Here is a 57,671-nt window from a genome sequence, read left to right on the forward strand (position 1 = left end):
TTTTTTATTTCCTTATCCCCCGGTTCCCGGGATACATCTCTCACTAATTAGCAAAGTAACTTCAGAAGGGCGCGGGAAAATCAGCTTTTAGAGCTGCATCTTTTTCTGTTTTTTTATGCTGAATTAGCAATGAAAATATCTCTTTATGATATCTATTTATCGAAAGTGTAACATTTCCACTCTTTTAGGCTCTTTTGAATACATCAATCATCAAAATGTTTTTCAAAATGAGACTTATTTTATTTTTTCCATTCTTTATCCTATTCCTGAATACCGGTGCCTTTGCAGCCGAGGACCTGAAACCTTATGATGTCGAAGTGAACGGCGTCAACTATACAATAGATCCCAGGATCGAACTGTTCAATATCATTGCCATGCAGTTCGGACATTCCGGAATGACTTTGTCAAACATACCCTACAAAAAAGACATTTTAGACAGGTTTTCTCCATGGAAGGATCATGCGGCGCCGACTGTGCTTCGGGAAACCTGGCAAAAAGGCTGGGGTGTAGATGATCCCATGTTCTTTTTACTACACCTGGATGAGGATCTCAGGATCAAAGAGAACATGCCCGCCGCAATAATCGAAAGGGGAGGAGGTATGGAACAGCTGGAGAAGCTGGCTTCCGCTTTTCAAGATTATGCTGAGGTATCCGGTTTCCGGCAATTCTTTTATAAAGAGCAGAAAGATTTTTACCAGCAGGTGCTTTCCCAGACCAGATATACCTTTAGAGATTTTGAAGCTGTGGATCTTCTCGAGGATTTCTTCGGAAAAGAAGGAGATAAATATACTGTGATCCTGAACCTGATTAGTAACTACGGGAATTTCGGGAAGATCATTGAAAGTACTGGTAGATCTGAATTTTATGCAATAGTCGAGACCAACAAAAAATCAGGAGGAATTCCGGTTTTTGAACCTACTCTGTCTCTACAGGAGCTCATTCTTCACGAATTTTCACATGGTTTTGTCAATCCTGAAATGGATGAGCATTCCGAAGCATTAAAGGGGTATGAGCCGCTATACTCTCACGTTGAAAATGCCATGAAACAGCAGGGTTATCACAACTGGATGCCTGTTGTTAATGAACATGTGGTAAGAGCTGCTGTTCTTGAAATGATGGCTCAGCACCTTGAACCTCAACTGGTGGAACAGACCATCTACAAAAAGGAAATGGGCAGGCAATTTCTATACCTTGACAAGTTGCGGGAAAAGCTCAGGATCTACCAACAGAACCGCACAGAATTTCCCACCTTTAAAACCTATGTTCCTGAATTGATCACCGCCTTTTCAGAAATTACACCGGATTACCTGTCTCAAAAAACGGAAAATCTGAAGAGATTTTTGCAGCCGGAGATACAAAAAATTCCGAAGCCATACGAGTTTGCGAGAGACAGTACTACCTTATTTGTTGTTGGTACTCATGAAACTGACAAGGCTGCGCAAAAGAAGATGCATGCTTTTGCAGAGGAATACAAGAACATGTTCAGTGAAAAAATTCAGTTGGTGACAGACGAGCAGGCTTTTTTGATGGACCTTGAAAATTATGATCTGGTCCTTTTTGGGACAGTAGAGGGCAATTTGCTGCTAAAAGATAACTTCCATGAATTGCCGATCAGCATAAGCGAGAAAGGAATCTATACTAACAAGTTCATAGAAGGGGAGAATCTTCAGCTGGTCAGTTCGTGGGTCAGCCCGTACAATGCAGATCGGGTATTTGTAGTGTACACTGCACAGAATGCTGCAGATATTAACAACTTTTACCGCTCGATGCATAAGGACCAGTTCCACTACTGGGTTGCGCAGGATCTAATCACGCTTGAAAAAGGTGATTACAAAAAGTACTGGAACGTATGGATACCGGATATCTTAAAATATTAAATCTTTTCAACTAAATTATTAGGTGAAACTAAGTATTTAGTTATATTTGAAAAAAATTTATTTATGAGGTTTTTATTTTTCATTTCGTTCACGCTTATCCAATCCGCTCTATTTGCTCAAAGTTCATCAGGAATTCAGGATGACTATGACGAGATTTTCCATATCAAAAAAGAAAATTATGAGGGTAGAGAATATTTAAGAAGTTGGGTAAAAGAACTCGATAGGGAACATCCGCTTTCCGGACTTGTTAATAACAACAAAGTCTTCCTGGAATATTGGCTTACCAATTTTACAGATCGTGAAGCCTACCAACAGTTGATGGAAATCGAAAAAGAGGAGGAGCTTCAGGAGGAGTTTACCGGATTTTTAAAAAGGGATCCCCAATTTGATCATTTAATGACTGCACTTTCAAAAAAGGTAGAAAACAGGTCGGTTGTTGCAGATACCGTTTCAGTGGACCAGCTGCTTAACGTTGCTGTCAAATATTTCAATATTCTTGGAATAACTGCAGAAGGCTCCTATAAAGGGAAAGTCTGTGCAGGTTTGAATGGCATCACCGAAACTCTTTCAGAAAGAAAGCCTGAACTGGAAGCTTTTTGTTTTTCAGCTATTCTTAAGAATCTTCAGGGAGAAGAGTTCAACATGTACAATGAATTTGTAGCAGCAATTAAAGAACTGTACAAGCAGGAGCTTGGAGTCGACAGAGAAGCAAGACTACTTAGGGCGCAGGGAGCCATGTTCTCTCTTATGAGAAATAATGAGCAGCTTAGGGAAATGCTAATTTCTGAATATGAAAAAAGAAAGCATTATCTACCTTTTGTTTTAGATCACTCCGCCCAACCTAAAAAAATCTGATTTTTCTCCGGAATAAAAGATATATATCTAAAGTCTGAACATCCCGAATGCCAGGAAGTTCTAAATGGAATTCAGGGGTCAGATTTTTTGAAATACTCAAAATCCAAAGCTTTTCTTCTCCCGAAGGAAGGCTTTTTCTTTTTTATAGTCTCTCCAAAAGTGTCACATTATTCAGAAATCTTCCGGCAGTCGCTTATAGCAGCGGTCAAAAATGCAAAAAGATATATTGTATTTTAATTACCCCATAAATTTAGGGGGTACTTTTTATAAAAACACAAATATGTACTTTTTACCCCTATTTTTAATAGGGGTTAAATTGTTTTTACATACTTTTATCTCATATAATTCTTCAAAAATGAAAAAAATCGAAGCTATCATTCGTAGTGAAAAGTTCCAGGAAGTAAAACAGGCGCTTCAGGAGATTGGGGTAGTGTTCTTTACTTATTGGGATGCTACCGGAGTTGGAAATGAAACCCATGGTCACGTCTATCGTGGGGTGGCCTATAGTACATCAGATATTCCCAGGAGAATGTTGTCAATAGTAGTATCTCCTGAAAAAGCTGACGAAACAGTACAGGTTCTCCTAAAGACCGCACACACAGGAAAAGAGGGAGATGGCAAAATTTTCGTCTCCAATATTGAAGAAGCCTATAGAATAAGAACGCAAGAATCCGGAACTAAATCTCTCAGTTAATTATGGAAAATGTAAACTTCGCAGTCAACAACGTATGGATGATGCTATGTATAGCACTGGTCTTTATTATGCATCTGGGATTTTCTCTGCTGGAAATTGGCCTTACCCGTGCAAAGAACACCATCAACATTCTATTTAAAAATGTCATGGTCATTATCATTGGTCTCCTTACCTATACCCTGGTCGGTTTTAGTCTTATGTATCCGGGAGAGATCTTTGCGGGTGGATTTCTGGGTTTTGCCGGATTTGGAATACCACTTCCGGAGAATGGTCTATCTGCAGAATACGTAGGTGGCAATTATACTTTCTATACCGATTTCCTTTTTCAGGCCATGTTTGCAGCTACAGCCGCAACTATAGTTTCAGGCGCTGTAGCCGAAAGGATCAAGCTTAGCGGCTTCATTTCATTTGCCATTATTTACGTGGGCCTGGTCTACCCAATCATCGGAATGTGGAAATGGGGTGGCGGATTTTTAGATGAGCTTGGATTCTATGACTTTGCCGGTTCCAGCCTTGTTCATTCTGTGGGAGGTTGGGCTGCCCTTGTCGGGATCTATCATCTGGGGCCGCGAATAGGAAAATTTTCTGAAGGGGAGATCAAAGTTATCCCCGGCCATAGTATTCCGCTTTCAACAGTGGGAGCATTTTTGTTGTGGTTTGGCTGGTTTGGCTTCAATGGAGGTTCGGTACTATCTGCCGATCCGGGGAAGACTTCCCTGGTGCTTGTTACCACCTGTATTGCGGCTTCGGCAGGAGGGCTTAGTACTTTCCTCTTTACAAGGCTTCGATACAAGGCCAACGATCTGTCGATGGTACTTAACGGAATTCTGGGAGGACTTGTAGGGATCACTGCTTCGGCAGATGTTATGGGAATCTTTGATGCATTTATCATTGGAGCAGTTTCGGGCATACTTATAGTTCTTTCCGTTTCGTTTCTGGAGAAAAGAAAGCTGGACGATCCAGTGGGTGCGGTTTCGGTGCATCTTACCTGCGGAGTATGGGGCACTCTGGCAGTTGGGATCTTCGGAAGCATGGCCGGCCTGGGACAGCTGTTTTCCCAGATCGTAGGAATTACTGCAATAGCAGCCTTTGCAGCGCTTTCTTCCTATGTCATTTTCTTAATCCTGAAACATACAAACGAGTTGCGGGTGAGTGAGCAGGAAGAGATAGAAGGGCTTGATGCACATGAGCATGGAACTGCTGCTTATGCAGAACTAAAGTATGAATAGACGTTTTGGACCTGAAGAAATGTTAAAGAGGATCCAAAAATGACATTTTAGAGAGGTAATAATTTGCCTGTGGAAGCTTAAATTTTAGCAGTTTGAAAATTTCACGCTGCTGAAAAAATGAAAATGATTTTTCACTCCTATATTTTTTTCAATTACATTATTTATTGACTTTTAACTATTTAAGTGTTTTATTCTGATGTTAATCAACTGATTTGGTGGTTTCAGTAAATAATAAGGATTGAAAAGTAAAATTAATTATTAAATCTAGAAAAATTAGTTATGGCAGTTTTTGTTACCCGCAGTGAAATGAAATCTCTCTGGAAGCCTTCTCTTGGAAGTATGATCAGGGAGTGTAAAAGGAATCGGAAAGCTCCTCATGGACTGGTTGAACTAATCAGGCACAATCTGTACGCCGAGTACGTTAGCTATGATGCGGGTACAGAAGTGTATGAGATTGGTGTGAATGAGTCCATAAACAGGGCTAAGACTTATCCTACGATTAAGGTTTACACGTTTTCCCTACACGAACTGGAACAGAAGCTCAAGACTTCATATAAGTCTACAAGGTATGATCTGGAGTTCTATGCCAAAATATTAACAGGTAAGGATCTAAGCGACCAGGTTCTGGTACTCTAAACTTTAATTATTAAAGTTCCAAGTCCTGTCATATTTTTTAATCATTAGAAAAATCAGCTATGAAAAAAGGATTTTTAATAGATATGGATGAAGCATCGTCGTAGACTCAGTCATGGATATCGATCTTGAAGAAGTATTTGACTGGCACAATAAGGCTTTTGCTTAAAAATCAATAGATCACTTCGGAAGCAGTGCTATGATTCTTAAAGGTCCGCCGCTTCCGCCTTTGATCTTCATGGGTAATGCGATAACATCAAAATCTTTGGCAGGTAATTTCTCCAGGGCGGTGAGGTTTTCAAAAACAGGAATGTTTTCTGAAAGCAGCACCACGTGACTTTCGAACAACTCCGACTGTCCGTAGTCAATACTTGGAGTGTCAATGCCAATAGATTTAATCTTCCGGTTGTTTACCAGCCACTTTGCAGCGCCCGGGGAGAGACCGGGGAAATGGAGTAACTTCACAGCTTCTTCCCCGCGTTCCCTGGTGCCGAGGTATTTTTCCTTATCGGGATAGAATTGGGAGTAGCCGGTTTGCAGCAGTACAATACTGCCATCGGGAATCTTCCCATGCTGTTTTTCCCAGGCCACGAGATCATTAACAGAGACCTGGTAATCCTTATCCTTTAATGCTTTTTCGGAAACATCGATCTTTATGGCCGAACCAAGTAGATTCTCCAGCGGGATTTGTTCCACAGAATGCATGCCTTTGGCAAAATGAATAGGAGCATCAAGATGAGTTCCCCCATGCTCGGCTGTAGCAAAATCATATGCCGAATAATAATACCCTTTTTCAGTATCTCCCATAAAAACCGTATCCAGGTCGAATTCTTTCGCCGTGACCCAGTAAATAGTCTCTTCTGAAAATTCATGAGAAAGATCTACGATCTCATAATTGGAAAGCTGAGCAAACCCTGATGTTCCCGTCAGGGTACAGAGCAGAAAACCAAAGCCAATAAATTTGAACACACTTTTCATATTGATCTTCTTGTAAAAACTGTTAAGTAGCGGGGGAGTGACTTAAATGAGCAGTATTTAAATTTAGAAAAAAAATACAAGTCAGGGAAGTAAACCTGATAATTGTCATTTTTCAGGTCCGGGTAATTTCAGAATTTTGTTGGTCCCTTGGGCCTGTACCTATTTTTTTATGGAATACAAGATCTACATAGCAGGTGGGATTTTGACCATCGCGATCGTCGCTTTATACCTGATCATCCTAAACAGGAAAAGTAAGTGATGCTGCTTTTAAAAAATGTCTTGCTGAAGTAACTTCTTTACCAGGATCCTTTTCTTCGCGCTTATTTATTTCGGGACTATAGTACCCAGACCTCATCCCCTTTTTAAGAGTGTTCTTTAATTGGAGTTTTTGTATTTTGAGACCTTATTTATTAACAGATAAGAATCTGCTTTATGAAAAAACTGCTACTCCTGCTCCTGTTCGTTGCTTCAGGAAACCTTGTTTGGGCTCAGAAAACTCCTATCGAACTAACCGATTTTTTTGACCTGGAATATGTTTCCGACCCACAGATCTCTCCTGATGGAGACAAGATTATCTACGTGAGGAACTTCAAAGACATCATGACCGACGGAAATTATTCAAATCTCTGGATAGTCAATTCCGATGGAACTCAGAATCGGCCGCTCACCTCGGGCAATCAAAGGGATCTTTCCCCGCGCTGGTCGCCAGACGGGAAAAAGATCGTTTTCCTTTCTGACAGGCAGGATGAAAAAATGAAGCTCTTTCTCATGTGGATGGATACCAGGGAAAGCTTCGCTCTCACCAATAGCGCCCAATCCCCGGGAAATGTCGCGTGGAATCATGCGGGAGATCAACTTGCATTTACCATGTTTGTTCCTGAAAAAGGCCAATCTCTCATTCAGCTTCCTGCCAAACCCGAAGGAGCAAAATGGAATGAACCACCAGTTTATATTGATGAGCTTAATTATCGCGGCGACGGCCAGGGCTACTTAAAATCCGGGAATGACCAGATCTTCGTGCTCTCTACAGACGGAGGCACTCCCAGACAGCTGACCTTTGAAGATGAAGATCTGGGAGCACCAGCCTGGTCTGCCGATGATAAGAAGCTGTATTTTTCAGCGAATCTGCATGAAGGGGCAGACCTGGAACCCAATAATTCAGAGATCTATGAACTGCAAATAGCTTCAGGAGAAATTAAGGCGATTACAGATAGACTTGGCCCCGACAGCGGTCCTGCAGTTTCGCCCAAAGGAGATCTTTTAGCTTTTACAGGCTATGATGACCAATACCTGGGTTACCAGATCAATGAGTTATACGTGATGAAACCTGATGGCACCAACGTCAGGGAACTTTCCGGAGAATTTGACAGGGATATTGAGAATATTAAGTGGGATGGAAAAGGAAAAGGACTTTACTTTAATTTCAACGACCACGGAAAGACAAAGATAGGCTACATAGATCTACAAGGAAACACAAAGGTTGTCGCCGATGACCTTGGCGGACTTTCCCTGGGGAGGCCGTATAATGCAGCTGCTTTTTCAGTTTCAAATTCCGGGAAGCTGGCCTACACCCTTGGAACGCCCCTTCATCCGGCCGATCTTGCCGTAAAAGATGGAAAGCATGTGAAACGGCTTACAAGTCTGAACGAAGATCTCTTTTCCTATCGCGAATTGGGAAATGTTGAAGAGATTACCTGGAAATCTTCTTATGATGGCAGGGAAATTCAGGGGTGGATGGTAATCCCGCCTAATTTTGATCCAAATAAAAAATATCCTTTTATTCTCGAAATTCACGGCGGGCCCTTTGCTAGTTATGGATCGGTTTTTTCAGCAGAGATCCAGGCTTTTGCGGCTGCGGGTTACGTTGTTCTTTACTCCAATCCGCGGGGGAGCAGTGGCTATGGAGCAGAATTTGGAAATCTTATTCACCATGACTATCCAAACCACGATTACGAAGACTTAATGAGTGGAGTAGATGCCGTGATTGAAAAAGGCTTTATTGATGAGAAAAATCTGTTTGTTACCGGTGGCAGTGGCGGCGGAGTTCTTACCGCATGGATCATTGGAAAGAACAACAGGTTCAGTGCTGCCGTAGTGGCCAAACCGGTGATCAACTGGTATAGTTTTGTACTTTATGCAGATAATCCTGCTTTCTTCAGCAAATACTGGTTCCCAAATAAACCCTGGGAAGACCCTTCTACCTATATCGAGCGTTCGCCAATTACTTATGTTGGCAATGTGACCACTCCAACCATGCTTTTGACCGGAGAGGAAGATTACCGAACTCCCATAGCCGAATCTGAACAATTCTATACTGCACTAAAACTCGAGGGAGTGGATGCAGCAATGGTTCGAATTCCCGGAGCTTCTCACGGAATAGCAAACCGGCCGAGTAACTTAATAGCCAAGGTTGCAGCTATCCTCGCGTGGTTTGAAAAATACAGGGAATAAATGGTATTTTGGAGAGGTAAGAAAATGTTGCCTTCGGAATAAATATAAAGATCCCGCTCAAGGCGGGATCTTTTATTAACCAGCTGCAACTTCATCCTAACGGCGGCTAATTCAAATAAATATCTCCTGTTACTGAATTTAGCGTAAGCTGACTTTGTGAATTATGCAACTCTTTGAAGACTTCCTGGCCTACAAAGCCTTTCTCCTTTGTGGCACCGGAGTCGTTGTTATAAATATTTCCCATCACGGTCTTGACCTTATAGGAGCTGTTCTTTACAGGAAGAGAGATCTTTCCGGTGACCGAGTTAAGTTCGAGGTTCCCTTTAAATCTTTCGATTTGTACGTTTCCAATTACCAGGTCCAGCTTAAAATCGCCCTGCAAAAATTCAGAAGTCATACTACCCGTAACACTGGATAATTCGAGCTTTACACCTTTGGGGACATAAAGCGTATAATAGATCTCTTGCTTTAGTTCGTTTCTCTCACCAAATTCAACATGGTAGCCTTCTAGAAGATCCTTCATGTTTGAACTGATCTCGATCTTTGAGTCGCTGCTGTTCACTTGCAGCTCATATTGTTCGGTGTATTTTTTGTCTTCGGTATCTACCAAAGCTTCGATCTTTATAGAAGATCTGTTCCAGGTCTTCATTTCAATATCTGAAGCAAAAGCAAATTCCACAGTTACGGGCTGCCCTTGATAAGCAACTTCTTTTTCTACATTTCTTTGTGCCTGTGCGTTAAGTGTGATCAATACGATTAAGGTTAGTGCAAGTTTTTTCATTGTTCAGTTTTTTGATTGATTGATGATTTCTTTCTTTAAAGACGAGAGGAAATTACCGGTGTTACAAAATTTCTTTTTTAGGGATGGTGGTTTGGTTTCAGATCATTATCAATAATCGGAAAACATTATTCTCGCCTTCTAACCTCGTCCTTTTAAATACGTCCTTCCAAAGCCGTACTTTTGCACGGCTATGAAAAGATCCCTTAGTTACCTTTGGCCCCTGACCAAAAACTACGAATCCCACTTTAGTGGAATGCTGGAAGTGACCTGGATCAATGGCCGAAAGGTGCTGGATAGCGCAAATGCCAATTACTCCTATGGCGCACTACAAGAGGTAATGGACCGCGGACTCGCACAAACCAGTGCAGATCGTGCTGCTCCGGTGTTAGTTCTGGGTCTTGGCGGCGGAAGCGTAATTCCTCTGCTGCGGAAGAAATACAACTATTACGGAAAGATCACTGCGGTAGAAATAGATCCTGCGATTATAGAAATTGCGATCAATGAATTTGGGATCGAGGCGCATCAGCCCCTTGAATTGATTTGCGCCGATGCTGAAATATATGTTTCTTCCACACCTGAGAAATTCGGATTAATTATAATCGACCTCTTTCTTGACCTGGAGGTGCCGGATCAGTTCTTTTCTGAAAATTTCTGGAAAGATCTTGCGGGTTTACTGCAACCTTCCGGAAAGATACTTTTTAACGCCGGAGTAAATTCTGCTCATGAAGTACAGATCTCGAACCTGCTCAAAAATGACAAATTAAAAATAGATTTCCGGAAGAAGGAAGAGGTGTATGGAAGTAATACGCTGCTGTTGGGAACAAAGCTTTAACGGGAAATTCAGTTGTCGTTGGAAACAGTCCTATTTCTTTTTCTCAATTGTCCCCAAAGACTACCTATTCCTACACCTACATAGGTCCTGTCTTTATTGATTTGCAGCATAGGAGAAAGATATAAGCCAAAAAGGCGGGTTAGCGGGAATTCCAATCTTGGACTAAGAATTAGGCTTACGGTGTTATACTTTTTATAGTTCCAGGTATAGTTTTCCACCAGGAATGAATTCTCAATTCTTTGCCAGTTCCCCGGTTCTCTAATGGTGGTGTAGCCCAGGCCAAATGAAAGATTCATCCGGATGGTTCCTTTTTGGTTCAGTTTGTAAATTTTACCTGCCGTGATCATAAAATTTTCCATCTGGTCGTCGGGTTGACCCAAACCGAACAGCATGGAGTTTACTAGTCCGGCAGAGTAGTCATAGGGTAAGGAGGTTGCTTTGCGTACATGTCCGCTATATCCCACTCTCAAAGAATATTTTTCGGAATAGATATAATTTACGTCCAGGTCAAGACCAACATAATTCCCCAGGCTCACATCACTTCCCAAATAATAGGCATGTCTTAATTCGGTTTGTGCATGTAGTGAATTAATAATTACAAGAAAAAGCAAAAGGCTTAAGATCCGACTCATAGATTGGTCCTATATGGTGAATATACGGGAGAATGGAAGGTAACAGGCATGAACAGGGCTTTTATTTTATTCAATTTCATCATCTATGAGGACCAATATGGTGTTCAGGTTTTTCAACAGGGGTTTATAATGGGCCTCTTCGGTGGCATGAGAAGAAAGAATGAACATTAGTACATTATTCTCAAATGCGGTGGAGTTCAGCAATTCCAGATTGCTTTTAGTACTTGCGGCCTGCGGAAGGTCAAGTTCACGGCTCACCCCGGTATCTTCAAGGATTGCTCTCAAGCTGTAATCATTCCTTCTAAGAAAATCGAGAACAAGTTCCCGCTGCAGACCCAGGTCGTTTTCCTGTTTTGAAATATCTTCTATGGTTGAGATCCAGTTAGTGAGTCTTGCTCTTAAGGTTGTATTGGAAATATCCTTTAAACTTCCGGAATTGATCATTTCGATCAAAAGAGAATTATTGGGATTAAAAGAAATATCTGAGGAAAAAGTATGGTACAGCAATTCAGACAACTCTTTTTCCGAAGGCCTGGTGTCGGTACTAATGTAACTCACTACCTGTTTTGCACCTATGAAATTGCGGCGGTTTACTTCCATTAGCTCCTCAAGTTTTCTTTTACTGGTCTGGAACTCCTCTTTTAACCCCATGAGGTAGACTTGCTCCTTTTCCCTGATGATACGATTTTGATTCCTGTTGTTGATCGCCAGAGCGATTAGGATCCCTATGACCACCAGCACGATCTCCCCAACTGCGTACAGGAAGTATTTGCTGAATTTATTTTCGGTCAGTAGATTTTGCCTGATCCTCCTAAAGAACTTGATCATGATCTTATGTGTTGGTAACCCGGAACAACTTTAGAATTGAGATGGAACAGATTTACACCGTGTGATTTACGCGCTCATCCTCCCGGGCATAGGTAAATTTATGGAATTCCTACAAGAACATACTCTTCCAAGTAAAACGATAGCCGGAAGAGACTCTAAAAATGTCATTTTTGAGAGGTATAGTCATTTTGATTTCAACGTTTGGCTGTAACTCTAACATGACAAAATTCAGGCTGTACAGCTGATGTCTTACAAGAAAGTCTGAGCTTAAGATTCTACAGCTTTTAAGTTTCTTCTTCAGGTTAAATACAGGTTTAGGATTGACTTTCCGGATGTAGGGAACCCGGAAAGAGAGAAAATGTTAACTAATTCTGCTAAATATAGGAAAAAAGCCGGTAAGCTGCTGCCCAATCTATTTTTTGGAAGGAAATTACAAGCTCATCTCTTTACCGCTTCGGCTTTGGAACCGCCGACATTGTAGTTTATATCTACGATCTCCAGTTTTAACCACGTCCAATCCTGATGTTCCAGCTTCCAGGTCGCAGACATTTTCGAAGGTACTCTTATGCCCTCAAAGCTCTTATGCTCCTGCACGTTCAACACCCATGGATACCGTTGGGCGGTGGATTCATTGCCTTTATAGCGCAGTGCCGAAAACCTTATGAAGTCTCCGTCACTATTGAAACTAAATGTACCGCTGCCTCTGCTGTCTTTATATATCAAAGTGGCAACGGCAGTAGTGTCGTCTACAGCTTCCCAGCTCACATAAGGACTTAGGGCCAGGGTAGGCAGCCACACCATTTCCCCCAGGTAGCGCTGCAGACTTCCCTCATCCAGTTTCTCTCCTTTTTCATCCACAACATTCACCAGTCCTTCAAGTTTGATCAACATTTCACCTTTTCCGCCTTCGAACTTATCCCGGCCTAAAAAGCCTATGAAACTGTTCATTCTGGCATCAACGCTCCAAATAAAGGCCGGAACATCTACAGTGGAATACTGCAGTGCATTTGCCTGTAGCCATTTCTCCTGCTCGGGTTTCATCTTCATCTCCAGTTTTTGGAGAACACTTCCATTACTTATAAAGGGCTTGCCAATGATCCCTGACCGGCGGAGCCATTCTTGAACAGGTTGAGGCAGTCCCTGAAGGTCTTCTTCAGAAACTGCTTTTTCCGGTGTCAATTGGGTTCGGTTTAAAATGCGGTTTGTATCTGCCTGTACCAGCCTGTTGAAATTATAGGAGCCAAAGGAAACGATCGCCACAATTAGAACAATGAGATTGGGCAATGTCGCTGCCTTGGCCTCTTCCCAATAGATGATGATAAGGATCTGAGAAATCACTACTGCAATAATTCCTATGACCCAGCTGAATTTGTAACCGGTCCACCAGGAAATACCATAGACCAGAAAGAGAAGTCCGGTCGCCAGCCAAACCAATCCCACAGGCCGGGAAATCGAAAGACTTAGCTCTTTTACTTCGGCAATACCAAAGCCTTTTAAGAATCCGAGGAAATGAATGAGTCCGTGTAGAATAATGAGGATTAGAAATGCTATTCTCATCTTTAATTTTTTTCAGAAAAGAGGGCCAAATTCAACTGAGTTGACCGGAGAATAAATTTACGGATTTACTACCAAAGAAGCTGTTCCATGACGGGTTTAATCTCTGTAGTATATAAAAAAGCCCCTCCAAAAATGTCTTTTTGGAAGGACTTTGATCTTAATCTTTTTTTTATTTCTAGCGCCTGTTTGGAAGCTCGATCTTCCAAATCCCGCGCACCTCGTTTTCTGAATAGCCTACTGCTTTGTCCTGCGGATAGAGCTTTAGGATCTTTTCCCTTACCTGCGGCTCGATGTCGCCCGGTTTACCATGGCACTGCAGGCACATGCTGTTGGTCACTATAGGATAATAGAAGCGGGTGGTTCCTTTCTCGGGTATTAGTACCGGCTGCGGATCTTTACCTGCACTCACCTGATGCGTGAAAAGGTCGATCAAGGCAGCCTCTTCGGGAGTGGCTTCGTTCTGCGGGTTCCTGCTCTTATTAGAAACCCGCTGTATTGGGACATTAAATTTTTCTGCCTTGGAAGCGGTAAGGGGAATGGCTTCAACATTGCAGAATTCCAAAGCGTGAAGTGTTCCTTCTTTTTGAATTGCTCCCATTAGATTCTGACCCAGAAGTTGCTTTGTCTCCAGTGCGATCTCCAATCCTCTGTCGGCAGCATTTTGTCCTTGCATGCCCATATTATTTTGACCTTTGCCCTGTCTCATTCCCTGTCCCTGTCTTCCTTTACCCATCTGCTGTCCCTGCTGCCGGTACACGCCTTTTCCGGGCCCCTGTTTCCAGTGTTCGGCGAACCATTCAGGTTCCTCAACCTGGTAATCATAAAGATATTCGGCTATTTTTTCTACTGTACCTTCGGGAAATTCCTGGTAAGGCATCAATCCGAATTTTTTGATCGCTCCGGGCATTTCGGATCTTTCGGCTGAAGGTTCCTCCACAAAAGACACCACCCTGTCTATAAATCCTTCCTTTGTCGAATTGTTCATCAAGTAATGGGCTTTTACAGCTGCCATTGGCGGACCTATTCTGCCCTCATTCATAGGAGCAGAGGGACTGTGGCAGGTATAGCAATAAGTTTCCATCAGCTTTTTACCGGGATGCTCCTGCTTTACTGCTGCAATCCGCAGATTAGTCGTTTCGGGAGCACTGTATTCAGCTTTTGAGTCCTGGCACCCGGCGAGGAGCAAAAGTGCAACAACGGGAAGAAGGAATTTTTTCATAACAGTTGGTTTAACAGATAAATGTAGACATTGAACTTCAGGCGGAACATGCCATTTGTCATGTTCCGGAATTTTCAGCTTCAACCCTTCAAAAAAACTTATGCTTTGGAGCCGGATTTCTTTAGTTGCCGCTTTTCATCCTTAATTCCAAATTTCTTCAGGATATCTTCCATTAAACACCAGCGGGTAATGGAGGATTGCAGCAGATTCACTCCTACAAAGGCGGTGAACCACAGCCAGTTGATATTTAAATAAACTGCGAGCAGTAAGCTGATTAGGATAAATGTTCCGGCGATACCGCGTATTACTCTGTTTAGCATAATCTTGAATTTTAATTGTTAACTGATAATTGATAATTGTTCATTGTTAAATTGATTGTTCTATGGGTAAAACAACTGCGCGAACAGGGTTGTTGGTCTCCAGGTGCTCATTGAACTCCTTCAGGTATTTGAAAAGATCACTGATCTTTTCCTCTTCGGTGAAGGAGAACAGCATAACAGATTCATTGCCGCCTTTTTCACCCGGAAACCAGCTCTGGGTGGCGACCAGGGAATTTCCATTCTTGTAGCCGTCTATTTCCGAAGAACTAAAGGCTTCAATATTTGCTTTTTTGAACAGCTTTAGTACGTCCTTCTGGAAGGCAACTACGCTGGTAACTATTAGTAATTTCATCTCTGAAAGGTTTAAGGATTAAGGTTTAATGATTAGTGTTGTCGGTTATCGGTTGTCGGTTATCGGTTGTCGGTTATCGGTTGTCGGTTATCAGTTGTCGGTTATCGGTTATCCGTTGGTGTTGATTTAACTGACAACTCACAACTGATAACTCACAACCGACAACTAAAGAACTTCCTCAGTTTCTCTTTTCTCAACAACCTCCTTATTCTCCCTATCCACATACTTCTTCTTTTCTATCATGTAATACACCAATGGCACTACTAAGAGGGTAAGGAAGGTGGAGACAATAGTTCCTCCCATTAGCGAGATAGCAAGTCCCTGGAAGATTGGATCGAAGAGGATCACAAAGGCTCCGATCACTACCGTACCGGCAGTTAAGAGGATAGGGGTTGTTCTCACAGCACCGGCTTCGATCACTGCCTGTTTCAACGGAATTCCGTCTTCCAGTCGCAGGTTCACAAAGTCGATGAGCAGCACCGAGTTCCGCACCATGATCCCGGCCAGCGCGATCATTCCGATAAAGGAGGTAGCGGTAAAGAAGGCACCCATGATCCAGTGCCCCAGCACAATTCCTACGAGGGATAGCGGAATGGCCACCATCATCACAATAGGCGCTTTAAAGTTCTGGAACCAGCCTACGATGAGGATGTAAATGATCACGATCACTCCCAAAAATGCGATTCCAAGGTCACGGAACACCTCCAGGGTGATCTGCCACTCCCCGTCCCATTTCACGGTGTAGTCATCTTCATATTCCGGCTGACCCATATACAGGTCACTGATCTCATGTCCGGCAGGCATGTCGATCTCCTTCAGCTTTTCTTCCATTCCCAGGATGGCGTAGACCGGACTCTCAAGTTCGCCCGCCATATCGGCCAGCACATATACCACTCGCTTTTGATTTTTGCGGTAAATGCTCTTGTCCCTGGTCACCTCTTTTGGCTCAACCAGATCTGCAATTGGGATCATTTGCCCCTGTTGGGAAGCAATGTTGATCTGCATAATGTCCTGTACAGAAGATTTTTCCTCCTCATCCAGTGCCAGTACAATGCCTACCCGCTGGGTAGCTTCCTCATCATAAAGCTGCGTGATCGCTCTTTCTCCCAAAGCTGAATTCAGGGTGTACACGATCTGCTGAGGTGCGATCCCATAAAGCATCGCCTTTTCCTTGTCGATCTCAAACTCGTATTCTTTTTGGTCGGCTTCTACCATCCAGTCAATATCCACAACGTCTTCGGTATTGTGAAGAATGGTTTGGATACTGTCTGCCAGTGCGATCTGGGTCTCATAATCGGGTCCATAAACTTCTGCGACTATTGTGGACAAAACCGGAGGGCCCGGCGGAACTTCCACCAGCTTAATATTGGCTCCGTATTTATCTCCTATGGCCTGTATATCCGGGCGCAGCAGTTTTGCAATGTCATGACTCTGCAAACTTCTGTCTCCTTTTGGAAGCAGGTTCACCTGTATATCGGCAGTATTGCTCGCCCCCCGCAGGTCGTAGTGACGTACGAGTCCGTTGAAGGTGATTGGCGCAGAAGTACCAATGTATGTCTGGTAATTCACCACCTGCGGACTCTGGTTAAGGTACTGGCCGATCTCCTTTGTAACTACGGCGGTTCTTTCCAGCGTAGTTCCTTCGGGCATGTCGATCACCACCTGGAATTCGTTCTTATTGTCAAAAGGCAGCATTTTCACAGCCACATCTTTAGTAAAGAATAAGGCTACAGAACCCAGCAGGAGTAAGGCGGTTAGGCCCAGGAATCCCCAACGGATCTTTTTATTATCGATAAGCGGCTCTTCAAAGCGCCTGTAGATGCGGTAGATCATAGAATCTTCGATCCTCTTCTCAGCTTCTTCCACCCGTTTACCTTTTTTCTCCTTTTCACGCAGGAAAATGAATCCCAGGTATGGAGTTATAGTAAGTGCCACGAACAGCGACAGGATCATGGCAATGGAAGCACCGATAGGCATCGGGCTCATATATGGTCCCATCAATCCGCTTACGAATGCCATTGGCAATACAGACGCAATTACTGTAAAAGTCGCCAGGATAGTAGGGTTTCCTACCTCGTTAATGGCATAAAGTGCAGCCTGTTTGAATGGCAGGCGCTTCATCTTGAAGTGCCGGTGCATGTTCTCTGCAATAATGATCGAGTCATCCACCACAATACCGGTAACGAATACCAGGGCGAACAAGGTGATCCTGTTCAGGGTGTAATCCAGCATGTAATAGCTGAGCAGCGTAAGGGCAAAGGTGATGGGCACCGAAAGGAATACCACGAGTCCGCCACGCCAGCCCATGGCCAGCATTACAACAAGGGTTACTGCTATGATCGCACCAATGAGGTGCAGTAAAAGTTCTCCCACTTTGTGCGATGCAGTTTCCCCGTAGTTGCGAGTCACTTCCACGTGCACATCTTCAGGGATAAGATTGGTTTGCAGGTAGTCTACTTTCTCCAGGATCACATCGGCGATCTTCATCGCATCGGCTCCCTTGCGTTTGGCTACAGATAAAGTCACAGCAGGATATTCTGCGGGATAAGCTTCCGAAGCATCCACCGCCTGTCCGTATCCAAAAGTGACGTAAGATTTCGGAATTTCGGGTCCGTCTTTTACAGTTGCGATTTGCTTCAGGTAAACCGGTTGCCCGTTGTTCACTCCCACGATGAGGTTCTCCACATCCTGAGGGGATTCTAAAAAGCTTCCGGTACTTACCAAAACTTCGCTGTCGTTGCGGTCAAAACTTCCGGAGGAAAGCTGCTGATTTGATGCCTGGATCTTTTCCGAAACCCCCAGCATATCCACTCCGCTGGCAGCCATCCTGTCCTTGTCGAGCACCACGCGCAGCTGTCTGTTGCGGCCACCAATGGTGTTCACGATAGAGACATCTTCGACCTTTTCGATCTCATGCCGCAGCTCGTTGGCCATTTGGCGCAGCTGGTAATCATCATAATTTTCGCTCCACAAGGTGAGACCAAGTACGGGAACGTCATCAATAGCCCGGGTCTTCACCAGCGGCTGCGTGACATTTGGCGGGAACTGGTCCATGTTCTTCATGAGCTCGTTGTAGAGCTTTACATAGGAACGTTCAATATCCTCGCCCACGTAGAACTGCACGATCAACATCCCCTGTTCTTCCATGGAGGTCGAGTAAACGTACTCCACACCCGGAATGTTGGAAACCATCTTTTCCAGGGGTTTGATAATGCGCTGTTCCACCTCGGTAGGGCTCGCACCCGGGTAGCCTACAAATATGTCGGCCATGGGCACGTCGATCTGCGGCTCTTCCTCGCGCGGAATCAAGAACGATGCGTAGACACCCACGATCATAAACACGATCATGAGCAACACCGTCAGTTTTGAATTTATAAAGCCTTTGGCAATCTTGCCTGCTAATCCTTCTTTCATATTGTTTATGGTTCTTTGGGCGTTTCCCCACCTTCGCTCAAGCTTCGGTGGGGCCAAGCTTTCGGCGCTATCTCCCTTCCTGCGGTCGGGAGGATAACTGCCTCAATCTTTAACGCATCTTTACTCCTTTACATTCACTTTTGCTCCGTTGAACAATTTCCCGTCTGCCGAAACTATGTAGGCCTCATCAGGATTCAATCCGCTAAGGACTTCTACCCGGTCTCCGTAAGTTCTTCCCAGTCTTAGCCATCTTAACATGGCAGTGTTCTGCTGACTCACGGTATAAACTCCTTTCAGGTCACCACGGGTAACGGTAGCTTCTGTAGGGATCATCACCGCTTCTGCGGTGCTTTCCTGCTTCTCTACCGGAAACCTCACAGTAGCATACATGCCCGATTTCAGGTCTGCTTTGGTATCTTCAAGGGCTACCTTTACAAGGTATTGTCCCCCGGTGTTGCTGGCCGAAGTGCTTACTTCGGCCACTGTTCCGGAAACATTCTGGTCAACAGACCTTACAATGACATCTACCTTAGTTCCTGTTTCTATTTCAGAAATACTTGATTCCGGAACTCTCGCGGTCACCTCAAAATTCCCCGGAGCCTCTATAGCTAGGAGCGGCTGACCCGGATTGGCCATAGTACCTTCTTCGGCAAATTTATTGGTAACTACCCCGCTAAAAGGAGCGCGTATATTGACGTAGGCAAACTGTGAATTGATCTCATTCTTCATTTGCTTTGCTGCTTCCAGTCTCGCCTGCGCCATTTCAAAACGGGCCGTCTGGTCGTCCATTTCTTTTTGGGAAGCCGACTGCTCTTCGTAAAGAGCCTTGAAACGCTCGTAATCTTTTTGGGCGTTGTTAAAGGCGGCCTCAGCTTCAGTGATTCCTGCATTTACCTGGGCACGCTTTGCCTGCAGGTCTGTGTTGTTGATGGAAACCAGCAGCTGGCCTTTGTTCACCTTATCACCCACATTCACGTGAATGTCATCTATAAAGCCCATCATGCGGGTGCTGAGGTTGGCGCTGTTTACCGCTTCGATCTTTCCGCTGGCAGTGAGAAAGCGGTCTCCCGCCCCCGATGGTGTTTCCACCACCACAGGCACAACGGGACCTTCATTCACCGCCTGTTTTTTATCATCGCTCCCACAGCCGGTCGCGAATAATACCAGGGAAACAAGTATTGTTGTGTAAATCAATTTTTTCATATCTCTATTGGTTCAATGTTCAAAGTTTAATGTTCAAGGTTTTTCTCGGTTGTCGGTTATCGGTTGTCGGTTGTCTGTTCTCGGTTTTCGGTTGGCGGTTCTCGGTTTTCGGTTGGCGGTTCTCGGTTTTCGGTTGACGGTTGTCGGTCCTCAGTTGTCGGTTTTTTAATGAACCCGTAACCCGGAACAACTCATAACCCACAACTGACAACTCACAACTGACAACTGCTAATTCTCAATACTACTGGTTAAAAATTCCAAATACGCCACCGCAGAATTGTACTCATACACCGTTTGATAATACTCCAGTTGCTTTTCGGAGTACTGGGTTTCGGCTCCTAAGAGATCTGTGGTTTTTTCCAGGCCTTGTTCGTATCGGTTGTTTCGGATCCGAAGGGCTTCTTTGGATTGTTCCAGTGCCAGTTGGGTAAGTTCCAGTTTGTTCTCTGCATCCTGTAAAGCGCGGATGGCGCGGTTCAATTCCAGCTGACTCTGTTGTATGTGTTGTTCAAGTTCGTATTGTGCCTGTTTGAATTCAGCTTTGGATTGCTGGGTCTTTCCGAAGCGTTTGCTGCCGTCGAACAGGTCCCAGGTCAAGGCGACCCCGGCTATATATCCGTTGGCGTCACCCTGAAAGATCTCATCGTCATAGAGTTCATAGCTTCCAAAGGCATTAAGGCGTGGCAAAAATGACATTTTTGAAGCCGTATACATTTTCTTCCTTGCCTCGGTTGCCAGTTCCATGGCTTTAATATCGGCACGGTCGCCGGGAAGGGCAGGAGCGTTCACTGCATACATCTCCACATTCAAAGAATCCTTTGGCAGCAACACCACGTCCATAGATTCGCCCATGAGGAACATGAGGTAATCGCTTGCATTCTGCACGTTGCTCCTGGCATATTGTAACTGGTTGTTCACCTCGGTCACGCGGACTTCCACTGCCAGCACATCAGATCGCTGCAGGTAGCCCTGCTTAAAGTTGTTCTCGGCCAGTCTCAAATTTGCCTGCGCAGTTTCCAGTGCCTGTTCCAGTACAGTTACCGCTTTATAGGCGAGCTGTAGCTGCATATAGGCTTTTTCGGTTTCGAGTTTCATGTGGTCCCCGGTGCGTAAACTTTGCAGCTCAGTGGCCTGCATCTTCTTCTTTGCAGCACCGCGCTGCCAGAAACCATCAAGGTTCACGAGCGGTTGCTGCACTTCCACTTTAGTAGCGAAATTGTCAATACGGTCGGGATCATTGAGCCTCGCCGGATTGAAATCATCCTGGGTGACGCTCTCCTGGTTCAGTTTGGAACCAAAGGCCATGAGGGGATTATTGGTGGTCATCCCGGTGTGGGAGACGCTTATATTGGGTAAAAAGACCGCATTGGTTTGCCGGTATTGTGCCCGGGCTGCCAGGAACTCCTGTTGGGAGAGCTTTAGCTGACGGTTGTTATCCTGTACTCTTTCCAGCACTTCCTCTTTTCCAATGGATACTGTCTCCTGAGCTTGTAAAAGCATTCCGAAAAACAGTAGCGGAATTAAGTATAAGGTTCTTGTTCTCTTCATCTATTTAATTTTTGATGAAGCAAAAGTACCCTTAGAGAAGGCGGTGGTCAGTAACTTTTGTTACCTACAAGTGTAGCATTTGTTACAGAAGGGTGGCGGAAATGGGATTTTTGGGAGGGATTTTGAAAAGATGCTTGGCTTAGTTTCTCAAAAGAGTTTTATTTTTTTTACTCTATATAAACTCGAATCATTGTGATAATTCTAATTCTTGCAAATTATTTTCCTTTAGCTCCTTCGATAATTCAGTAAGATTCAATCTTGGTGAAGCTCTAATTTTATCTTTTCTTGCTTTATCGTCAGACGCTCCTGGTTCAATCTGATTAAAATTTCTAGGTTTAGAGTTAGTATACAAACCAATATCAATCATATATGCAGAATATTTTTTTCCATCGCTTGGGGCCGCGCTCGTAATTGGTTCAACTAAATGAATCATTCTTAAGTCCATTAACTCCTTTATAGCTTGGGAAATCTGGGGAAATTCCTCCAAATCTGGATTACAAACTAAAAACATATTAGTTCTTTTTTTATTGAATAGGAAATCTTTTAAATGAGCTAAATAATACTCCAGAACTTCTTTTTCTTCTGCACTATCTTTTGCGAAAGCATCTGTTTTATTTCTAAAATTGCTAATTGCTACTTCAGTAACATCAATTTTATTAATTTTCTGAGATTCAGAAATGCCATTAAGTAGCTTTAGAAGTAATGAAAGAAAATCTCTAGGAACCCCTCCGGAAGCCATGCAGAGTTGTTTGAAACCATTTTCTGAAAATAAATCTTTACTATTCAACTGGGAATTACTTTGCTTGATTGCTTCATCCAAAAGTTCTTTCAAAAATGTTTGAAGCAAGTCAAATCTGTCTAATGTGTAATCTAAATCAATTTCCTGGATATCGTGACCTAGCTCAGTACCCACATAAGATTCTTCAGTAGTGGTATAAAGCTTCGATCTATACCGAATAGTCCCAACTTTGATATAAAGATTAGTGTCCTTTGTTAATCTATGAAAGAAATCAATGAAAAATGGCTGTTCTAGTTTACGGATAAAATAGAAATCGTCTAAACCTAGAAATAATGGGATCCATTTGTTAGCTGTAGATATTTCTTTTATTAGTTCTTTTAAAGCAGGGATTTCGTTTTTAATTGTACTTAATTTATCTCTTAAGTATGTTTTTTGACTTTCATTTTCACCAGTATAGGATGCTTTTCCAGAACTTTTTACTGGCCCTTTGTCTACTCCTCCATTTATTTCCGCGGCTCTAGTAGTTTTAGATTTTAAACTTTCGTCATATTTATCGGGAATTGTTAATTGATTATCATAATGGTTAATCTTTGTGGAAATCCTTTTCTTGAGTTTTTGTAGCTTATATAATTTTCCAAACTCGTACCACTTTATATTCTTTCCTATTTTACCTTTTACACCTTTTAAAAATTGATTCAGTACGTGCAAAATAGAATTTGGGAAGCTTGTGTCTTTATAATCCTCAAGGTTAGTTTTAATATAAAGATGATTTTTTTCTCCATTCAACGTTTTCATTAGAAGGGATTTTCCTGACCCTCTTCTTCCAAAAATAACTTGGTTCTGTTTATTTGTTAATCGTGGTTTATAATTTCTAGCATCTAAGAATTCAACTTCGGTTTCATCTGAAGTCCTTAAATTTTCTTCGATGTAATTGATGAGCTTTTGTATTTCTTTTTGATTCACAACTCTTAATTTAAATGCTAAACGTGCAGGCGAATACTTCTCTTTGAAAGTACACAGCAACTCAAAAATCTGCGAAGATTTTTAGAAGAATGTGAGATGAAGCAATTACTTTTAGCATGGTTTCGGAAGCTATTTATTCTTCAATTTCTATTGGTGTTCGTTAGTAGTCAACCCACTTAAAATTTGAATTTAAAGGGCCGAAATCAGTACAGTGTTTTAAGGGTGAAATGATTGACTTTTTGGCATTTTTTTCCACTCTGTACATTGCTGCTATTTCTAAATCTAAATATCTATCGACCACAAATGGCGTTAAAACCACATTGTGTCCTTGATAATCTGTCTTCACACTGGGATATGTTATTCCTTTATGTCCTCTCCAGTTAATTGCCATATCTGTATAAGCAGCAGAAATCATATAGTCGTAATGAAAATTTATTTCTTTTTTGGCAAATTGATTTGAAAAGAATTGTAGAATAAGTTCAAATTGGTCTTGGTGTTGAGGATGTTCTTTTGTTAATTTTTCTAAATGAAATTCGTATGAACGTCTGATGTCAGCCGAGTTTTTAATAGAATTCTCATCAAAGACCATTTCTACAACCTCAATATCTTCTTTGATTATCCATTTGCCAACAGTCATAATGAAATCAGCATTTTCCACTTCATTCTTTTCAAGATTTCTGAATATTTCACTAGTCTCCAATAGATTTACTAACCTCGGGTGTCTAATTACATCCGATTGGAATGCACCATAGAATAATGAGAAATGAGGAACATTCGCCCTTCCATATGACATTATGTTAGAATAATCAGTTCGATAAGATATTTGACTTTCTGTTGTGAATATTTCTTGAGGTTTATTAATTCGTGCTCTTTCAATGGAATGACCTTTTCTTAATTTTGCAGTTACAAAAGGAACAAATTGAAGAGAGGTTAATGCACTGACTAATTTGTTATAAGAAACCTTAGATAAATCAGCCTCTTTAATAGAAGAGATTATTTCTTTCAGTTCGTGAAGTGAAGGTAGTTTGTCAAAGGCTTGCTTGTTTTCCATAATTGCTTACAACATTTCATTTCACCCAAACCTTCATGTTTCCTCCAATTCAGTGCTGGATGGCAATCAGATCTGTGACGCTACCGTAAATCTATTAAAATTTTGTTAAGGAGCAGTTACGGGAAACCGTATTCCGTGATTGGTTAATTAGGGAATGGTTAATTGGTATATTCTCAATTGACAATTATCAATAAACAATGAACAGGATTCTTTGCGGTCTTTGCGGATTTTCTTTGCGGCCTTTGCGAGAAAATAGTCAATAGATTTTAGAGGGTAGGCAGTAGATGGTAGTTGAGATTTCTAGTCGCAAAAAAGCTCCTTCGAAGTTACATTTTTGACACCTTTTCTTTGTGCCCTTTTTTTTGACTTTGTGGGCTTTGTGAGAACTTCCATTACAGATCATGAGATTTCTCGTCGCCTCTTCTTTTTCTCAAAAGAAAAGACTCTGTCGAAATGACAAGTTATTTGCGCCCTTTGCGGTTGACCTTCGCGGCCTTTGCGCGAGAATAGTCGATAGCTCTTAGACGGTAGACGGTAGTGGGGAAATGTATATCATCTATTGTATATTGGAATTTGCTTCGTGCTCTTCCTTTTTGACTTGGTGGTCCTTTATGTGAAAATAGTCGGTAGGCTTTAGACGGTAGATTTTCAATTAACAATTAACAATGAACAGAACTTCTTTGCGGCCTTTGCGAGAAATCTTGATTGTATAATGTATATCGTCTATTGTATATCGTAATTTCTTTGCGCTCTTATTTTTTTTTGACTTTGTGTTCTTCGTGTGAAATTAGTCTGTAGACTGTAGACGGGAGACGGTAGATTTTCAGTGAGAGAGGCGGGAGCATGAGTAAATAAACAACATCTGTGCATCCGTGGCTTTTTCAATTAACAATGAACAGAAAACTAGACTGTAGAGAGTAGACTGTAATTTACATTAGTCTAAACTGCTGCAATTAACAGGTTAGGTGAAGAACCAATAATCAGAGACGGGTTTTTTGTGCCAGGAAATGAGCTTGTGCTCTATTTCTTTTTTGCCTTCCGGAGAGGCTACCACGATCATGATCTGAGGATCTTCAATGCTCATGACCTCCTTATAATGTTCCAGCCGAACGCCATAAATATCCTTGCCTATCTTTCTTCGGTTATCACATACCCAGTGGAAATCATCATCATAAGCCTGTAGCAGTTTGGCCATGTCTTTCCCATTCTTTCCCGCTCCCCATAACACCAAAGGCCTAGAGCGATCTCTGTCCAGCTCATAGAAAAACCGCAGCTTAAGATCAAAATAGCGATTATCCTCGTATTCCTCCCAGGTACGCGATATCCTGTTGGATCGATCCCTCCAGTAATGCAGGGTCCTGTCTATTCCTACAACATTTAGCCCCGCTTTATAGAACCGGAAACAAAGATCATAGTCCTCGGGATAAACTACAGGATCAAAAGCCCCGACTGCATCCAGATCCTCCTTGTGGAGGAGCCAGCAATGCGATGGGATGACGCATTCTCTGTAGATCTCCTGATAATGATTCCCTGTCCGGGCGACCTCGTTGAGCCAGTTTTCATATTTAATAAATCCCTCACCCACACTTCCTTCATCCACAAAATGCTTCGTTCCACCGGCAATTACACTTCCTTTTCCGTGTTTAAGCCATTCTTCCACGAGTACCTGTAACTTATAGTCGGGCATTTTGTCATCAGAATCCATCCTGTTGATAAGGCTGCCTTTCGCTTCCCGATACCCGGTTTGCAGCGTGGGGATCAGTCTTGGCCTGTCACTATTGAATACCCGGATCCTGGGATCTTTTGCAGCATAATCTTTTAAGATCTCCGGACTTTCATCTTCGGAATGATCATTAACCGCAATCAGTTCCCAGTTATCATAGGTTTGTGCCAGTACAGAATTTAAACAGGCGCGCAAATAAGGAGCAGTATCTTTTACTGCCATGATAATACTCACGAGGGGTTTTTGTGTCATTAAATTCAGAGTTTCTCCGGAAGCAGATAGATTCTTATTACTGCAAACAACTGTTCCCGGCAAGCAGTTGTTGCTAATGTCAACAAATATGGAGAATTCCTCTCAAAAAAGCCATTTTTGAAACAGTAGTTTAGTTGGGAGACTGTAGATTTTCAGTGTACAATTACGAATTAACAATGAGCAGGTTTTTCAATTGTATATTGTATATCGTCTAATGTATATTGTTATTTCTTTGTGCTCTTATTTTTTGACTTAGTGGGCTTTGTGTGGAAATAGTCGGTAGGCTTTAGACGGTAGACTGTAGATTTTCAATGTACAATTGACAATTAACAATGAACAGAAATTCTTTGCGGGCTTTGTGTGAAGTCTTTCAATTGTATATTGTATATCGTCTATTATAAATTGAAATTTCTTTGTGCCCTTATTTTTTGACTTCGTGGGCTTTGTGTGAAATCAGTCGATAGCCCTTAGACGGTAGACGGTAGATTTTCAGTTAGAGAAATGGGAGCATGAGTAAATAAAGAACATCTGTGCATCCGTGGTTTTTCCAATTAACAGTGATCAATTAACACTTATCAGGGGAGTTGGTTCTGCGAATATTTGCGGGATCTGAGGGGAACTTTTGAGCCTACTCGCGTTTAAAATCTTTTTCAAGCAACGAATAGATCTCGCTGTCCAGGAACTGGCCGTTGTAGTAATAATTCTCCCTGAAATAAGCCTCCTTTACAAATCCTGTTTTTAGCAAAAGGGCGCGGGAGGTGTCATTGGCGGGATTGATATTGGCCTCGATGCTGTGAAGCCCTAGATCGTAAAATCCGAAATTGATCACCGCCCGCAGGGCTTCAGTCATGTAGCCGTGGCCCCAGTAATCGGGATGAAGAGTGTAACCTATTTCGGCCCGGGCGTTGGTCCTGTCGATCCTGTGTAGGATGATATCTCCCATGAATTTTTCGGAAGCAAGTGCCGTGATCACCCAGAAAAATCCGTTTTTCTTTTGAAAGCTTTCCAGGTTTCTGTGAATAAAAGCTTCAGAAGTCTTTAGATCACGATGCTCGTCTGAATCCATATATCTCATCACTTCCTTATTGGATCGTAATCGCTGCAGGAAGCTAGCATCCTTCAGCTCCTGCTGCCGAAGAAACAGCCTCTTAGTCTTTAACCCCGGAAACTCCTGAAAATATTGTTCGTTGATCATAAGGAGGTAAAGATAAGGTTATTCAGATTTGAAGATTTGAAATTTTGAAGATTTGAAGATTTGGAAATTTGAAAATGAAAGAAACACTAAGTTTGAGGGACCAAGCACCAAGCACCAGGCACCAGGCACCAAATTTCAAAATTTATTTGAAGATGGAAACAACGGGAGCATGAGTAAATAAAGAACATCTGTGCATCCGTGGTTTTTCCAATTAACAGTGATCAATTAACACTTATCAGGGGAGTTGGTTCTGCGAATATTTGCGGGATCTGAGGGGAACTTTTGAGCCTACTCGCGTTTAAAATCTTTTTCAAGCAACGAATAGATCTCGCTGTCCAGGAACTGGCCGTTGTAGTAATAATTCTCCCTGAAATAAGCCTCCTTTACAAATCCTGTTTTGAGCAAAAGGGCGCGGGAGGTGTCATTGGCGGGATTGATATTGGCCTCGATCCTGTGAAGCCCGAGATCGTAAAATCCGAAATTGATCACCGCCCGCATGGCTTCAGTCATATAGCCGTGACCCCAGTAATCGGGATGAAGAGTGTAACCTATTTCGCCCCGGGCATTGGTCCTGTCGATCTTGTGTAAGATGATATCTCCCATGAAATTTCCCGAAGCAAGTGCCGTGATCACCCAGAAAAATCCGTTTTTCTTTTGAAAGCTTTCCAGGTTCCTGTCAATAAAAGCTTCAGAAGTCTTTAGATCACGATGCTCGTCTGAATCCATATATCTCATCACTTCCTTATGGGATCGTAATCGCTGCAGGAAGCTAGCATCCTTCAGCTCCTGCTGCCGAAGAAACAGCCTCTTAGTCTTTAACCCCGGAAACTCCTGAAAATATTGTTCGTTGATCATAAGGAGGTAAAGATAAGGTTATTCAGATTTGAAGATTTGAAATTTTGAAGATTTGAAGATTTGGAAATTTGAAAATGAAAGAAACACTAAGTTTGAGGGACCAAGCACCAAGCACCAGGCACCAGGCACCAAATTTCAAAATTTATTTGAAGATGGAAACAACGGGAGCATGAGTAAATAAAGAACATCTGTGCATCCGTGGCTTCTTCAAATAGCAATGATCAATTTGAAGATGTGTTGATTTGAAAATTTAAAAATGAATGAGAATAGTAAGTTTCAAGTACCAAGCACCAGGCACCAGGCACCAAATTCCAAAATTGGTTTGAAGATGTGGAGATTTGAAAATGAGAACAACGGGAGCATGAGTAAATAAAGAACATCTGTGCATCTGTGGCTCTTACAAATAGCAATGATTAATTTGAAGATGTGTTGATTTGAAGATTTGAAAATGAAAGAAACACTAGGTTTCAGGGACTAAGCACCAAGCACGAGGCACCAAATTCCAAAATTTATTTGAAGATGGAAACAACGGGAGCATGAGTAAATAAAGAACATCTGTGCATCTTTGGCTTTTTCAATTAACAATGATCAATCATGAATGAACAGAACTTCTTTGCTGGCTTTGTGTGAAGTTTTTCAATTGTATAATGTATATCGTCTATTGTATATTGAGGTTTCTTCGTGCTCTTTTTTTTTGACTTTGTGGGCTTTGTGTGAAATCAGTCGATAGCCCTTAGACGGTAGACGATAGATTTTCAGCGAGAGAGATGGAGCATGAGTAAATAAAGAACATCTGTGCATCTGTGGCTTTTGCAATTAACAGTGATCAATTAACAATTATCAGGTGGTCAGATTTGAAGATGTGAGTTCTTTAAAACCTGAGATTGATGTTTGCGGCTATTGGCGTGACCTGCGGGAAAAGGAGTGGTGAGGGTTCTTTCGACAGCAGTCTGAATGCGGGAATTAGTAATATTCGAACTTTGTTTGCCATTTTCCACATTAATTTAAGTACTTCTCCGCCCACTCTTGTTTAAAAAGTTAAAAATTCTTCTATTTACTAGCAAAATGTTAAGACGTTCATGTTTCAGGTTTTCATAGATTTTAAAAATATTGATGATTTTGTTCCAAATCTGGCGGGAGAGTTGGATGTAGAGTATAAGAATGACTTTGCCGAATTCTCTCTTTCTCTTCCCTCTACAAGGGGGAGCGGCTTAATAAAAGGCGTGCAATTTCCCAACGGCATAGCCTTGTATCATTTTTCCTGTATCTTTAAGGAGGACACAGAGATCTCTACAAAGCACCTGGTCATCAACCCCATTAGGATCGTCCATTGTCTTAAAGGAAATGTCACCAGTACAGTAACCGGTAAGACTCATACGATACACCCACACCAATATATCATTGTATCTCCAAAAGCAGATGAATACCATACACTGCATTTTGAAAAGAACGAAAAGTATCAGTTTTCCTTTCTGGAAATTAACAGAAGTGCGTATGTAAAGAGCCTGCCCTATAAGATCAACGATACAGATCCTCTTTTCTATAACCTGTTCCATAATTCGAATATCCTCGATGGAAAGCTTTTACCTTCAAGCTTCAGCATTTCAACATCAGAGGCTATAAAGGCCATTCGCGACTGTAGCCTTTACGGATTGCCGCGAACTAACTTTTTGGGAGGTAAGGCACTTGAGATGTTATCCAATACCTTAAAGACCTATCAGGAAGACGTAATTCACGACAGGCGCAAAGGTTTCACCGAAGTAGAGTATAAACTGATAAGTGCGGTGGCCGATGAGATCAACAACAACATTGGAGAAAAGAGAAATAACAGTGAACTCGCAACAATGGTTGGGATGAATGTCAACAAGTTGCAAAAGTGCTTTCAACAGGTATATGGCAAGACTCTTAATGAATACGTACGGGACGTACGCCTCTCGAGGGCTCTGGATATGCTGCAGTCAAAAGAGCACAATATTAACGAGGTAGTTTATGCCGTAGGGCTGAATAGTCACAGCTATTTCTCCCGTCTCTTCAAGGAGAAGTATGGAATTTCTCCCCGTGACCTGCTTATAACCCAAAATAAAGCTGTAGAAACTGTCAAAAGTGATAGTATTTAGTTAATAGCGTTAAGTAAATTTTTTCGGATTTCTCCATTTTTGAACTGCAATCATTAATGAGTTATAAATGGAGCTTTTTCTTTGTTTTTGGGCCGGGATCACAGTCTTGTGTGCAATTCTTTATTTCCTTGCAAAGAGGAAGTAAGTAAAAGAAAGACACCTGTTAACTTTGCATTTGCTGTTAATAATAAGAACCGGGGAGCTAAATCTTTTCAAGGAGGTAACTAAATCTTTCATGGCTTTACCTGCTCTTTTCTCCAGCCGGGTTACAGATCATCTTTTTCCTTTCCCCACGCAACCCGAAGCCGGCAACTTTACTGTTAATTATTCTCACTTTTGAGGTCCTCTTTCACAATAAATTTTCCTGAATAAATTCCTGCGGAAGCAGATGAATTTCCATTAAGTTTTCCGGCCCGCATAAAAGATCTGACCTGTAACCGACTGAAGTGCAGGATGCTCTTATTAATATTGTCACCACAACAACCTGATTAAAATGACATTTTTTCAAATTTTTTATTTTAATTTACTTTAGAAATTGGTGGTTCTTCTATAGCCGATGGAAGCGGTTTTTAGCGGAACACTGGAACTAAAGACAATAACTTAAGTCGGCTATTACTGAAGATTATGAAACCGGAAAAAATTCCCTGCAAATTTTTTAAACCTGACCGGGGTCAGCTTTTACATTGTCTTAAGTAGGTAATTTTACCGACGTTAATTGGGTATATGAACCAACCTGCCAAAAAGAAGTCAATATTCAGGCGTATACTTCCTCCCAGGAAATGGGGATTAGCTGCGGCAATATCAATGGGTGCCTTTCTGGGACTGGGGTTTTATGTTTTAAAGCTCAGTAATGCCACATCCTATCTTTCTGATGATCCTAAAGCCTGTATCAACTGTCATGTAATGATGCCACAATATCTTACCTGGAACAAAAGTTCCCACAGAGAGGTGGCTAGTTGTAATGATTGCCATGTGCCACATAACAATGTCTTCAATCAGTATTACTTTAAAGCAATGGATGGGCTTTACCATTCCACGATCTTTACTTTAAGGGCCGAACCTGAGGTAATAAAAGCCCGGGAAGCTTCTGCAGAAGTTATTCAGAACAACTGTATTCGCTGCCATGACATGCGAATCACAGATCCAAAGATCGCAGCAACGGTAGACAATCACGAATTTCACAGGACAGACCGTACCTGCTGGGAGTGCCACCGCGAGGTGCCTCATGGGAGGGTAAAAAGCCTTTCGGCAGTTGGTTATCAAATAGAACCTGTCAAAATGCACATCCCCGAGGGAAGGGATATTATCCCCTCATGGTTGAAAAGCCATATAGCTGAAGAGAAGGAAAATGATACTCTTTCTAAAGTTGAACAAGAAACCCCTCAATAAATAACAGTCTGTACATATAGATAATAACCACCGGAATTATGAAAAACTGGATCATTTTTATAGTAACTGTCATAGCTGTATTCCTGCTGGCATTACTGGCCTATACAATTATGGATCGAAGGGCCGAAGCACGCTTTGCTTATCAGCCCAAAGTAGAGATTGAGGGAATAGAACCCCGGGATTCTATTTGGGGCCTCAACTATCCCCGCCAATACCAGTCTTACCGCAAAACTGCCGATACCACCTACCGTGGTCTTTATACTACCAGTGGATTTGAAGATGTTTTGGATAAGCAGCCCGAACTGGTCATTCTTTGGGCAGGTTATGCTTTTAGTAAAGATTATAATCAACCCAGAGGACATGCTCATGCCCTAACAGATATAAGGGCGACTGCAAGGATAGGCTCTCCCTGGGATAAAGGGGAAGGACCTATGCCCAGTACCTGTTGGACCTGTAAAAGTACAGATGTGCCACGGCTTATGGACGAAATAGGAGTAACAGAATTCTATAGCCATAAACTTTCAGATTTTGGAAGCGAGATGATCAACCCTATTGGGTGTGCAGATTGCCATGACAGTGAAACCATGAATCTCACCATTACTCGGCCTGCCCTTGTAGAGGCTTTTGAAGCTATGGGCAAGAACATCAATGATGTGTCCCACCAGGAGATGAGGTCTCTGGTTTGTGCACAGTGTCACGTGGAATATTATTTTGATAAGACGCTTCCCGGCAAGGAAGGAGCCGCTTATTTGAAATTTCCATGGCAGGGAGGCCTTACTGTAGAGGCTATGGAGAAATACTATGATAACATTGATTTTGCAGACTGGGTACACCCATTAAGCAGAACACCTATGATTAAGGCTCAGCATCCAGATTATGAGATCTTCTCCATGGGAGTTCACGCCAAGAGAGGAGTATCCTGTGCAGATTGTCACATGCCTTACAAAACAGAAGGAGGCCAAAAGTTCACCGATCACCACATAGGGTCCCCGCTTGCCAATGTGGAAAATTCCTGCTTTGTATGTCACCGGGAGAAGAAGGAAGACCTGATATCTGATGTGTATGAGCGTCAACGCAAGATCAAAGAAGGAACAGGCTATTTGCAAATTCAACTTGCCAAAGCCCATATCGAAGCAAAAAAAGCCTGGGATCTGGGAGCTACAGAAGCGCAAATGGAAGATATCCTTACTAAAATACGACATGCTCAATGGCGCTGGGATTTTTCTGTAGCATCGCATGGTGCCGCATTCCATGCCCCGCTGGAGACCAGTAGGATGGTCTCTTCGGCTACCGGAAAGGTCCAGGAAGCCCGAATTGCACTAACCCGACTTTTAGCAGAGCTGGGACAGACCGAACCTGTTGAAATGCCCGATCTTGGCAGTAAAGAGGTGCTGCAGCGCTATATTGGTCTTGATATGCCCGAAGAGCTTGAAACAAAAGAGCGTTTTCTTCAGGAAGTGATCCCTCACTGGATCAAGGAAGGTAAAGAAAGAGAAGCAAAGACTTTATCTGTTAAAGAAGTAAGTAGCAGATAATTAGAGGATCTATAGTTGCCGGCCGGCCTGAGAATAACAGTTACCGGAATTTTCAGGCCGGCCTTTCTTATATAAAAAAATGAAGGCAGATATTCTGCCGTTGGTGTTCAGGAAAAATTGATCAAAATGAAATTAGTAAGAATTCTGTTGTCGACAAAAGTGTCATTCCTACTCATCATTGCCTTTGCTGGGGCTATGGCCGTAGCCACTTTTATTGAAAATGATCATGGTACTGCTGTGGCGAGACAGCTGGTTTATGAAGCATGGTGGTTTGAAGTTATCATGGTGTGGCTTGGAGTAAATTTTCTTGCACATATCAAGGAATATAAATTATTTACGAAAAAGCGATGGCCTCTGGGAGTCTTTCATATTGCTTTTGTACTCATGATACTTGGGGCCGGGGTTACACGCTACTTCAGCAATGAAGGAATTATCCATATCAGGGAAGGAGAGATTAAGAACACCTATTATTCTGCAGATCGGTTTTTACAGCTAAGCGAAGCCGAATCAGGAAAAAGTAACCTGAGATTTGAGAAGCCCCTGGAGATCAACTCCTATAATTTCACACCCGAGACTGTGAGGGTAGCATTAGGTGAAGAAAATTTTGAGGTAGTAATTGACAGATATGTTGAAGGTGCAAGAGGAGAGTACATTCCCGGAAAGGATACTCTGGTGGACATTGCTCTTGCTTTTGGGGCAGATAGGGAAGACTATCTTGTTCCAAAGGGAGAAGATCTTCCTTTCGGAGAAAGAGCTCTTTCCATTTCAAAAGAGGGAAAAGGAGACATCAGGATCTTTAAGGAAAATGAGAAGTGGATGATCACCAGTGAAAGAAATATGCACGTGGTAGAGATGACCACCCAGGCTATGGGAGTTCTAAAAGCCGGGGAAGTTTCAGCATTACAGGTGCGTAGCCTTTACCAGGCAGATAGCTCGGCATTTGTGGTTAAAGGGATCTACGAAGGGAAACAACTCATATATTTTCCCGAAGAAGATGAAGAAATTGCAGAAGAGTTGCCAAATGTGGTAAGGTTGCAAGTTAATAATTCGCAGGGCGAGGAGGTACTGAGCACCTATACTACCCTTGTGAACAGAGAGCCGCAAAAACATGTTTTCTTTTCAAACGGGAAGAAATATGCTCTTGCCTACGGCCCACGGCAGGAGCTGCTTCCCTTTGCCCTTAAGCTAAGGGATTTTCAACTGGAGCGTTATCCCGGTAGTCAAAGTCCGTCAGGTTACGCCAGTGAATTGCAGGTTATTGATGATGAAGCAAACTTTCCGTTCAGGGTTTTTATGAATAATGTACTTGATCATAAAGGCTTCAGGTTTTATCAGGCTTCCTATGATACAGATGAAATGGGAACAGTGCTTTCTGTGAGTCAGGATCGTCCCGGCACCTATATTACATATCTTTCTTATACGTTGCTTACTATTGGTATGTTCTTCACATTATTTGCCCGGGGAAGCCGTTTCACCATTCTTAATCGCCGGATATATTCGCTGAACAAAAAAGGACCGAAATTGCCCGGCGGGAAAGCTCCGCAAGAAAAGCAAAAGCTAAAAGCCGCGAGAGAAAGTTACCCTAAAGCGGGGTTTCCAAAAGTCACCGCCATCTCCATTTTGATCCTTCTTGTTTCTCTTGCTTTAGGTTTTCAAATGTACGGTCACGGGCAGCTACCCGATGTTAGACAGGCGGTTGTTCCGCTTTCACAGGCCGAAGCATATGGAAGCCTGGTTGTGCAGGATCTGGACGGCCGAATGAAGCCTCTTAATACATTGGCCAATGAGATCACCAGGAAATTAAGTGGTCGTTCTACGATCACTATTGAACAATCTGGAGGAGCGATAGAACTTACGGCTGAACAATTTTTACTTGCCGTACAACTGGATCCCCGAAGATTCAGTGCGCTGCCATTGATAAAGGTCGACAGGGAAAAAGGAGCAGCGATCTTTGAAGCCATGGGACATAAGCCTGTCGATGCAATTGGTTTCCAGGAATTGATCGACCCCGATGGGCAGTACATTCTGCAGGCTCTTGTGGAAGAAGCGAACAGGTTAAAGCCTTCCGAAAGAAATGAAGCTCATAAAGAACTCCTTAAGGTCGATGAACGATTCAATATTTTCTATGCTATTTTAAGAGGGGATTTTCTGAAACTTTTTCCAAACAGGGCCGATGCTAACAACACCTGGTTCACTGCAAATCAACACAACATGGGATTTGATGAGGAGGACGCGGTATTTGTAAAGAATATCACTCCCATGTATCTCAACGCCCTTAGCAAAGGACTGGCTTCCGGGGATTATTCGGAGGCAAACGAGGTGCTTTCCTATATCGAACTTTACCAGGAAAAAGCAGGGGCAGCAGTTCATCCAGGAGACGACAGGCTGGCTATTGAGATCCTGTACAACAAATTAAACCTTGGAAGCCGCCTCTTTGGAGTCTTCTGGATCCTTGGTGCCTTAATGCTTATCCTGGCCATTATCAAGCTCTTTTACCAGCCAAACTGGTTGAGATACTCCTGGACCGTTGGTCTTGCCCTGGCATGGGTGGGACTGGTACTCTTTACTTTTCACCTTGGATTACGCTGGTATATTGCCGGTCGTGCACCATGGAGCGACGGCTTTGAAATGCTGGTGTTCGTTGCCTGGTGCGTTCTCCTTTTCGGACTTATCTTTGAGAATAAATCACATTTTACCGTACCCCTGGGAATTATTTTCTCCGGAACTCTTCTCTTTGTAGCCTTTCTCGACTGGCTTAATCCAGAGATCACCAACCTTATGCCGGTACTACATTCTTACTGGCTCAAAATCCACGTAGCTGTGATCGTGAGCGGCTATGCACCGCTCGCATTGGCTGCCCTGCTCGCATTGTTAAGCCTACTCCTGCTCATTTTCAAACCTCAGCAACCATCCGCTAAGTGGTGGAAAAGCATGCAGGAGTTAAGCATGGTGAATGAAATGTCCATAACCGTTGGTTTATTTCTCCTGGCAGTAGGAACTTTTTTAGGAGGGGTATGGGCGAACGAAAGCTGGGGTCGTTACTGGGCATGGGATCCAAAAGAGACCTGGGCATTGATCTCGATCATGGTTTACGCTTTTGTTCTTCACCTGCGGTTGATCCCGAAATTAAAAAATTCCCTGGTGCTCAATATTGCAAGCCTCTGGGCTTTTTCTTCGATCATCATGACCTCTTTTGGAGTTAACTATTACCTCTCCGGTCTGCATTCCTATGCCTCGGGAGATCCTGTTCCAATTCCGGTCTGGATCTATTGGTTAACAGGTATCCTTCTGGCCATTACTGTAATTGCCATTGTGCGGTATAAAAGATTGCCACGGCAGGAGCGAAAGAATTTGCTGGCAGTTTAGGTGAGCTCGAAAGTATTGCGCGAGGTGTAGTTGAGAATAGGAGGATTGAGTAATTAAGATATTCTGTAAAACCCCTTTTTGAAAACAGATTCAACAGGTCGTTCCTCGACCTGTTTATTTTTATCACCGGGATTTTAAATATGTGTTCTTCTGAATTTCTTATTTTGGAGACCTTTAATTCTCAAGAATAATAAATGAACTTTCGAAAGGTCTTTTACTACGTCGTAATTGTGATAAGTAGCGTAGTTATAGTTGCCAGCCTACTTTCCCTTATCTATGACCTGCCCTACTGGTATTCAAAAATTCTGGATTTCCCAAGGCTGCAGTATTTGATACTTGCTATTATTTGCCTGTTGCTCTTTACTTTTCTTGCTAAAAAGTGGAAGTGGCCCTCCATCTTCCTTGTTTCAGGCCTGGTTGCTGCTATAGCAATACAATCGGTTAAAATATTTCCCTATTGGTTCGGCAGTAAGACGGTTCCGGATGCACTTGAAGATTATTCAGCAGAAAACACTTTTAGTATTTTGCTTGCCAATGTCCTGATTGATAATCGGGAATCGTCAAAGATCATCAAAGCTGTGGAAGATTCTGATCCCGATATATTTCTCGCAATGGAAGTGGATCAAAGGTGGCTGAATGACCTTGCAATACTGAAACAGGACTATCCGCATTATATGGAGCAGCCTAACGACAAGGCGTATGGAATGGCATTATATTCCAGGTTTCCCCTGAAGGAAAGGGAAATAAAATATCTCAAGCACGAAAACGTGCCGTCTTTTCATGCAAAGGTCGAACTGACTTCAGGTAAGGAATTCATGCTCCATGCCGTGCATCCGGTGCCTCCAATGCCGAGTAATAAGTATCCCGACAATGTGGGAGAAGCTGAGGTTTCTCTTTTAAAGGTCGGGGATTTTGTCGCAAATGAAGAGGTCCCATCCATAGTAGCAGGAGATTTTAATGATGTCTCCTGGTCTAACACTGCCAGGCTCTTTGGAGAATCTGGCGGGTTAGCAAATGTGCGGATAGGCCGGGGACTTTTTAATACTTTTGATGCAACTTCTTATACCATGAGATGGCCTCTTGATCACTTTTTTGTGACAGAAGATTTTTACCTTATCGATCTTAAAAGATTAGGGCACATAGGCTCAGATCACTTTCCCCTTTACGCTGAATTTGTACTTCCAGATTAGTGCTGCTTGTTTTAAAGATGCTGCTCGATTAAGTGAAATCTTTTCCCGATACCTCAGTGCCTTCCATGTAAAATGGAATCCTGCGGGGCTGATGACAGTCATATTTTAAACTCTAAACCTGCCTTTATTTTGCAAAGTAATTGAGTTTCACTAAAAGTTCCTCTCATGGGAAAAGTTAAGAATAGGTGGCTAATTGCCGCATCTGCTGTAGGTATTCATATTTCTATTGGTTCCGTTTATGCATGGAGCGTTTACACTAAACCTTTGATCCAGAAGTTTGGGTGGGAACTGGCCGATACCCAGTTCACTTTTAGTCTGGCAATTTTCTTTCTCGGGATCTCTGCTGCCTTTCTTGGGCATTATCTTGAGAAAAAAGGCCCCCGAAAATCGGGTCTGCTGGCTGCGATCTTCTTTGGAATAGGAATTGCTGGGTCCGGTCTGGCCATTTTTATGGAGTCTATTTACCTGCTTTACCTGTTCTATGGAGTCTTTGGAGGTATAGGTCTGGGGCTTGGCTACATTACGCCGGTCTCCACTCTTGTAAAATGGTTTCCCGATAAGCGCGGACTCGCAACCGGCCTGGCCATTATGGGATTTGGTTTTGCAGCGCTGATTAGTAGTCCGGTGATGGTGTATCTTATTTCGGCAGTAGGCATCGCTAACACCTTTTTCATCATGGGAAGCGTTTATTTCGTGATCATATTCTTCTCTTCCCTCTACCTCGCACCGCCGCCAAAAGATTGGGTGCCCGAAGGTTTTAAAGCTTCAGAAACTGCGGGTAAGAAAATAGTGAAAGAGGACCTTTCACAGCTAACTGCCAATGAAGCTGTGAAGACCAAACGGTTCTGGTATTTATGGCTTATGCTTTTTATCAATATTTCCTGCGGGATCGCAATCATTTCAGTGGCTTCCCCAATGGCCCAGGAATATGCAGGTATGACAGTAGTGGCAGCAGCTACTATGGTTGGGATCATGGGATTATTTAACGGGGCCGGCCGGATTGGGTGGGCCAGTTTTTCAGACTATATAGGACGGCCGGCAATGTACACCATCTTTTTTGCCATACAGGTTATAGCTTTCTTCCTGCTACCCACCGTCACTAATGCACTGGTATTTCAGGGGCTCATATTTTTGATCCTGTCCTGTTATGGCGGCGGCTTCGCGACCATTCCTGCTTATATAGGAGACATGTTTGGAACTAAGCAGCTGGGAGCGATACACGGCTATATGTTAACTGCCTGGGCGGCAGCGGGAATGGCAGGACCTTTATTTGCAGCATGGACAAGAACAATTTCTGAAAATTACAACGTCACTCTTTACTTTTTCGCGGGACTACTTATAGTTGCCCTGGTCTTTTCCCTGTTGATACGCCTGGACATAAAAAGGCTGAGGAATCTTAAAGCAGAAAAAGTCGCTACACCCCGGGCAGTTACCCCTGTACTGGAGACTGTAGAGAATTAATTTTCTCGATAAGTACTTTACTTCAAGATGGAGCGGGAAACCGTTCCATCTTTTTTGTGCTCTTTCCTGAAATAAAACCTAGATTAAATTATAAGTGAATAAAAATCAGGCATATATAAATACTTATCAACTAAAACGATTGAAGTTTTCGAAAAGGTTTTAGCTGCCAGAATTCCTGATAATTGTCATATTAATAGGCCGAATTGGGTCGGTACTTTGTATGGTAATTAAGAACGAAGAGGAAGAATTACAGCAAAATGATACTTCTTCAGAAAAACGAAAAATCATGCTAAAGCTATCTCAGGAAGTACTTGAGTTCCGAGAAGGAACCTGGAACAGGAAGATCGATGTAAGGGATTTTGTGATCCAAAACGTAACCCCCTACTACGGTGACGATGAGTTTCTCACCGCAGCTACAGAAAGAACAAAAGAACTGTGGCAAATCTGTCTCATGGCCATGAAGGAGGAGCGGGAAAGAAATGGCTGCAGGGCCATAGATACCGAAACTATTTCAAGCATTACCAGCCATGGTCCCGGGTACATCAATAAAGATCTTGAGGTGATCGTCGGTCTACAGACCAATGAGCTTTTAAAAAGAGCCATGAAGCCCTTTGGCGGAATTCGGGTTGTGGAAGGAGCAGTGGCCGAAAAAGGTGAGCAGGTAACGCAGCGTGTTAAGGATGTCTTTTCTTATACAAAAGACCATAACAACGCTGTGTTTGCTGCATATGATGATGAGATAAGAAATTATCGTTCCCAGGGGATCCTCACGGGATTACCCGATAATTATGCCCGCGGAAGGATCATTGGGGATTACCGCCGCCTTGCCCTTTATGGAATTGATCGTCTTATTGAGGCAAAAGAGGAGGACAAGCGCGCTGTAGACGGGGAGATGACTGAACATAAGATACGCCTTCGAGAGGAGATCACAGACCAGATCATAGCTTTAAGGGATATTAAAACCATGGGTGAAATGTACGGTCTTGATCTTGGAAGACCGGCAGAGAATGCCCGGGAAGCTGTGCAGTGGGTTTATATGGCCTACCTGGCAGCTGTTAAGGAGCAGGATGGTGCAGCCATGTCTTTAGGTAATGTTTCTTCCTTCCTTGATATCTTCATTGAAAGAGACCTTGCTGCCAACCTGATTACTGAAGAGGAAGCCCAGGAATTTATCGATCAGTTTGTAATGAAACTGCGAATGGTGCGTCACCTAAGGCCCGAAGCTTATGACGAGATCTTTGGTGGCGATCCTACCTGGGTGACCGAAGCTATTGGCGGCCAGTTTGAAGATGGAAGAACAAAGGTGACAAAGACCTCTTTCCGGTTCCTGCAAACCTTATATAATTTAGGAGCTTCCCCCGAACCAAATCTCACTGTCCTCTGGTCCCAGGACCTGCCCGAAGGTTTTAAAAAATTCTGTGCCCGGGTCTCTATAGACACCTCTTCCATACAGTATGAAAATGATGACCTGATGAGGGCTGTAAGAGGTTCTGATGATTACGGCATTGCCTGTTGTGTTTCTTACCAGGAAATAGGTAAGAGAATTCAATTTTTTGGAGCCCGTGTAAACCTTCCAAAAACACTTTTAATGGCTATCAATGAAGGGCGGGAGGAGAATTCCGGTAAGACATTACTCGAGGATATTCCTGCTTTACAAAATGAATACCTCGATTATGAGGAGGTGATGTCTCATTTCAAAAAAGCCATGACGCAGGTGGCCAGGGTGTATTCCAAAACCATGAATATCATCCACTACATGCATGATAAATATTACTACGAAAAAGCCCAGATGGCCTTCGTAGATTCAGATCCCGGTATTGATATGGCCTACGGGGCTGCCGGAATCTCTATCATTGCCGACTCCCTTTCTGCTATTAAATATGGAAAAGTTAAACCTGTTCGCAATGAAGAAAGACTTACAGTTGATTTCCAAATCGAGGGAGAATATCCAAAATTTGGGAATGACGATGAAAGGGTAGATAGTATTGCCCGGGAGATCACCCGCTTCTTTTCGGAAGAACTGGCAAAACATAAATGCTATAAAAATGCAGTTTCCACACTTTCCCTGCTTACTATCACTTCAAATGTGATGTACGGCAAAAAGACCGGCGCCACCCCCGATGGAAGAAAAGCAGGGGAAGCCTTTGCTCCCGGTGCCAACCCTATGCATGGAAGGGATGAACATGGCGCCATTGCTTCGATGAACTCGGTAGCCAAGCTGGATTACCGCCATGCCCAGGATGGGATCTCCAATACCTTCTCCATAGTGCCTAAATCTTTAGGTAGTGATAGAGAAGTGCAGATTGAAAATCTTACAGGATTGCTGGATGCCTATTTTGCGCTCTACGGGCACCATCTCAACGTGAACGTGCTAAACCGAGAAACTTTACTGGATGCCTATGAGCACCCCGAGAATTATCCGCAGTTGACTATCAGGGTTTCGGGATATGCAGTGAATTTTATTCGGTTGTCAAAAGCGCACCAACTGGAAGTGATCACGAGGACCTTCCACGAAAGAATGTAGTTTTAAGTGTTGTTTTGAAGCATCAGGAATCTCAGCCTTACCCCTTATGAGACCGCCTGATGCTTTTTTATTAATTTGTCATACAAACCCAAAGCATGATAAAAGATGGCTTACTTGTTCCGCAGGACGTAAAACACCTAAATGCAGAAGCTTCACAAGAACTAAGGATACACTCCATTGAATCCTTTGGAACTCATGACGGGCCGGGAATAAGAATGGTGGTGTTTGTTCAGGGCTGCCAGTTTCGCTGCCTGTACTGCGCCAATCCCGATACAATGGATGTAAAGGGAGGTCATTTTGTGGAGATAGAGGAGCTGGTGAACCGGGCGGTAAAGCAGAAGCCGTACTTCAGGAAGAACGGGGGAGTTACCGTTTCCGGCGGCGAACCTTTATTGCAGCGGTCTGTTCTCAAAAAATTCTTTAATAGATTGCATGAAGAAGACATTCATACGGTGCTTGACTCCAATGGAAGGTTGATTGACCAGCAGGCCAAAGAATTACTCGATGTCACCGATCTGCTAATGCTGGACGTAAAACATTTCAACAACGCCTGGCACAAAAAACTCACCGGACTTTCAAATACCAACACCTTCAAAGTAGCCGAATACCGGGAATCTACAGGCAAACCTATGTGGCTAAGGTATGTGCTGGTGCCGGGATGGAGCGACCAGGAAGAGCACCTGCATGAACTGGGAAAATATTTTAAGGATTACAGGCATATTGAGCGATTAGAGATCCTGCCTTATCACCGGTTGGGAGTGCATAAGTGGGAAGCTCTCGGAATGGAATATAAGCTGAAGAACGTTGCACCACCCGATGCTCAAAAACTCGAAGATGTGGCCCTGATCTTTAAGAACTACTTCAAAGACGTGAGGGTAAACTGAACCGGGAAATTTAGAAATTTACTTTTTCGATCTTCTTCCCGGTGAGGAAGCCATCCAGCAGCTCTGCAGCAATGACCTCTCCCGAAGGACCTCTCAAAAACCTGATGGCCGAATCCCTCTGTTCCATGTAAAATTGGTTTGGAGACTGTGCTTTTAAATGCACTTTTTGAGGCCCCATCTGCACAAAGAGACTGTCATTTTCAACCATTACACCGAGATGCATATCCGGATTTAAAGCATAGCTCCCGGCATACTCGCCAATGATCCTGCTGTCAACCTTTATTTCTTTCCGCAGTAGTGGGAGCTTGCACTTACCGGTGTCTAAAAGGGCATTTACAGCCTCTGTTATTTCGCCGGTAACGGGATGTCTTCTGTTGCTAAGCACAATAATCATCCTCTTTCCGTTTTTGATGACAGAATAGCTGAAACCATCACTTTTGAGATATCCTTCCATGCTTAATTCCTCTTCGGGAAATACTTTTAGCAGTTTCAACAGGTCTGCCGCAGTTGTTTTGACGCTCTTGCTGCTGAAAGTTTCGCTTGTATCATATTCTTCTGAAGGTTGCACAACCACTTCATTTCCTTCATAGCTGTAGGTGTATCCCTGTGCAAGTTCTGTGCTTACAGGGGTATCAAAAAAGGTATTTTTCAGCTGAATTTTTTCGGCAAGCTCAGAGATTAGTTCTGCGTAGGTTCTATCGCTCGCCACTTCGAGAACATTTTTAAGCAGGTTGTAGTTTAGATCGCTTTTCTGAAACTCCGCAACTTTAGAAAGATTGGCATAACTAACGGCAGAATATTCGGCTTCAGGATGAGCCTGCTTTATTTCTTCTATGGTCTGTAATTCCGATCTATGGTCGATCAACTGGCGGAGGGTCAATTCTTTTTTTACTTCCGGAAGGTAATGTGATACCATCCTATCAGCTGAAATTTTTTCCTTTCGCACAAGTTCAGCAAAGACTGCCCGGGTAAAGAGCTCTGTGAGGGAGCCAACCTTAAAAGCCGTCGTATTATCGAATCCTTTATCGAGCTCGTAGTTGGCTTTTCCGAAGTTATTATAGTAGTAGGTGCTGCCGTCTTCTACGAGGATGCTTCCGCTAAAACGCCCCAGCTCAAGATATCTATTGCCCAGAAGATCGATTTTTTCAAAGATGTCTTCTGAAGCCAATAGAAAAGGTTCATCGGGTTGAGTAGATTGAGAAAATCCGAAATTGAAAAAAAGCAGGAGAGCGCTACAAACGAGTAGTTTTTTGATCATTTTGTCAGTTTATCCGGTAATAAAGCTAACAAAAAAAAGACGTTAGGCCCCCATGAACAGAAGTGAGAAAACGACAAGGGCAATTCCCACCGAGATCAAAGTAGGTTTGATCCAGCTTTTCTTCTCATATTCGATCTCACTGCCCAGATATTTGTTCCAGAAAAATTCGTTGAGTATGGCTGCTCCAATCACGTTTGCAATTACATTGAGGGATGGCGAAAGATTCAAGGCGGTCATGACGATCGCTGTAGCAACAATGTAACCAACTGCAAACAAAAGTACCCAGGCTGCAGCAGCCTGTTTCTCCAGCCTTCGCAAATTGGAAATTAAAAGTGCGGCAGCAAAGATTGTGGAGAAGAGAATGGAGAAACTCAAGATGAGCCTTTTAGAATATAATTTAGGCAGCTCTTGTTCCTGTTGAGTTACAATATTGGTATCAGTTTCCGGAGAGTTAAGATCCATCTTGGGTGCTTTTTATGTGCGGCAAAAATAGCAAAAATCATAGCTTTTTTTGCTGATTTTGAGTATTCTGCTGTAGTTGGCCAAAAAATTTCCTACATTTAAATCCCTCCCTGCAGTTCAAACTCTTCTAATGAAAAGAACCGTCACAATAACGCTTCTTGTGCTCCTTCTGGTGGTAGGGGTTGTGGTCTATATTTATTATCCGCGCCTCAACCTTATAACAGGATTTGCAGCTAAGAATATGTGCTCCTGTGTCTATGAAGCAGGCCGGGATCCAGAATCTGTTGCAGCACAGGACAACAACTTCGAGCCGGTCCACCTAAGTGATTTCGAGCTGAACAGGGAGAAGAAAGCGGCATCCTCTACTGTTTTTGGGTTAAAAGAACGGGTAGCGGTGTATAATGAAGGTTTTGGATGTACCCTCTTGCCACAGGGGACCAACAAAGATGACCTGCCACCGGAAAAACCTAAGCGCGTGCAGCCGCCACTTGCTTCACCCTATCCCTACGGAAATGAAAAACCTCTGGACACCGTTTTTCCTGAAGTAGATTACGACCAGCTGGAAACAGCTCTTAAAAATGCCTTTTTTGAGGAGCATAAGACCAGGGCTGTAGTGCTGTTATATAAGGGACATCTTTTATCTGAAGAATATGCGCCGGGATTTGATAAGAGCACTAAACTTTTAGGGTGGTCGATGACCAAAAGCATTACAAGTGCGATTCTTGGAGTGCTCCAGAGGAAGGGAAGAATCGCTGTGGACGAAGATGATCTTTTTAGGGAATGGGAAAAAGATCGCAGGGCTTTCATTACGCTCGACAACCTGCTGAAAATGAACAGCGGATTGAAGTGGGAGGAGGATTACACCAGGATATCTGATGTGACAAAAATGCTCTTTTTGTCCAAGGATATGAGTGAGGTGCAGCTGGAAAAATCCTTGGAAAGTGACCCGGGGGTGATCTGGAATTACTCTTCGGGAACCTCTAATTTGCTTTCGGGCTTTATCCGGGATGAATTTGCCACTTATCAGGAGTATCTGGATTTCTGGTATCACGAGCTAATTGACAGGATAGGCATGTATTCCATGACCTTAGAGACAGATCTTGCGGGGAATTACGTGGGTTCTTCCTATTCCTGGGCTACTCCGCGAGACTGGGCGAAATTTGGTCAGCTGTACCTTAACCGGGGCGAATGGAATGGGGAGCAGATCCTTACCGAGGACTGGATCAATTACACAGTGCAGCCCGTAGCAGGTTCGAAGGGGCAGTACGGAGCTCATTTCTGGCTAAATGCCGAAGGTTATTACCCCGATGTTCCCCGGGACCTTTTTTCAGCAAATGGATTTCAGGGCCAGCATGTATTTGTCATTCCTTCAAAAGACCTGGTGGTCGTGCGTTTCGGACTTGCAGAACACCCGGAATTCGACCTGAACATTTTTCTGAGGGAAATTATTGCAGCCGTTGAATAGGAGGTCTCCTGTAAGGCAGCTCCTTCAGCTATGCTAAAGTTCTGCTAAATACCACCTCCTTCTAAAATTTGATGAGCTTTCCTGCGTTTCTGAAGAACTCAACCATTTTAAATTCCGTACTTATGAAAAATCTAAAGTTCTTTGGTTTTATCCTGGTATCCCTGTTTGTCTTTTCTTCCTGTTCAAGTGATGACGATGGCATAGAAACAGGGACAGAGGTAGACCTTAATCTTACCGCAGCACGATCTGATGATCATATCAATACTGCTGCCTTGCCACAGGCAATTCTCGATTATATATCGACTAATTATCCAAACAATACCATTTGGAAAGCCGAAATTGAAGACAATAACAATTACGAGGTAGAGTTGAATGATGAAACCGAACTGGTTTTCGACCAACAGGGTAACTTTTTAGGGATCGACGATGATGACGATGATGATTTTGGAGATGAGGATGTTGCAGCTGGAGATCTTCCTGCAGCTATAATAGATTTTATAAGCACCTATTTTCCTAACACCACAATCGAGGAAGCTGAAAGGGAGAACAATGGAAATTATGAAGTTGAACTCTCCAATGACGTGGAGCTCATCTTTGATGCCGATGGTAATTTCCTGGGACGTGCCGAAGATGACGACAATGATGACAGCGATGATGAAGATATTGCCATCGATGACCTGCCACAGGCGGTAAGGGATTATATCGCATCCAATTATCCCGATTACAGCATTATCGAAGCCGAAAGGGAAGACGATGGAACTTATGAAGTCACATTAAGCAATGGTCTCGAGATACTCTTTGACGCACAGGGCAACTTCCTTGAGGCAGATGACCATAATGGTGATGACGATGATGACGATGATGACGATGATGACGACGGCGACGATGATGAGGACAGCAGTGATGATTAAAATAAGCCCCCAGTAAAGGAGAAAGCTGCAGAAATTCTGCGGCTTTTTTTATTGAAGATCTTCGGCGGAGCTAAGAGGAAGCAGAAGAAAGCTGCACTTCATGCAATGAGAAACTCTGGTTATTCGCATCTAATTTTTTCATCCAGGTTCAGGAATTGAGTGACCGCAGTGAACTCTTTTTGCATAAGGTGTTCGGTCCAGGCTTCCAGGAGAGCATCCATTTCCAAGTGGGTAGCTTCCCCGCTTGCGGTTAGTCCGTTCTCCCAAAGCTTCCGGAAAGAAAGCACTCCATATTTCTCCATGATGTACTTCACGAAGCTTCCTGCCTGCAGATGTGCTCCGGCTTTGGAAAAATCATGATTCTGCTCCAGTTCGTCAAAATCAATAAGCTTGTTTTCAAGTGCCATTTTTGAGGCCCAGGCGTGGAGGTCTTCACCTGCACAATCTCCGGCAGTGTAAACTGCCACCCCTTCTCTTAGCCAATGGGCTGCGGGTTCGCCCCAGCTGCGCCAGGAGTACAGGTGGCCCAGCTCATGTTGTAAAGGAGGATGAACATCCTCTTTTAAGAGATAGAAAATGCCGTTTTCTTCAATCACGGCTTTTCCACCGGTCGCTATTCCTGCAAATTTCATCATGTGTTCCCCGGTTTCAAGGAAGATAAGTTGCGGTGCCTGTTCCTGTTTTACGACCTGTAGGCGTTCCATGACCAATTGCCGGGCTGTTTCGGCTTTATCTGCTAATTCAGGTAATTTATCGGCTGCATAGGAACCTTCAGGAGCATATAAGCTAAAGTTTTCTGAATTATAAGTATCCCAGGCTATCTCGTCGCTGGAAAGAGCAGAGGAGATCATTCCTTTGTCCTCCGTTTTTCCGCAGTTGCAAAAAAGAAGAGGAATAAGAAGAACAGTCAAAAATGCCATTTTTGACACTTTAGTTTTTTTGATCATTTTTTACCGGTTAAACCAGATAACACTTTCTGAAGTTCCTGTGGCCTTTGTGTGCCCAGACAAAATTTCCTGCCGTCCTTGAGTTCTACTGCAAGGCCTTTGCTGCCTTTTACATTGTAAACAGTGCCATAAGGAGTAAAAAGACGAATCCCCCAACCGCCCACAAAGCCGTAGTCGATCACCCTGGCAGTGAGGATCTCGCTCCAGCTGTAGTCTTTTGAAACAAAAGGAAAGAAACGGTAGTGGATCCCATTTTGGTCAATCCTGGTGATGAGCCTCATAGACAGAAAGAGCAGGCCTATAGCAATGAGAATGATAGGCCCCAGGTTGGACTGGATATAAAACAGTATCACCCCAATGCCGAGCAAGGAAAGCCATATCCACCATTGTGTAAACTTCTGAACTTCTTTAAAATAGACCCGGTTCATGAGCTAAAGCTATAAAAACTTCTTCAATCCAATATTTACCGGGAATTGCACTAGTATTTCTTCCGGTTGGCGTAGTTGACCAGCGACAGCATTACCGGAACCTCTACCAGTACGCCTACCACGCAAACCAACGCCGCCGGACTTTGAAGACCAAAAAGGCCGATCGCGACCGCTACAGAAAGTTCAAAGAAATTACTCGCCCCTATCATAGCTGCCGGTGCACAGACCCGGTGTTGGAGGTTCAGCTTTTTTCCGGAGAACCAGGTAATAAAAAATATAAAATACGTCTGGATGATAAGCGGAATAGCAATGAGGAAAATAATGAGAGGATTGTTCAGGATATTTTCTCCCTGAAAGGCAAAGAGGAGGATAAGAGTGAGAAGTAAAGCAACAATACTAACCGGCTTGAACTTAGGCAGAAATTTTCCTGTGAACCATTCGCTCCCTCTTGACCTAATGAGAAATCGGCTGGTGAGGATCCCGGCAACAAGAGGAATTACAACGTAAATAAGGATGCTGAGAATTAAGGTTTCGTAAGGCACCACAACATCTGTTATTCCTAAAAGCAGCCCTACGATGGGAACAAAGGCAAACAGGATGATGAGGTCGTTCACGGAGACTTGCATAAGCGTGTAATTTGGATCACCATCTGTGAGATAAGACCAAACAAAGACCATCGCTGTACAGGGCGCAGCACCAAGTATAATGGCACCTGCAATGTATTCCCCGGCCATGGAAGGATCGATAAAGGCAGCAAAAATTTTAGTGAAAAAGATCCAGGCGAAAAACGCCATTGTAAAAGGTTTTACCAGCCAGTTCATCACCACTGTGAGGACAATTCCTTTTGGTCTTCGACCTATCTTTTTGATGCTGGTAAAATCGATTTGCAGCATCATGGGATAGATCATCATCCAGATAAGAACAGCAATTGGAATGTTGACCTGATAGATCTCCCACTTGCTCACTATCTGAATGGAATCTTCGGCTATGTTTCCAATTAAAATTCCGGCACCTATACATAAGGCCACCCAAAGACTCAGGTATTTCTCAAAAAAAGCGATTCGTTTCTGTTCGGGCATGGAGAGCGGTTTTGTGCTGTGAGTTATTTTCCGTTTCTCAGGTTTTGAGCATAGACATTGGGAAGACGGCTGTCCTCTACCGCTTTTGCAGCTTTTTCTACGTCGTATTCAAACCTGTGAAAATTAACTTTAATACTGTCTTTATCTTTAACTGTGAATGTTTCATCCATTTGCAGGACAACGTAACACCCCCGCGGGTCACCATCTTTTGGTTTTCCTATAGAACCAAGGTTGATCGCGTGACGGTAATGAGGATTTTCCTCGGTTCCTGAATTCAGGATACGATGATAAGGCTGGTGGGTGTGCCCAAAACAGAGAATATCGGCATCGGCATCTTCCATGATTCGGAGCAGGCTTTTTTCTGCCCGGTCTTCGAACAGGTATTCATTTATTTTTCGCGGGCTCCCGTGCACCAGGAGCAGATTTTGCGGACTATCATTCAGCTGAAGATCTATTCTTATATGTGCCGGAAGCTGTCTCAGATATTTCCGGTTTTTATCAGAAATCAGTTCGTTGGTAAGGGAAATGGAAATGGCCCCATTGGCTTTGTCTTCTTTTGTCTTATAGGCACAGCCGCATTCATTGCTGTTCCTGCCAATTCCGAAGTCGTAATTACCGGCAATGGTAGGGATCTTCCTTTGTCTAATATGGCCAATGATCTCGTTTGGCCAAACATTATATCCTACCAGGTCTCCAAGACAATAAATCGTGTCCACGTCCCTTTTATCAAGATCTTCAAAAAAGGCTTCCAGAGCAGGTAAGTTGGAATGGATATCGCTGAAAAGTCCTATGGTCATGACACTGTAAATTTTAGCAACACTCGGACTGCAGATTGATGTCCTGGTCGAGAAAGGAAATTAAAAGTTCTTTCATGGAGGTCCAGTTCTCCCTGTCGATACAATAACACACACTGGTTCCTTCCACATTACCCTTTATAAGGCCAATGCTTTTTAGCTCTTTTAGGTGCTGTGAAATTGTGGGTTGTGCTAATCCTATCTTGTCTACCAGATCTCCACAGATGCAGGTTTGACTGTTAATAATGTGCTGTAGAATAGAAATGCGGGCAGGATGTCCCAGTACCTTGGCTAAAGCCGCTATTTTATTCTCTTTTTCAGAAAAAATCTCAGATTTTGTAATTCCCATAAAGCTCCTATTTATTCAATGCAATATTACAATAAAAGGTGGAGCTGGTCAAGCATTTACGAAAGGAGGAGGATCTTAATTTTTTCTTAGAAAATTTTCTGGTTTTTGGCTAAGTAGTACCTTCAGCTGCTCAAACCATTATTTATATGGAAATTTTTCTTGAAGTAGATACCTGGGTCGCACTGCTTACACTAACCTTCATGGAAATCGTACTTGGGATCGATAACATTATCTTCATTTCTATTGTAGCGGGTAAGCTTCCCAGGGAACAACAAAATAAGGCCAGACTTGGCGGACTCGGTCTTGCACTCATTATGAGGATTGCACTGTTGTTCAGTATAACCTGGCTCATTGGTCTTACCGAACCTGTCTTTTCGATGTTTGGCTTTGACTTTAGCTGGAGAGATATCATCCTGGCGGCAGGAGGAATTTTTCTTCTCCTGAAGTCAATAATGGAGATCCATTCCAAGGTAGAAGGGGACGAGCACGAACACGAACTCAAGAAAATAACTTCTTTTGGATATGCCATTTTTCAAATAGTGATGCTGGATATCATCTTCTCTTTTGATTCCATACTTACGGCAATAGGATTAACTGAAGAACTTTTGCTTATGATCATAGCCGTCATAGTTTCCATTGTTGTTATGATGATCTTTGCTAAAGCGATCGGAGAGTTCGTGAACAAATATCCAACCATTCAGATACTCGCGCTATCCTTCCTTATCCTCATTGGATTTATGCTGGTGATGGAAGCCCTGCAGTACCACGTTCCCAAGGGATATATTTACTTCGCCGTCTTCTTCTCTTTATGTATAGAAATGCTGAACATAAGGTTTAGGAGCAAACAAAAGAAATTGAAGGCCTAAGCAGTTAATCGGGTGGTTTGGTTTTTTATCGATTTTATAGTTGGATGTGCTTTAAAGCTTTGTTAACTTGGGCCTTAAAATAAAATGTAATTTTTACATTCATACCAGAAAAAGTTACCCCCTACTAATGAAGTTTAGAGTTAATAAAAGTGTTGTTTTTGCAGTATTGATCTTTATATTGATTGCTGTAGTCTACCTTAATTATTTAGTTTCAAATATTTAATTCAGTTTTAAATTGTCAATAAGGAAGGGTCCGGGGTAATTTCCGGATTTTTCTGTTTTCGGGCTACCTTGCTTTTTGAAAAATCGTATCTAGCCCAGGATCTCATAATGTATCGGCTTGAAACTTCCGTTGTTACTGTCCTCTGCAGAGCAGGCGGTAAGGGCAACAATGAGATCCATTTCGGCTTCAAAAAGCACGTAATCCCCGGCTTTGCTCAGCGGCGGATCTACACTTAATCTTCCGTTTGAATCGAACTGCACATTCATGAAGATGTTGAAGGCAGTGGGCACATCATCGGGTTCAATCCCGAAGGGAGCTAAATTGGTGTAAAGATTCTCAAAGCAGCTGGGATGATATTCTGGATTATTATACATGATCTTAAAGGTTTCCGGGCTGCAGGGCGCAAGCAGGAAATCATTCCTTCCATTAGTGTCTTCCAGGATCTTCATCATCTTGTTGCTCCGGTTGCTCCAAAGCCAGTCGCCTTTGGTGATGAGGATGCTTTCTTCAAAATCCAGAGTCTTCCCCGAAGAGATCTTTTCCCTTGGGTCTGCGGCATTAAATAAGACCATATCGCTTACCTGTTCACCTTGTGGATCTATGACCTTTAATTTTTGCCCTTTTTGAAGCTTAAAGGCCGCACCGCTTTGTTTCTCAATGATCTGTACCATGTTCTTTGTTTAGGTTCTCACTTAATTTTGATGACAGAGGATCCTGCCTCGCCTCCAGGTGCCGACTTACCGAGTGCACATCATCTTTGTCAAATCCCTGATGAAGTTTAGCTATAGCCTGTACCTTTGTAGGTTCACACCAGAAGCCTGTGATTAGCGGAAGATGATCTTCTACCATATCCTTCGGAAGATCCTCGTAATGGATGGGACATTTCTGATCCTTTTCAAATCTTGCGATCAACTTTTGAAGACTTTGTTCCAATTCTTCCCTCGTCTGAAGCTTCAGTTTTACATTCACATGTACTGCCGAATAATCCCAGGTGCTAATGTTGATGTCTTTATACCAGGAAGAAGAGACATAGCCATGGGCGCCGTGGAAAATCAACAGAGCTTCAAGTCCATCTTTTAGGAATTTGTACTGTTCGTTAGCTTCCGCTATGTGCCCGTATAGCTGAAATTTCTCAGGTGTACCTTTAATGAGGACCGGGATGTGGGTAGCCAAAAGCTCTTCACCTTGCAGCACGAAGGTGGCAAAGGGGTGATGGTCTATAAATTCATAAATGTATTGTGAATCTTTCTTGAGGTATTTCTTTTGCCGGAACATGCTTTACAATTTACCGTGAAGAAAAGGACATTTCCAGTCTTCTCCAACTTTTCGGCCACTATACTGCCGGGCTTCGCTGCGCTCTCCAAAGTCCTGGAGCATTGGATTGATATCACCTTGCAGAGCAATGTCCCTGTCGCGAATTTTATCCCGCACTATGTGGTAGGTGTTCATCTCTCTCAATTTCTCGAACTGCCAGTGGAGGTTAAATGCAATAGCTGGATATGGCGCCTGCCGTGCCTTTCGGGAACTGTTGGGATGGAGTCCTACAATGTAAAAGGCTTTCCCGCCCAGGCTAAAGCTGAAGTTGTTATGCTCGGGATCGGGATTTACCGCTTCATCCCATGGTTGATCATCTTCTTCGTGGAGGTACTGCAACTGCTGCCATAGGGTTTGTTCGAATTCTTCTTCGGTATAATCCTGTTTACCTTTAAAACCGACCAGGAAGGTGAGGAAATCGTTGGATTCGAAATCGTAGGCGGCTATGTATTTCTTAAGATCGGCAAGGATTTGCTTAGCGGTCTCCCTGCTTCCAAAATTATCGTATTCATGAAAATCGACCTTGTCCATGCTGAAGACCGTCTGGGCCATAATACATGGATGATCTTTATCTAAAATAAATTCTTTAAACCTGGATTTGGCAGAAGAAGCTTTGGCTTCCTGTTGTTGTACCTGGGACATATACTGGATTTTTGTAAAAATAACGTCTCAGGTCCTTAACAGGAGCGGGTTTAAGAATCTGTTAATTCAGTTTTTAAGTAAGATTAACAGCAAAAGTGTAATTAAGCTATTCTTTGTCGCGATAGTGGTAAATGAGGAACAGCATAAAGACATTAAGACAAAAAGCAACTCCGTTTGTTGCTATCACGGGGATGTCACTGGTGAGCACTCCATAGATCACCCACAGTGCTAAACCGGTAATCAACACGAAATACATTCCCGGGGAAACATCATCCACTTCTTTTGTTCTCCAGGCCTTCCAGATTTGGGGAGTAACAGCCGCAGTGGTGAAGACGCCTGCGGTCAAGCCCAGAATTTCGGTCCAGCCCAGCATTAGCGAATCACATCTTTTAAGAGCCAGTCCTCAAGAACTTCCTGCTCTTCATTGCTGTGAAGTACAGAAATATCTCCCGTAGCTTCAAAAACGACCGCACGTACCTGTGATAGATTCAGCACATTGGCTTCTCTTAATTTCGATCTTAGATCTCCTTCGGTCACTTTGGCTTTTATCAGATTCTCCTGCAGGATATTTTCTCCGTCCATGAGCATAAGTGGAGAATTATCCACGATCTTGCTAACAGCTCTGTACTTCCTGAGAGTAGCGACCGCGATCTGTAGCCCATAGATAAATGCCAGTCCTAAAATTCCGGTTGCGAGGCCAACAGACCCGGACAGGACCGTCGATGCGATCATAGAACCAATGGCAACGGTCATGGCGAAATCAAAGCTCGACATTTTCGAAAAGCTGCGTTTCCCTGTGAGCCTCGTAAAAATTATTATGGCCAGGTAGATGCCAATGGCATTTATGGACAGGACAACAATAGATTCCCAGCTTAAGCTAAACCACTCTTTCATAACTTTTGAATTAATGCTTGAGAAACAAGGTAAGAAGAACAGTTTGATTAAGCACCTACCACTTCCCCGCCGTTGACATGCATCACCTGCCCGGTAATGTAGCTTGCATCCTTGCTGGCTAAAAAGACATAAGCCGGACCCACCTCACTGGGTTGCCCCGCTCTTCCCAGAGGCACTTTTTTCCCAAATTCGGCTACATGTTCGGCATCAAAAGAGGCGGGGATAAGCGGTGTCCAGATAGGGCCGGGAGCCACTCCATTTACCCGAATATTTCTTTCGGCCAGCATTTTTGAGAGGGAACGGGTATAGGCGGTAATAGCTCCTTTGGTGCTTGAATAATCCAGCAGGTGCTCGCTGCCACGATAGGCAGTCACAGAGGTAGTATTAATAATACTATCCCCGTCAGAAAGATGTTTCAACGCTTCATTTACGGTGAAGAAATAGGGATAGATATTGGTTTCAAAGGCCTTTCTTACCTGTGCCGAATCGACGTCCTCTGGCTTTTCCTCAGGAAATTGCATCGCTGCATTATTCACCAGGATATTGAGTCCTCCAAATTTTTCTACTGTCTTTTGCACCACTTCTTTGCAAAAATTTTCTTCTTTAAGATCTCCTTTCAGCACCATTCCTTCAGATCCTGCTTTCTCGATCATCTTTAGGGTTTCTTCGGCGTCTTTATCTTCAGAAAGGTAGACAATAGCCACTTTTGCACCTTCTTTTGCAAAATGCACTGCCACACTTTGTCCAATACCGCTGTCCCCACCGGTGATGAGCGCGATCTTTCCCTTCAGTTTTTCACTGCCTTTGTAGTCTTTGCGGATTACTTCCGGCTCGGGATGCATCTTTTGTTGTTCTCCGGGCTGCTTGTCCTGCTCTTGCTTTGGAAGGTCTTTAGGTTTGCTCATAGCGCTAAGGTTTAGAGATCTAAAGTTATATAAGAGCCGCCGGGGCTGCGACAGGTTTAAGAAAGATTTAGCGCAGGATTTAACAAACAATAACGTCTTTTAAAAATGGATACCTTTGTGTCTGAAAAATGACATTTTTGGAACCTCTTTCTTTTGACATGGTAATAATTGGTGGCGGGGCTGCGGGATTCTTCACAGCGATCAATGCTGCGGAAATGGCTCCCAAAGCCAGGATCTGTATTCTCGAGCGGGGAAAAGATGTGCTGAACAAGGTGCGCATCTCGGGCGGCGGAAGGTGCAACGTGACCCATGCCGAATTCCTTCCGAAGGAACTTACCCGTAATTATCCCAGAGGTGAAAAAGAACTCCGTGGGCCTTTCCATAGCTTCATGACCGGTGACACCATCGAATGGTTCGAAAAGCGAGGAGTTCCCCTGAAGATCGAAGAAGATGGCAGGATGTTTCCCGAATCCAATTCTTCAGAAACAATCATCGATCTTTTTCTTGAGGAGTCAAAAAGGTTAAAAATCGAACTCTTTACAAAAAGGGCAGTTCAGGGACTTCAGCAGAAAAATGAGCTTTGGGAGATCTCGACTTCCCGGGAAAATTTTACTGCTAAAAAGGTACTCGTCGCCACCGGAAGCAATCCAAAGATGTGGAATTTGCTTCAGGATCTTGGCCATTCAATTGTGCCGGGGGTGCCTTCCCTGTTCACTTTTAATATTACTGATAAGCGCATCAAAGATCTCCCCGGGGTAGCGACAAATGCGGTAGTGAGACTAAAAAAAGTTAAGCTGGAAACTTCGGGACCCTTGTTGATCACCCACTGGGGCATGAGCGGACCTGCAATTCTAAAACTTTCGGCCTGGAGTGCAAGAGAGCTCAGCGACAAAAAGAATTTCGAGATCGAAGTGAACTGGCTTCCCGAATATTCTCCTGAAGATGTGGAAGAAGAACTAAGGCTTCAAAAAGGGGAAAAAGCTAAGCAATTTGTGCACAAGCGGTCCCTTTTCGAACTTCCTAAGCGTTTATGGCAAAGTCTGCTGCAGGCATCGGGTATTGATGCTGGAGCTCGATGGGCCGATCTCAACAGGCAGCAACTGGAATCCCTGAAGAAGGAACTCACGTGCGGCACATTTCAGGTGCATGGAAAGAGCACCTTCAAGGAGGAGTTCGTCACTGCGGGAGGCGTGGAACTGAAAGAAGTGAACTTCAAAACCTTTGAAAGCAAAGTCTGCAAAAATCTTTTCCTGGCGGGAGAAGTGTTGAATATAGATGCTATTACCGGTGGCTTCAATTTTCAGAATGCATGGACCGGCGGATTCCTTGCGGCACAGGCTATGACCTCCGGGTCTGCTGTTTAAGCAAAATTTTGTTGAACCAGGAGGTGGGCAGGATCTTTCTTGCCAGCAGCACTGCGCCCGCATCTTTTCCGGTTGGATAGCGAAGTTTCTGACTGTCATCGATCGCTGCTTTGAAAACAGTTTTGGCAACTATTTCCGGGCCGGGTGCCTTTTCATTTCTGCTGCGCATTCCGCTAAGAATCGCCTTTTCCATTTTTTCATAACCTTTGACTGCCTCGTTGTCAAAAACTTTCAGGGACCTGCCGTGGAAATCGGTTTTTATGGCTGCGGGTTCTATCAGCTTCACTTTTATGTTGAACATGCGGAGTTCGAATTGTAATGCTTCAGTAAAACCTTCCAACGCCCATTTGCTCGAGCAGTAGAGGCTGTAAAGCGGGATGGTAAACCGGCCAACTACAGAGGAGGTGTTGATGATCATCCCTTCTCCTTTCATTCGGAAGTACGGAATGAACTCCCGGCAAAGATCCATGACTCCAAAAACATTTACCTGGAATTGCTGCAGCACATCCTCTTCTGAAGATTTTTCAAAAGCGCCCACTGCGCCATAACCGGCATTGTTGAACAGGACATCGATCATGGGGAAATCTGCTTCCACTTCCGGAATGATCTTTTTTAAGTGTTCTTTTTTAGTTACATCGAGCTCGTAAAGTTTAAGATTGGGAAGTTCTTTCAACTCTGTTTCTTCTTTGGGAGCGCGCATGGTGGCGGCAACATTCCAGCCTTTTTCGGCAAAAAATTTAGCTGTTGCCCTGCCAATTCCGCTGGAGGCGCCGGTAATGAGAATGGTCTTACGCATGGGTGTCTTATTTATTTCCTCCCTAAAATAGCTTTTTTGGATGGCTTTGGCTTTAACAGGAAAATCTATCTTTGCGTTATGACCGAAAAAGATTTTATTCCAAATCCATATTCCGCAACAGTGGAGCAAGGGCAGGTGACCTGGCAAAGCCCCAGCAACATTGCCCTGGTGAAATACTGGGGGAAACTGGAGCATCAAATTCCGGCGAATCCTTCCATAAGTTTTACGCTGGATTCCTGCCGTACGACCACTACTTTAAAGTTCAGCAAGAAGGAGCAGCTCTCAGATGATTTTGATTTCGAATTAGAATTTGAGGGCGAGAAGAAA

The 57,671-nt window shown here is 43.2% G+C and carries 50 protein-coding genes (1 of these 50 running past the window's edge); 20 read left to right on the plus strand and 30 right to left on the minus strand.

The window, feature by feature from the left end:
• The first annotated feature begins 227 nt into the window (after positions 1-227).
• The 5 genes from VR862_RS09955 to VR862_RS09975 all read left to right on the plus strand — a co-directional run bounded on the left by VR862_RS09955 (position 228) and on the right by VR862_RS09975 (position 5,291).
• On the plus strand, positions 228-1,877 hold the full coding sequence (locus VR862_RS09955; protein ID WP_324720816.1) for a DUF4932 domain-containing protein: 1,650 nt from the start codon (positions 228-230) through the stop codon (positions 1,875-1,877).
• Positions 1,878-1,940: 63 nt separating this feature from the next.
• Entirely contained in the window at positions 1,941-2,732 is a 792-nt protein-coding gene (locus tag VR862_RS09960; protein WP_324720817.1) for a hypothetical protein, read from the plus strand.
• A 355-nt stretch (positions 2,733-3,087) separates the two neighbouring features.
• Positions 3,088-3,426 carry a P-II family nitrogen regulator gene (locus tag VR862_RS09965; RefSeq protein WP_324720818.1) on the plus strand — a complete coding sequence of 113 codons (339 nt, stop codon included), beginning with the start codon at positions 3,088-3,090 and terminating at the stop codon, positions 3,424-3,426.
• A 2-nt stretch (positions 3,427-3,428) separates the two neighbouring features.
• The gene (locus tag VR862_RS09970; RefSeq protein ID WP_324720819.1) at positions 3,429-4,655 is read left to right on the plus strand and encodes an ammonium transporter; all 1,227 of its coding nucleotides are present in this window, start codon (positions 3,429-3,431) and stop codon (positions 4,653-4,655) included.
• A 279-nt stretch (positions 4,656-4,934) separates the two neighbouring features.
• Positions 4,935-5,291 (plus strand): hypothetical protein, encoded by a 357-nt coding sequence (locus tag VR862_RS09975; protein WP_324720820.1) that lies wholly within the window; start codon positions 4,935-4,937, stop codon positions 5,289-5,291.
• A gap of 177 nt (positions 5,292-5,468) precedes the next feature.
• Here VR862_RS09975 and VR862_RS09980 read toward each other — a convergent pair whose 3' ends face one another.
• Positions 5,469-6,266, minus strand: a complete 798-nt coding sequence (locus tag VR862_RS09980) for a cyclase family protein (protein WP_324720821.1) — start codon at positions 6,264-6,266, stop codon at positions 5,469-5,471.
• 432 nt (positions 6,267-6,698) lie between these two features.
• Between VR862_RS09980 and VR862_RS09985 the strand changes: the two genes are divergently transcribed.
• Positions 6,699-8,717: a S9 family peptidase gene (locus VR862_RS09985; RefSeq protein ID WP_324720822.1), complete on the plus strand. Its 2,019-nt coding sequence runs from the start codon at positions 6,699-6,701 to the stop codon at positions 8,715-8,717.
• A 106-nt stretch (positions 8,718-8,823) separates the two neighbouring features.
• On the opposite strand, the gene VR862_RS09990 is transcribed toward VR862_RS09985, so the two are convergent.
• Entirely contained in the window at positions 8,824-9,498 is a 675-nt protein-coding gene (locus VR862_RS09990) for a DUF4097 family beta strand repeat-containing protein (RefSeq protein ID WP_324720823.1), read from the minus strand.
• Positions 9,499-9,688: 190 nt separating this feature from the next.
• Between VR862_RS09990 and VR862_RS09995 the strand changes: the two genes are divergently transcribed.
• Positions 9,689-10,330: a spermidine synthase gene (locus VR862_RS09995; RefSeq protein WP_324720824.1), complete on the plus strand. Its 642-nt coding sequence runs from the start codon at positions 9,689-9,691 to the stop codon at positions 10,328-10,330.
• Between the two features lie 8 nt (positions 10,331-10,338).
• Here the strand turns inward: VR862_RS09995 and VR862_RS10000 are convergent, their stop codons facing one another.
• From VR862_RS10000 to VR862_RS10065, 14 genes are all read right to left on the minus strand, one after another.
• A complete protein-coding gene (locus VR862_RS10000; protein ID WP_324720825.1) occupies positions 10,339-10,962 on the minus strand; it encodes a hypothetical protein in 624 nt (207 codons plus the stop codon).
• Positions 10,963-11,028: 66 nt separating this feature from the next.
• The gene (locus VR862_RS10005; RefSeq protein ID WP_324720826.1) at positions 11,029-11,790 is read right to left on the minus strand and encodes a DUF6090 family protein; all 762 of its coding nucleotides are present in this window, start codon (positions 11,788-11,790) and stop codon (positions 11,029-11,031) included.
• A gap of 438 nt (positions 11,791-12,228) precedes the next feature.
• Complete coding sequence (locus VR862_RS10010; protein ID WP_324720827.1) at positions 12,229-13,347, minus strand: DUF6544 family protein; 1,119 nt, start codon at positions 13,345-13,347, stop codon at positions 12,229-12,231.
• Positions 13,348-13,522: 175 nt separating this feature from the next.
• Positions 13,523-14,566 (minus strand): Tll0287-like domain-containing protein, encoded by a 1,044-nt coding sequence (locus VR862_RS10015; protein WP_324720828.1) that lies wholly within the window; start codon positions 14,564-14,566, stop codon positions 13,523-13,525.
• Between the two features lie 98 nt (positions 14,567-14,664).
• The gene (locus tag VR862_RS10020; protein WP_324720829.1) at positions 14,665-14,886 is read right to left on the minus strand and encodes a YgaP family membrane protein; all 222 of its coding nucleotides are present in this window, start codon (positions 14,884-14,886) and stop codon (positions 14,665-14,667) included.
• 46 nt (positions 14,887-14,932) lie between these two features.
• On the minus strand, positions 14,933-15,238 hold the full coding sequence (locus VR862_RS10025) for a hypothetical protein (RefSeq protein ID WP_324720830.1): 306 nt from the start codon (positions 15,236-15,238) through the stop codon (positions 14,933-14,935).
• A gap of 165 nt (positions 15,239-15,403) precedes the next feature.
• Positions 15,404-18,652: an efflux RND transporter permease subunit gene (locus tag VR862_RS10030; RefSeq protein ID WP_324720831.1), complete on the minus strand. Its 3,249-nt coding sequence runs from the start codon at positions 18,650-18,652 to the stop codon at positions 15,404-15,406.
• A 120-nt stretch (positions 18,653-18,772) separates the two neighbouring features.
• Complete coding sequence (locus VR862_RS10035) at positions 18,773-19,855, minus strand: efflux RND transporter periplasmic adaptor subunit (RefSeq protein ID WP_324720832.1); 1,083 nt, start codon at positions 19,853-19,855, stop codon at positions 18,773-18,775.
• A gap of 228 nt (positions 19,856-20,083) precedes the next feature.
• Positions 20,084-21,403 carry a TolC family protein gene (locus VR862_RS10040; RefSeq protein WP_324720833.1) on the minus strand — a complete coding sequence of 440 codons (1,320 nt, stop codon included), beginning with the start codon at positions 21,401-21,403 and terminating at the stop codon, positions 20,084-20,086.
• A gap of 187 nt (positions 21,404-21,590) precedes the next feature.
• On the minus strand, positions 21,591-23,105 hold the full coding sequence (locus VR862_RS10045) for an ORC-CDC6 family AAA ATPase (RefSeq protein ID WP_324720834.1): 1,515 nt from the start codon (positions 23,103-23,105) through the stop codon (positions 21,591-21,593).
• A gap of 160 nt (positions 23,106-23,265) precedes the next feature.
• Complete coding sequence (locus VR862_RS10050) at positions 23,266-24,156, minus strand: hypothetical protein (RefSeq protein ID WP_324720835.1); 891 nt, start codon at positions 24,154-24,156, stop codon at positions 23,266-23,268.
• A 961-nt stretch (positions 24,157-25,117) separates the two neighbouring features.
• Positions 25,118-26,131, minus strand: a complete 1,014-nt coding sequence (locus VR862_RS10055) for a glycosyltransferase family 2 protein (protein ID WP_324720836.1) — start codon at positions 26,129-26,131, stop codon at positions 25,118-25,120.
• A 628-nt stretch (positions 26,132-26,759) separates the two neighbouring features.
• Complete coding sequence (locus VR862_RS10060; RefSeq protein ID WP_324720837.1) at positions 26,760-27,326, minus strand: GNAT family N-acetyltransferase; 567 nt, start codon at positions 27,324-27,326, stop codon at positions 26,760-26,762.
• A 288-nt stretch (positions 27,327-27,614) separates the two neighbouring features.
• On the minus strand, positions 27,615-28,181 hold the full coding sequence (locus VR862_RS10065) for a GNAT family N-acetyltransferase (RefSeq protein WP_324720838.1): 567 nt from the start codon (positions 28,179-28,181) through the stop codon (positions 27,615-27,617).
• Positions 28,182-29,260: 1,079 nt separating this feature from the next.
• On the opposite strand from VR862_RS10065, the gene VR862_RS10070 reads away from it, so the two are divergent.
• From VR862_RS10070 to pflA, 8 genes are all read left to right on the plus strand, one after another.
• On the plus strand, positions 29,261-30,298 hold the full coding sequence (locus tag VR862_RS10070) for a helix-turn-helix domain-containing protein (protein ID WP_324720839.1): 1,038 nt from the start codon (positions 29,261-29,263) through the stop codon (positions 30,296-30,298).
• 723 nt (positions 30,299-31,021) lie between these two features.
• Complete coding sequence (gene nrfH / locus VR862_RS10075) at positions 31,022-31,687, plus strand: cytochrome c nitrite reductase small subunit (RefSeq protein ID WP_324720840.1); 666 nt, start codon at positions 31,022-31,024, stop codon at positions 31,685-31,687.
• A 38-nt stretch (positions 31,688-31,725) separates the two neighbouring features.
• Positions 31,726-33,222 carry an ammonia-forming cytochrome c nitrite reductase gene (nrfA, locus tag VR862_RS10080; protein ID WP_324720841.1) on the plus strand — a complete coding sequence of 499 codons (1,497 nt, stop codon included), beginning with the start codon at positions 31,726-31,728 and terminating at the stop codon, positions 33,220-33,222.
• Between the two features lie 126 nt (positions 33,223-33,348).
• Positions 33,349-36,588 carry a cytochrome c biogenesis protein CcsA gene (locus VR862_RS10085; RefSeq protein ID WP_324720842.1) on the plus strand — a complete coding sequence of 1,080 codons (3,240 nt, stop codon included), beginning with the start codon at positions 33,349-33,351 and terminating at the stop codon, positions 36,586-36,588.
• A 194-nt stretch (positions 36,589-36,782) separates the two neighbouring features.
• On the plus strand, positions 36,783-37,778 hold the full coding sequence (locus tag VR862_RS10090) for an endonuclease/exonuclease/phosphatase family protein (RefSeq protein WP_324720843.1): 996 nt from the start codon (positions 36,783-36,785) through the stop codon (positions 37,776-37,778).
• A 165-nt stretch (positions 37,779-37,943) separates the two neighbouring features.
• On the plus strand, positions 37,944-39,239 hold the full coding sequence (locus VR862_RS10095; protein WP_324720844.1) for an L-lactate MFS transporter: 1,296 nt from the start codon (positions 37,944-37,946) through the stop codon (positions 39,237-39,239).
• Between the two features lie 286 nt (positions 39,240-39,525).
• Positions 39,526-41,763: a formate C-acetyltransferase gene (gene pflB / locus VR862_RS10100; RefSeq protein WP_324720845.1), complete on the plus strand. Its 2,238-nt coding sequence runs from the start codon at positions 39,526-39,528 to the stop codon at positions 41,761-41,763.
• Positions 41,764-41,858: 95 nt separating this feature from the next.
• Positions 41,859-42,647 (plus strand): pyruvate formate-lyase-activating protein, encoded by a 789-nt coding sequence (gene pflA, locus VR862_RS10105; RefSeq protein WP_324720846.1) that lies wholly within the window; start codon positions 41,859-41,861, stop codon positions 42,645-42,647.
• A gap of 10 nt (positions 42,648-42,657) precedes the next feature.
• On the opposite strand, the gene VR862_RS10110 is transcribed toward pflA, so the two are convergent.
• Both VR862_RS10110 and VR862_RS10115 read right to left on the minus strand, forming a co-directional pair.
• Entirely contained in the window at positions 42,658-43,905 is a 1,248-nt protein-coding gene (locus tag VR862_RS10110) for a serine hydrolase domain-containing protein (RefSeq protein ID WP_324720847.1), read from the minus strand.
• A gap of 42 nt (positions 43,906-43,947) precedes the next feature.
• The gene (locus VR862_RS10115; RefSeq protein WP_324720848.1) at positions 43,948-44,367 is read right to left on the minus strand and encodes a hypothetical protein; all 420 of its coding nucleotides are present in this window, start codon (positions 44,365-44,367) and stop codon (positions 43,948-43,950) included.
• 130 nt (positions 44,368-44,497) lie between these two features.
• Here VR862_RS10115 and VR862_RS10120 point away from each other — a divergent pair, with 130 nt between their 5' ends.
• Positions 44,498-45,832, plus strand: a complete 1,335-nt coding sequence (locus VR862_RS10120) for a serine hydrolase domain-containing protein (protein WP_324720849.1) — start codon at positions 44,498-44,500, stop codon at positions 45,830-45,832.
• Positions 45,833-45,954: 122 nt separating this feature from the next.
• Positions 45,955-46,743, plus strand: coding sequence for a PepSY-like domain-containing protein (locus VR862_RS10125; RefSeq protein ID WP_324720850.1), 789 nt, complete (start codon positions 45,955-45,957; stop codon positions 46,741-46,743).
• Positions 46,744-46,862: 119 nt separating this feature from the next.
• On the opposite strand, the gene VR862_RS10130 is transcribed toward VR862_RS10125, so the two are convergent.
• Genes VR862_RS10130 through VR862_RS10150 form a run of 5 tightly spaced genes read right to left on the minus strand, consistent with a single transcriptional unit; the run spans position 46,863 to position 50,340 of the window.
• A complete protein-coding gene (locus tag VR862_RS10130) occupies positions 46,863-47,690 on the minus strand; it encodes a hypothetical protein (RefSeq protein ID WP_324720851.1) in 828 nt (275 codons plus the stop codon).
• Entirely contained in the window at positions 47,687-48,118 is a 432-nt protein-coding gene (locus VR862_RS10135) for a hypothetical protein (protein WP_324720852.1), read from the minus strand. The genes VR862_RS10130 and VR862_RS10135 overlap by 4 nt, the downstream gene beginning before the upstream one ends.
• A gap of 50 nt (positions 48,119-48,168) precedes the next feature.
• The gene (gene arsB / locus VR862_RS10140; protein ID WP_324720853.1) at positions 48,169-49,197 is read right to left on the minus strand and encodes an ACR3 family arsenite efflux transporter; all 1,029 of its coding nucleotides are present in this window, start codon (positions 49,195-49,197) and stop codon (positions 48,169-48,171) included.
• Positions 49,198-49,220: 23 nt separating this feature from the next.
• Entirely contained in the window at positions 49,221-49,994 is a 774-nt protein-coding gene (locus VR862_RS10145; protein ID WP_324720854.1) for a metallophosphoesterase family protein, read from the minus strand.
• 13 nt (positions 49,995-50,007) lie between these two features.
• Entirely contained in the window at positions 50,008-50,340 is a 333-nt protein-coding gene (locus tag VR862_RS10150) for an ArsR/SmtB family transcription factor (RefSeq protein ID WP_324720855.1), read from the minus strand.
• 146 nt (positions 50,341-50,486) lie between these two features.
• Between VR862_RS10150 and VR862_RS10155 the strand changes: the two genes are divergently transcribed.
• Entirely contained in the window at positions 50,487-51,206 is a 720-nt protein-coding gene (locus VR862_RS10155; RefSeq protein ID WP_324720856.1) for a TerC family protein, read from the plus strand.
• Positions 51,207-51,518: 312 nt separating this feature from the next.
• On the opposite strand, the gene VR862_RS10160 is transcribed toward VR862_RS10155, so the two are convergent.
• From VR862_RS10160 to VR862_RS10185, 6 genes are all read right to left on the minus strand, one after another.
• Positions 51,519-52,100, minus strand: a complete 582-nt coding sequence (locus tag VR862_RS10160) for a DUF1989 domain-containing protein (RefSeq protein WP_324720857.1) — start codon at positions 52,098-52,100, stop codon at positions 51,519-51,521.
• Positions 52,084-52,704, minus strand: a complete 621-nt coding sequence (locus VR862_RS10165) for an FMN-binding negative transcriptional regulator (protein ID WP_324720858.1) — start codon at positions 52,702-52,704, stop codon at positions 52,084-52,086. Before VR862_RS10165 ends, VR862_RS10160 begins: the two co-directional genes overlap by 17 nt.
• Before the next feature lie 3 nt (positions 52,705-52,707).
• Positions 52,708-53,385 carry a guanitoxin biosynthesis heme-dependent pre-guanitoxin N-hydroxylase GntA gene (gene gntA / locus VR862_RS10170; protein WP_324720859.1) on the minus strand — a complete coding sequence of 226 codons (678 nt, stop codon included), beginning with the start codon at positions 53,383-53,385 and terminating at the stop codon, positions 52,708-52,710.
• A 106-nt stretch (positions 53,386-53,491) separates the two neighbouring features.
• Positions 53,492-53,758 (minus strand): SemiSWEET family sugar transporter, encoded by a 267-nt coding sequence (locus VR862_RS10175; protein ID WP_324720860.1) that lies wholly within the window; start codon positions 53,756-53,758, stop codon positions 53,492-53,494.
• On the minus strand, positions 53,758-54,279 hold the full coding sequence (locus VR862_RS10180) for a DUF421 domain-containing protein (protein WP_324720861.1): 522 nt from the start codon (positions 54,277-54,279) through the stop codon (positions 53,758-53,760). Before VR862_RS10180 ends, VR862_RS10175 begins: the two co-directional genes overlap by 1 nt.
• Before the next feature lie 47 nt (positions 54,280-54,326).
• Entirely contained in the window at positions 54,327-55,184 is an 858-nt protein-coding gene (locus VR862_RS10185) for an SDR family oxidoreductase (protein WP_324720862.1), read from the minus strand.
• Positions 55,185-55,312: 128 nt separating this feature from the next.
• Here VR862_RS10185 and VR862_RS10190 point away from each other — a divergent pair, with 128 nt between their 5' ends.
• A complete protein-coding gene (locus tag VR862_RS10190) occupies positions 55,313-56,548 on the plus strand; it encodes a BaiN/RdsA family NAD(P)/FAD-dependent oxidoreductase (RefSeq protein WP_324720863.1) in 1,236 nt (411 codons plus the stop codon).
• Here VR862_RS10190 and VR862_RS10195 read toward each other — a convergent pair.
• A complete protein-coding gene (locus VR862_RS10195) occupies positions 56,523-57,344 on the minus strand; it encodes an SDR family oxidoreductase (protein WP_324720864.1) in 822 nt (273 codons plus the stop codon). The genes VR862_RS10190 and VR862_RS10195 overlap by 26 nt on opposite strands.
• A gap of 78 nt (positions 57,345-57,422) precedes the next feature.
• On the opposite strand from VR862_RS10195, the gene VR862_RS10200 reads away from it, so the two are divergent.
• A protein-coding gene (locus VR862_RS10200) for a diphosphomevalonate decarboxylase (RefSeq protein ID WP_324720865.1) crosses the window boundary here: on the plus strand, positions 57,423-57,671 show its beginning. The gene runs 837 nt beyond the window's last position; the window shows 249 of its 1,086 coding nt (coding positions 1-249); its start codon is at positions 57,423-57,425; its stop codon lies beyond the right edge, outside the window.

The sequence above is a fragment of the Salinimicrobium aquimaris genome (assembly GCF_035607535.1).
Lineage (GTDB): Bacteria > Bacteroidota > Bacteroidia > Flavobacteriales > Flavobacteriaceae > Salinimicrobium.

What these genes read in the sequence shown, in the direction of transcription:
- VR862_RS09955 (WP_324720816.1), top strand. Translation starts at nt 228, where the DNA reads ATGAGACTTATTTTATTTTTTCCATTCTTTATCCTATTCCTGAATACC.
- VR862_RS09960 (WP_324720817.1), top strand. Translation starts at nt 1,941, where the DNA reads ATGAGGTTTTTATTTTTCATTTCGTTCACGCTTATCCAATCCGCTCTA.
- VR862_RS09965 (WP_324720818.1), top strand. Translation starts at nt 3,088, where the DNA reads ATGAAAAAAATCGAAGCTATCATTCGTAGTGAAAAGTTCCAGGAAGTA.
- VR862_RS09970 (WP_324720819.1), top strand. Translation starts at nt 3,429, where the DNA reads ATGGAAAATGTAAACTTCGCAGTCAACAACGTATGGATGATGCTATGT.
- VR862_RS09975 (WP_324720820.1), top strand. Translation starts at nt 4,935, where the DNA reads ATGGCAGTTTTTGTTACCCGCAGTGAAATGAAATCTCTCTGGAAGCCT.
- VR862_RS09980 (WP_324720821.1), bottom strand. Translation starts at nt 6,266, where the DNA reads ATGAAAAGTGTGTTCAAATTTATTGGCTTTGGTTTTCTGCTCTGTACC.
- VR862_RS09985 (WP_324720822.1), top strand. Translation starts at nt 6,699, where the DNA reads ATGAAAAAACTGCTACTCCTGCTCCTGTTCGTTGCTTCAGGAAACCTT.
- VR862_RS09990 (WP_324720823.1), bottom strand. Translation starts at nt 9,498, where the DNA reads ATGAAAAAACTTGCACTAACCTTAATCGTATTGATCACACTTAACGCA.
- VR862_RS09995 (WP_324720824.1), top strand. Translation starts at nt 9,689, where the DNA reads ATGAAAAGATCCCTTAGTTACCTTTGGCCCCTGACCAAAAACTACGAA.
- VR862_RS10000 (WP_324720825.1), bottom strand. Translation starts at nt 10,962, where the DNA reads ATGAGTCGGATCTTAAGCCTTTTGCTTTTTCTTGTAATTATTAATTCA.
- VR862_RS10005 (WP_324720826.1), bottom strand. Translation starts at nt 11,790, where the DNA reads ATGATCAAGTTCTTTAGGAGGATCAGGCAAAATCTACTGACCGAAAAT.
- VR862_RS10010 (WP_324720827.1), bottom strand. Translation starts at nt 13,347, where the DNA reads ATGAGAATAGCATTTCTAATCCTCATTATTCTACACGGACTCATTCAT.
- VR862_RS10015 (WP_324720828.1), bottom strand. Translation starts at nt 14,566, where the DNA reads ATGAAAAAATTCCTTCTTCCCGTTGTTGCACTTTTGCTCCTCGCCGGG.
- VR862_RS10020 (WP_324720829.1), bottom strand. Translation starts at nt 14,886, where the DNA reads ATGCTAAACAGAGTAATACGCGGTATCGCCGGAACATTTATCCTAATC.
- VR862_RS10025 (WP_324720830.1), bottom strand. Translation starts at nt 15,238, where the DNA reads ATGAAATTACTAATAGTTACCAGCGTAGTTGCCTTCCAGAAGGACGTA.
- VR862_RS10030 (WP_324720831.1), bottom strand. Translation starts at nt 18,652, where the DNA reads ATGAAAGAAGGATTAGCAGGCAAGATTGCCAAAGGCTTTATAAATTCA.
- VR862_RS10035 (WP_324720832.1), bottom strand. Translation starts at nt 19,855, where the DNA reads ATGAAAAAATTGATTTACACAACAATACTTGTTTCCCTGGTATTATTC.
- VR862_RS10040 (WP_324720833.1), bottom strand. Translation starts at nt 21,403, where the DNA reads ATGAAGAGAACAAGAACCTTATACTTAATTCCGCTACTGTTTTTCGGA.
- VR862_RS10050 (WP_324720835.1), bottom strand. Translation starts at nt 24,156, where the DNA reads ATGGAAAACAAGCAAGCCTTTGACAAACTACCTTCACTTCACGAACTG.
- VR862_RS10055 (WP_324720836.1), bottom strand. Translation starts at nt 26,131, where the DNA reads ATGACACAAAAACCCCTCGTGAGTATTATCATGGCAGTAAAAGATACT.
- VR862_RS10060 (WP_324720837.1), bottom strand. Translation starts at nt 27,326, where the DNA reads ATGATCAACGAACAATATTTTCAGGAGTTTCCGGGGTTAAAGACTAAG.
- VR862_RS10065 (WP_324720838.1), bottom strand. Translation starts at nt 28,181, where the DNA reads ATGATCAACGAACAATATTTTCAGGAGTTTCCGGGGTTAAAGACTAAG.
- VR862_RS10070 (WP_324720839.1), top strand. Translation starts at nt 29,261, where the DNA reads ATGTTTCAGGTTTTCATAGATTTTAAAAATATTGATGATTTTGTTCCA.
- nrfH (WP_324720840.1), top strand. Translation starts at nt 31,022, where the DNA reads ATGAACCAACCTGCCAAAAAGAAGTCAATATTCAGGCGTATACTTCCT.
- nrfA (WP_324720841.1), top strand. Translation starts at nt 31,726, where the DNA reads ATGAAAAACTGGATCATTTTTATAGTAACTGTCATAGCTGTATTCCTG.
- VR862_RS10085 (WP_324720842.1), top strand. Translation starts at nt 33,349, where the DNA reads ATGAAATTAGTAAGAATTCTGTTGTCGACAAAAGTGTCATTCCTACTC.
- VR862_RS10090 (WP_324720843.1), top strand. Translation starts at nt 36,783, where the DNA reads ATGAACTTTCGAAAGGTCTTTTACTACGTCGTAATTGTGATAAGTAGC.
- VR862_RS10095 (WP_324720844.1), top strand. Translation starts at nt 37,944, where the DNA reads ATGGGAAAAGTTAAGAATAGGTGGCTAATTGCCGCATCTGCTGTAGGT.
- pflB (WP_324720845.1), top strand. Translation starts at nt 39,526, where the DNA reads ATGCTAAAGCTATCTCAGGAAGTACTTGAGTTCCGAGAAGGAACCTGG.
- pflA (WP_324720846.1), top strand. Translation starts at nt 41,859, where the DNA reads ATGATAAAAGATGGCTTACTTGTTCCGCAGGACGTAAAACACCTAAAT.
- VR862_RS10110 (WP_324720847.1), bottom strand. Translation starts at nt 43,905, where the DNA reads ATGATCAAAAAACTACTCGTTTGTAGCGCTCTCCTGCTTTTTTTCAAT.
- VR862_RS10115 (WP_324720848.1), bottom strand. Translation starts at nt 44,367, where the DNA reads ATGGATCTTAACTCTCCGGAAACTGATACCAATATTGTAACTCAACAG.
- VR862_RS10120 (WP_324720849.1), top strand. Translation starts at nt 44,498, where the DNA reads ATGAAAAGAACCGTCACAATAACGCTTCTTGTGCTCCTTCTGGTGGTA.
- VR862_RS10125 (WP_324720850.1), top strand. Translation starts at nt 45,955, where the DNA reads ATGAAAAATCTAAAGTTCTTTGGTTTTATCCTGGTATCCCTGTTTGTC.
- VR862_RS10130 (WP_324720851.1), bottom strand. Translation starts at nt 47,690, where the DNA reads ATGATCAAAAAAACTAAAGTGTCAAAAATGGCATTTTTGACTGTTCTT.
- VR862_RS10135 (WP_324720852.1), bottom strand. Translation starts at nt 48,118, where the DNA reads ATGAACCGGGTCTATTTTAAAGAAGTTCAGAAGTTTACACAATGGTGG.
- arsB (WP_324720853.1), bottom strand. Translation starts at nt 49,197, where the DNA reads ATGCCCGAACAGAAACGAATCGCTTTTTTTGAGAAATACCTGAGTCTT.
- VR862_RS10145 (WP_324720854.1), bottom strand. Translation starts at nt 49,994, where the DNA reads ATGACCATAGGACTTTTCAGCGATATCCATTCCAACTTACCTGCTCTG.
- VR862_RS10150 (WP_324720855.1), bottom strand. Translation starts at nt 50,340, where the DNA reads ATGGGAATTACAAAATCTGAGATTTTTTCTGAAAAAGAGAATAAAATA.
- VR862_RS10155 (WP_324720856.1), top strand. Translation starts at nt 50,487, where the DNA reads ATGGAAATTTTTCTTGAAGTAGATACCTGGGTCGCACTGCTTACACTA.
- VR862_RS10160 (WP_324720857.1), bottom strand. Translation starts at nt 52,100, where the DNA reads ATGGTACAGATCATTGAGAAACAAAGCGGTGCGGCCTTTAAGCTTCAA.
- VR862_RS10165 (WP_324720858.1), bottom strand. Translation starts at nt 52,704, where the DNA reads ATGTTCCGGCAAAAGAAATACCTCAAGAAAGATTCACAATACATTTAT.
- gntA (WP_324720859.1), bottom strand. Translation starts at nt 53,385, where the DNA reads ATGTCCCAGGTACAACAACAGGAAGCCAAAGCTTCTTCTGCCAAATCC.
- VR862_RS10175 (WP_324720860.1), bottom strand. Translation starts at nt 53,758, where the DNA reads ATGCTGGGCTGGACCGAAATTCTGGGCTTGACCGCAGGCGTCTTCACC.
- VR862_RS10180 (WP_324720861.1), bottom strand. Translation starts at nt 54,279, where the DNA reads ATGAAAGAGTGGTTTAGCTTAAGCTGGGAATCTATTGTTGTCCTGTCC.
- VR862_RS10185 (WP_324720862.1), bottom strand. Translation starts at nt 55,184, where the DNA reads ATGAGCAAACCTAAAGACCTTCCAAAGCAAGAGCAGGACAAGCAGCCC.
- VR862_RS10190 (WP_324720863.1), top strand. Translation starts at nt 55,313, where the DNA reads ATGACATTTTTGGAACCTCTTTCTTTTGACATGGTAATAATTGGTGGC.
- VR862_RS10195 (WP_324720864.1), bottom strand. Translation starts at nt 57,344, where the DNA reads ATGCGTAAGACCATTCTCATTACCGGCGCCTCCAGCGGAATTGGCAGG.